Source organism: Aquamicrobium soli (assembly GCF_042646345.1).
GTDB classification, from domain to species: domain Bacteria; phylum Pseudomonadota; class Alphaproteobacteria; order Rhizobiales; family Rhizobiaceae; genus Mesorhizobium; species Mesorhizobium soli_A.
Genome location: NZ_JBHRTK010000016.1, coordinates 235589 through 286146, shown reverse-complemented (window position 1 = coordinate 286146; position 50558 = coordinate 235589). Strand labels below are relative to the sequence as shown.

At 62.6% G+C, this 50558-nt stretch carries 69 protein-coding genes and 1 tRNA gene (1 of these 70 cut by a window edge); 32 read left to right on the top strand and 38 right to left on the bottom strand.

All coding sequences use genetic code 11. The features are described 5' to 3' along the window. The 7 genes in view from ACFOHJ_RS18030 to ACFOHJ_RS18000 are tightly spaced (at most 1 nt apart) and all read right to left on the bottom strand, a layout consistent with a single transcriptional unit that may run on beyond the window. Nucleotides 1-195, bottom strand: the 5' portion of a protein-coding gene (locus ACFOHJ_RS18030) for a hypothetical protein (protein ID WP_378222981.1). It extends 243 nt beyond the left edge of the window; the window shows 195 of its 438 coding nt (coding positions 1-195); it begins with the start codon at nt 193-195; its stop codon lies off the left edge, out of view. Then, the gene (locus tag ACFOHJ_RS18025) at nt 192-521 is read right to left on the bottom strand and encodes a helix-turn-helix domain-containing protein (RefSeq protein WP_378222980.1); all 330 of its coding nucleotides are present in this window, start codon (nt 519-521) and stop codon (nt 192-194) included. Before ACFOHJ_RS18025 ends, ACFOHJ_RS18030 begins: the two co-directional genes overlap by 4 nt. Before the next feature lies 1 nt (nt 522). Then, on the bottom strand, nt 523-771 hold the full coding sequence (locus ACFOHJ_RS18020) for a hypothetical protein (protein WP_378222978.1): 249 nt from the start codon (nt 769-771) through the stop codon (nt 523-525). After that, nucleotides 768-926, bottom strand: a complete 159-nt coding sequence (locus tag ACFOHJ_RS18015) for a hypothetical protein (protein ID WP_378222975.1) — start codon at nt 924-926, stop codon at nt 768-770. The genes ACFOHJ_RS18020 and ACFOHJ_RS18015 overlap by 4 nt, the downstream gene beginning before the upstream one ends. After that, nucleotides 923-1321 carry a hypothetical protein gene (locus ACFOHJ_RS18010; RefSeq protein ID WP_378222973.1) on the bottom strand — a complete coding sequence of 133 codons (399 nt, stop codon included), beginning with the start codon at nt 1319-1321 and terminating at the stop codon, nt 923-925. The genes ACFOHJ_RS18015 and ACFOHJ_RS18010 overlap by 4 nt, the downstream gene beginning before the upstream one ends. Further along, nucleotides 1318-1656, bottom strand: a complete 339-nt coding sequence (locus tag ACFOHJ_RS18005; RefSeq protein ID WP_378222970.1) for a hypothetical protein — start codon at nt 1654-1656, stop codon at nt 1318-1320. Before ACFOHJ_RS18005 ends, ACFOHJ_RS18010 begins: the two co-directional genes overlap by 4 nt. Next, the gene (locus tag ACFOHJ_RS18000) at nt 1656-3125 is read right to left on the bottom strand and encodes a DnaB-like helicase C-terminal domain-containing protein (RefSeq protein WP_378222967.1); all 1470 of its coding nucleotides are present in this window, start codon (nt 3123-3125) and stop codon (nt 1656-1658) included. Before ACFOHJ_RS18000 ends, ACFOHJ_RS18005 begins: the two co-directional genes overlap by 1 nt. An 80-nt stretch (nt 3126-3205) precedes the next feature. On the opposite strand from ACFOHJ_RS18000, the gene ACFOHJ_RS17995 reads away from it, so the two are divergent. Further along, entirely contained in the window at nt 3206-4030 is an 825-nt protein-coding gene (locus tag ACFOHJ_RS17995) for an HNH endonuclease (protein ID WP_378222964.1), read from the top strand. A gap of 5 nt (nt 4031-4035) precedes the next feature. Here the strand turns inward: ACFOHJ_RS17995 and ACFOHJ_RS17990 are convergent, their stop codons facing one another. From ACFOHJ_RS17990 to ACFOHJ_RS17930, 13 genes are all read right to left on the bottom strand, one after another. Continuing rightward, nucleotides 4036-4590 carry a hypothetical protein gene (locus tag ACFOHJ_RS17990; RefSeq protein ID WP_378222961.1) on the bottom strand — a complete coding sequence of 185 codons (555 nt, stop codon included), beginning with the start codon at nt 4588-4590 and terminating at the stop codon, nt 4036-4038. 40 nt (nt 4591-4630) lie between these two features. Continuing rightward, on the bottom strand, nt 4631-5449 hold the full coding sequence (locus ACFOHJ_RS17985) for a methyltransferase (protein WP_378222958.1): 819 nt from the start codon (nt 5447-5449) through the stop codon (nt 4631-4633). Further along, nucleotides 5450-6820: a DNA methyltransferase gene (locus ACFOHJ_RS17980; RefSeq protein WP_378222956.1), complete on the bottom strand. Its 1371-nt coding sequence runs from the start codon at nt 6818-6820 to the stop codon at nt 5450-5452. A gap of 3 nt (nt 6821-6823) precedes the next feature. Continuing rightward, nucleotides 6824-7174: a DUF4406 domain-containing protein gene (locus ACFOHJ_RS17975; protein ID WP_378222953.1), complete on the bottom strand. Its 351-nt coding sequence runs from the start codon at nt 7172-7174 to the stop codon at nt 6824-6826. 10 nt (nt 7175-7184) lie between these two features. After that, nucleotides 7185-7541, bottom strand: coding sequence for a hypothetical protein (locus ACFOHJ_RS17970; RefSeq protein WP_378222951.1), 357 nt, complete (start codon nt 7539-7541; stop codon nt 7185-7187). A 124-nt stretch (nt 7542-7665) separates the two neighbouring features. Continuing rightward, nucleotides 7666-7914 (bottom strand): hypothetical protein, encoded by a 249-nt coding sequence (locus ACFOHJ_RS17965; RefSeq protein WP_378222950.1) that lies wholly within the window; start codon nt 7912-7914, stop codon nt 7666-7668. Then, a complete protein-coding gene (locus ACFOHJ_RS17960) occupies nt 7914-8543 on the bottom strand; it encodes a hypothetical protein (protein WP_378222947.1) in 630 nt (209 codons plus the stop codon). The genes ACFOHJ_RS17965 and ACFOHJ_RS17960 overlap by 1 nt, the downstream gene beginning before the upstream one ends. 16 nt (nt 8544-8559) lie before the next feature. Beyond that, entirely contained in the window at nt 8560-8724 is a 165-nt protein-coding gene (locus ACFOHJ_RS17955) for a hypothetical protein (RefSeq protein WP_378222946.1), read from the bottom strand. Beyond that, nucleotides 8711-9109, bottom strand: a complete 399-nt coding sequence (locus tag ACFOHJ_RS17950) for a hypothetical protein (RefSeq protein ID WP_378222943.1) — start codon at nt 9107-9109, stop codon at nt 8711-8713. Before ACFOHJ_RS17950 ends, ACFOHJ_RS17955 begins: the two co-directional genes overlap by 14 nt. 217 nt (nt 9110-9326) lie before the next feature. After that, nucleotides 9327-9497 (bottom strand): hypothetical protein, encoded by a 171-nt coding sequence (locus ACFOHJ_RS17945; protein ID WP_378222942.1) that lies wholly within the window; start codon nt 9495-9497, stop codon nt 9327-9329. Further along, nucleotides 9494-9763 carry a hypothetical protein gene (locus ACFOHJ_RS17940; RefSeq protein WP_378222939.1) on the bottom strand — a complete coding sequence of 90 codons (270 nt, stop codon included), beginning with the start codon at nt 9761-9763 and terminating at the stop codon, nt 9494-9496. Before ACFOHJ_RS17940 ends, ACFOHJ_RS17945 begins: the two co-directional genes overlap by 4 nt. Then, on the bottom strand, nt 9760-10083 hold the full coding sequence (locus ACFOHJ_RS17935) for a hypothetical protein (RefSeq protein WP_378222936.1): 324 nt from the start codon (nt 10081-10083) through the stop codon (nt 9760-9762). Before ACFOHJ_RS17935 ends, ACFOHJ_RS17940 begins: the two co-directional genes overlap by 4 nt. Next, on the bottom strand, nt 10080-11675 hold the full coding sequence (locus tag ACFOHJ_RS17930) for a ParB/RepB/Spo0J family partition protein (RefSeq protein ID WP_378222935.1): 1596 nt from the start codon (nt 11673-11675) through the stop codon (nt 10080-10082). Before ACFOHJ_RS17930 ends, ACFOHJ_RS17935 begins: the two co-directional genes overlap by 4 nt. A 65-nt stretch (nt 11676-11740) precedes the next feature. On the opposite strand from ACFOHJ_RS17930, the gene ACFOHJ_RS17925 reads away from it, so the two are divergent. Next, a complete protein-coding gene (locus tag ACFOHJ_RS17925; protein ID WP_378222933.1) occupies nt 11741-12304 on the top strand; it encodes a hypothetical protein in 564 nt (187 codons plus the stop codon). Between the two features lie 10 nt (nt 12305-12314). Here the strand turns inward: ACFOHJ_RS17925 and ACFOHJ_RS17920 are convergent, their stop codons facing one another. Continuing rightward, complete coding sequence (locus tag ACFOHJ_RS17920) at nt 12315-12548, bottom strand: hypothetical protein (RefSeq protein WP_378222930.1); 234 nt, start codon at nt 12546-12548, stop codon at nt 12315-12317. A gap of 63 nt (nt 12549-12611) precedes the next feature. Between ACFOHJ_RS17920 and ACFOHJ_RS17915 the strand changes: the two genes are divergently transcribed. From ACFOHJ_RS17915 to ACFOHJ_RS17900, 4 genes are all read left to right on the top strand, one after another. Then, nucleotides 12612-13064 carry a hypothetical protein gene (locus ACFOHJ_RS17915; RefSeq protein WP_378222927.1) on the top strand — a complete coding sequence of 151 codons (453 nt, stop codon included), beginning with the start codon at nt 12612-12614 and terminating at the stop codon, nt 13062-13064. 394 nt (nt 13065-13458) lie between these two features. Beyond that, on the top strand, nt 13459-13746 hold the full coding sequence (locus tag ACFOHJ_RS17910; protein WP_378222925.1) for an Arc family DNA-binding protein: 288 nt from the start codon (nt 13459-13461) through the stop codon (nt 13744-13746). A 66-nt stretch (nt 13747-13812) separates the two neighbouring features. Continuing rightward, nucleotides 13813-14010, top strand: a complete 198-nt coding sequence (locus ACFOHJ_RS17905) for a hypothetical protein (protein ID WP_378222922.1) — start codon at nt 13813-13815, stop codon at nt 14008-14010. Between the two features lie 305 nt (nt 14011-14315). Then, a complete protein-coding gene (locus ACFOHJ_RS17900) occupies nt 14316-14951 on the top strand; it encodes a hypothetical protein (protein ID WP_378222920.1) in 636 nt (211 codons plus the stop codon). 35 nt (nt 14952-14986) lie between these two features. On the opposite strand, the gene ACFOHJ_RS17895 is transcribed toward ACFOHJ_RS17900, so the two are convergent. Together ACFOHJ_RS17895 and ACFOHJ_RS17890 are read right to left on the bottom strand one after the other, a co-directional pair. Beyond that, nucleotides 14987-15220: a helix-turn-helix domain-containing protein gene (locus tag ACFOHJ_RS17895; RefSeq protein WP_378222918.1), complete on the bottom strand. Its 234-nt coding sequence runs from the start codon at nt 15218-15220 to the stop codon at nt 14987-14989. Further along, nucleotides 15220-15744, bottom strand: coding sequence for a hypothetical protein (locus ACFOHJ_RS17890; protein ID WP_378222915.1), 525 nt, complete (start codon nt 15742-15744; stop codon nt 15220-15222). Before ACFOHJ_RS17890 ends, ACFOHJ_RS17895 begins: the two co-directional genes overlap by 1 nt. A gap of 566 nt (nt 15745-16310) precedes the next feature. Between ACFOHJ_RS17890 and ACFOHJ_RS17885 the strand changes: the two genes are divergently transcribed. The 17 genes from ACFOHJ_RS17885 to ACFOHJ_RS17805 all read left to right on the top strand — a co-directional run bounded on the left by ACFOHJ_RS17885 (nt 16311) and on the right by ACFOHJ_RS17805 (nt 24483). Next, nucleotides 16311-16625, top strand: coding sequence for a hypothetical protein (locus ACFOHJ_RS17885; RefSeq protein ID WP_378222912.1), 315 nt, complete (start codon nt 16311-16313; stop codon nt 16623-16625). Continuing rightward, complete coding sequence (locus ACFOHJ_RS17880; RefSeq protein ID WP_378222911.1) at nt 16625-16864, top strand: hypothetical protein; 240 nt, start codon at nt 16625-16627, stop codon at nt 16862-16864. The genes ACFOHJ_RS17885 and ACFOHJ_RS17880 overlap by 1 nt, the downstream gene beginning before the upstream one ends. Next, nucleotides 16864-17304: a hypothetical protein gene (locus ACFOHJ_RS17875; protein WP_378222909.1), complete on the top strand. Its 441-nt coding sequence runs from the start codon at nt 16864-16866 to the stop codon at nt 17302-17304. The genes ACFOHJ_RS17880 and ACFOHJ_RS17875 overlap by 1 nt, the downstream gene beginning before the upstream one ends. Beyond that, entirely contained in the window at nt 17304-17492 is a 189-nt protein-coding gene (locus ACFOHJ_RS17870) for a hypothetical protein (protein WP_378222906.1), read from the top strand. The genes ACFOHJ_RS17875 and ACFOHJ_RS17870 overlap by 1 nt, the downstream gene beginning before the upstream one ends. Beyond that, a complete protein-coding gene (locus ACFOHJ_RS17865) occupies nt 17492-18496 on the top strand; it encodes a PD-(D/E)XK nuclease-like domain-containing protein (RefSeq protein ID WP_378222903.1) in 1005 nt (334 codons plus the stop codon). Before ACFOHJ_RS17870 ends, ACFOHJ_RS17865 begins: the two co-directional genes overlap by 1 nt. Next, nucleotides 18496-18678, top strand: coding sequence for a hypothetical protein (locus tag ACFOHJ_RS17860; protein WP_378222901.1), 183 nt, complete (start codon nt 18496-18498; stop codon nt 18676-18678). Before ACFOHJ_RS17865 ends, ACFOHJ_RS17860 begins: the two co-directional genes overlap by 1 nt. Then, a complete protein-coding gene (locus ACFOHJ_RS17855; RefSeq protein WP_378222898.1) occupies nt 18675-19823 on the top strand; it encodes a recombinase RecT in 1149 nt (382 codons plus the stop codon). Before ACFOHJ_RS17860 ends, ACFOHJ_RS17855 begins: the two co-directional genes overlap by 4 nt. Next, nucleotides 19823-20212 carry a hypothetical protein gene (locus ACFOHJ_RS17850; RefSeq protein WP_378222896.1) on the top strand — a complete coding sequence of 130 codons (390 nt, stop codon included), beginning with the start codon at nt 19823-19825 and terminating at the stop codon, nt 20210-20212. Before ACFOHJ_RS17855 ends, ACFOHJ_RS17850 begins: the two co-directional genes overlap by 1 nt. Nucleotides 20213-20562: 350 nt before the next feature. Beyond that, on the top strand, nt 20563-20814 hold the full coding sequence (locus ACFOHJ_RS17845; RefSeq protein WP_378222893.1) for a hypothetical protein: 252 nt from the start codon (nt 20563-20565) through the stop codon (nt 20812-20814). Next, a complete protein-coding gene (locus ACFOHJ_RS17840) occupies nt 20811-21833 on the top strand; it encodes a hypothetical protein (RefSeq protein WP_378222890.1) in 1023 nt (340 codons plus the stop codon). Before ACFOHJ_RS17845 ends, ACFOHJ_RS17840 begins: the two co-directional genes overlap by 4 nt. Nucleotide 21834: 1 nt before the next feature. Continuing rightward, entirely contained in the window at nt 21835-22092 is a 258-nt protein-coding gene (locus tag ACFOHJ_RS17835) for a hypothetical protein (RefSeq protein ID WP_378222887.1), read from the top strand. After that, nucleotides 22082-22522, top strand: coding sequence for a hypothetical protein (locus ACFOHJ_RS17830; RefSeq protein WP_378222885.1), 441 nt, complete (start codon nt 22082-22084; stop codon nt 22520-22522). Before ACFOHJ_RS17835 ends, ACFOHJ_RS17830 begins: the two co-directional genes overlap by 11 nt. Next, nucleotides 22519-22800, top strand: coding sequence for a DUF4031 domain-containing protein (locus ACFOHJ_RS17825; protein WP_378222882.1), 282 nt, complete (start codon nt 22519-22521; stop codon nt 22798-22800). Before ACFOHJ_RS17830 ends, ACFOHJ_RS17825 begins: the two co-directional genes overlap by 4 nt. After that, nucleotides 22787-22981 (top strand): hypothetical protein, encoded by a 195-nt coding sequence (locus ACFOHJ_RS17820; RefSeq protein ID WP_378222880.1) that lies wholly within the window; start codon nt 22787-22789, stop codon nt 22979-22981. Before ACFOHJ_RS17825 ends, ACFOHJ_RS17820 begins: the two co-directional genes overlap by 14 nt. Continuing rightward, entirely contained in the window at nt 22978-23196 is a 219-nt protein-coding gene (locus tag ACFOHJ_RS17815) for a hypothetical protein (protein ID WP_378222877.1), read from the top strand. The genes ACFOHJ_RS17820 and ACFOHJ_RS17815 overlap by 4 nt, the downstream gene beginning before the upstream one ends. Continuing rightward, on the top strand, nt 23189-23407 hold the full coding sequence (locus ACFOHJ_RS17810; RefSeq protein ID WP_378222874.1) for a hypothetical protein: 219 nt from the start codon (nt 23189-23191) through the stop codon (nt 23405-23407). The genes ACFOHJ_RS17815 and ACFOHJ_RS17810 overlap by 8 nt, the downstream gene beginning before the upstream one ends. Before the next feature lie 8 nt (nt 23408-23415). Then, nucleotides 23416-24483: a tyrosine-type recombinase/integrase gene (locus ACFOHJ_RS17805; protein WP_378222872.1), complete on the top strand. Its 1068-nt coding sequence runs from the start codon at nt 23416-23418 to the stop codon at nt 24481-24483. A 55-nt stretch (nt 24484-24538) separates the two neighbouring features. Here ACFOHJ_RS17805 and ACFOHJ_RS17800 read toward each other — a convergent pair. Next, nucleotides 24539-24623 (bottom strand) — tRNA-Leu (locus tag ACFOHJ_RS17800). 174 nt (nt 24624-24797) lie between these two features. Between ACFOHJ_RS17800 and lipB the strand changes: the two genes are divergently transcribed. Beyond that, the gene (lipB, locus tag ACFOHJ_RS17795) at nt 24798-25535 is read left to right on the top strand and encodes a lipoyl(octanoyl) transferase LipB (RefSeq protein ID WP_378222870.1); all 738 of its coding nucleotides are present in this window, start codon (nt 24798-24800) and stop codon (nt 25533-25535) included. 253 nt (nt 25536-25788) lie between these two features. Here the strand turns inward: lipB and ACFOHJ_RS17790 are convergent, their stop codons facing one another. From ACFOHJ_RS17790 to ACFOHJ_RS17775, 4 genes are all read right to left on the bottom strand, one after another. Then, on the bottom strand, nt 25789-26385 hold the full coding sequence (locus ACFOHJ_RS17790; protein WP_378222868.1) for a LysE family translocator: 597 nt from the start codon (nt 26383-26385) through the stop codon (nt 25789-25791). A gap of 121 nt (nt 26386-26506) precedes the next feature. Next, nucleotides 26507-27079, bottom strand: a complete 573-nt coding sequence (gene ilvN, locus ACFOHJ_RS17785; protein WP_378222865.1) for an acetolactate synthase small subunit — start codon at nt 27077-27079, stop codon at nt 26507-26509. A 62-nt stretch (nt 27080-27141) separates the two neighbouring features. Then, the gene (locus ACFOHJ_RS17780) at nt 27142-28923 is read right to left on the bottom strand and encodes an acetolactate synthase 3 large subunit (protein ID WP_378222862.1); all 1782 of its coding nucleotides are present in this window, start codon (nt 28921-28923) and stop codon (nt 27142-27144) included. Nucleotides 28924-29245: 322 nt separating this feature from the next. Further along, nucleotides 29246-30448, bottom strand: coding sequence for a DUF6600 domain-containing protein (locus ACFOHJ_RS17775; RefSeq protein ID WP_378222859.1), 1203 nt, complete (start codon nt 30446-30448; stop codon nt 29246-29248). 307 nt (nt 30449-30755) lie between these two features. Between ACFOHJ_RS17775 and ACFOHJ_RS17770 the strand changes: the two genes are divergently transcribed. After that, nucleotides 30756-32564: an NAD(P)/FAD-dependent oxidoreductase gene (locus ACFOHJ_RS17770; RefSeq protein ID WP_378222856.1), complete on the top strand. Its 1809-nt coding sequence runs from the start codon at nt 30756-30758 to the stop codon at nt 32562-32564. 146 nt (nt 32565-32710) lie between these two features. Next, a complete protein-coding gene (locus tag ACFOHJ_RS17765; protein WP_378222855.1) occupies nt 32711-34540 on the top strand; it encodes an ATP-binding protein in 1830 nt (609 codons plus the stop codon). A gap of 38 nt (nt 34541-34578) precedes the next feature. Here the strand turns inward: ACFOHJ_RS17765 and ACFOHJ_RS17760 are convergent, their stop codons facing one another. Beyond that, nucleotides 34579-35370: a GGDEF domain-containing protein gene (locus ACFOHJ_RS17760; RefSeq protein WP_378222852.1), complete on the bottom strand. Its 792-nt coding sequence runs from the start codon at nt 35368-35370 to the stop codon at nt 34579-34581. Between the two features lie 97 nt (nt 35371-35467). Then, nucleotides 35468-36427, bottom strand: a complete 960-nt coding sequence (miaA, locus tag ACFOHJ_RS17755; protein ID WP_378223054.1) for a tRNA (adenosine(37)-N6)-dimethylallyltransferase MiaA — start codon at nt 36425-36427, stop codon at nt 35468-35470. Here miaA and serB point away from each other — a divergent pair. Further along, nucleotides 36417-37304, top strand: coding sequence for a phosphoserine phosphatase SerB (serB, locus tag ACFOHJ_RS17750; protein ID WP_378222849.1), 888 nt, complete (start codon nt 36417-36419; stop codon nt 37302-37304). The two genes, miaA and serB, sit on opposite strands and share 11 nt — an antisense overlap. Continuing rightward, a complete protein-coding gene (locus ACFOHJ_RS17745) occupies nt 37301-37855 on the top strand; it encodes a GNAT family N-acetyltransferase (RefSeq protein ID WP_378222847.1) in 555 nt (184 codons plus the stop codon). Before serB ends, ACFOHJ_RS17745 begins: the two co-directional genes overlap by 4 nt. 41 nt (nt 37856-37896) lie before the next feature. On the opposite strand, the gene ACFOHJ_RS17740 is transcribed toward ACFOHJ_RS17745, so the two are convergent. Beyond that, the gene (locus ACFOHJ_RS17740) at nt 37897-39417 is read right to left on the bottom strand and encodes a DegQ family serine endoprotease (RefSeq protein WP_378222845.1); all 1521 of its coding nucleotides are present in this window, start codon (nt 39415-39417) and stop codon (nt 37897-37899) included. Between the two features lie 93 nt (nt 39418-39510). After that, nucleotides 39511-40422 (bottom strand): PhzF family phenazine biosynthesis protein, encoded by a 912-nt coding sequence (locus ACFOHJ_RS17735; RefSeq protein WP_378222842.1) that lies wholly within the window; start codon nt 40420-40422, stop codon nt 39511-39513. Nucleotides 40423-40535: 113 nt separating this feature from the next. On the opposite strand from ACFOHJ_RS17735, the gene ACFOHJ_RS17730 reads away from it, so the two are divergent. Genes ACFOHJ_RS17730 through ACFOHJ_RS17720 form a run of 3 tightly spaced genes read left to right on the top strand, consistent with a single transcriptional unit; the run spans nt 40536 to nt 43748 of the window. After that, a complete protein-coding gene (locus ACFOHJ_RS17730; protein ID WP_378222840.1) occupies nt 40536-41831 on the top strand; it encodes an efflux RND transporter periplasmic adaptor subunit in 1296 nt (431 codons plus the stop codon). A gap of 4 nt (nt 41832-41835) precedes the next feature. Next, a complete protein-coding gene (locus tag ACFOHJ_RS17725) occupies nt 41836-42543 on the top strand; it encodes an ABC transporter ATP-binding protein (RefSeq protein ID WP_378222838.1) in 708 nt (235 codons plus the stop codon). Continuing rightward, on the top strand, nt 42540-43748 hold the full coding sequence (locus ACFOHJ_RS17720; RefSeq protein WP_378222835.1) for an ABC transporter permease: 1209 nt from the start codon (nt 42540-42542) through the stop codon (nt 43746-43748). Before ACFOHJ_RS17725 ends, ACFOHJ_RS17720 begins: the two co-directional genes overlap by 4 nt. Nucleotides 43749-43757: 9 nt before the next feature. Here ACFOHJ_RS17720 and ACFOHJ_RS17715 read toward each other — a convergent pair whose 3' ends face one another. Beyond that, complete coding sequence (locus ACFOHJ_RS17715) at nt 43758-44471, bottom strand: hypothetical protein (RefSeq protein WP_378222834.1); 714 nt, start codon at nt 44469-44471, stop codon at nt 43758-43760. A gap of 21 nt (nt 44472-44492) precedes the next feature. Then, complete coding sequence (locus ACFOHJ_RS17710) at nt 44493-45605, bottom strand: endonuclease/exonuclease/phosphatase family protein (RefSeq protein ID WP_378223052.1); 1113 nt, start codon at nt 45603-45605, stop codon at nt 44493-44495. Nucleotides 45606-45769: 164 nt separating this feature from the next. Between ACFOHJ_RS17710 and ACFOHJ_RS17705 the strand changes: the two genes are divergently transcribed. Continuing rightward, a complete protein-coding gene (locus ACFOHJ_RS17705; RefSeq protein ID WP_378222831.1) occupies nt 45770-46276 on the top strand; it encodes a BA14K family protein in 507 nt (168 codons plus the stop codon). A 52-nt stretch (nt 46277-46328) separates the two neighbouring features. Here ACFOHJ_RS17705 and ACFOHJ_RS17700 read toward each other — a convergent pair whose 3' ends face one another. The 4 genes from ACFOHJ_RS17700 to ACFOHJ_RS17685 form a co-directional block, all read right to left on the bottom strand. Next, nucleotides 46329-46595 carry a PilZ domain-containing protein gene (locus ACFOHJ_RS17700; protein WP_378222828.1) on the bottom strand — a complete coding sequence of 89 codons (267 nt, stop codon included), beginning with the start codon at nt 46593-46595 and terminating at the stop codon, nt 46329-46331. Between the two features lie 152 nt (nt 46596-46747). Beyond that, nucleotides 46748-47767 (bottom strand): ketol-acid reductoisomerase, encoded by a 1020-nt coding sequence (gene ilvC / locus ACFOHJ_RS17695; RefSeq protein ID WP_378222826.1) that lies wholly within the window; start codon nt 47765-47767, stop codon nt 46748-46750. A 34-nt stretch (nt 47768-47801) separates the two neighbouring features. Continuing rightward, on the bottom strand, nt 47802-48443 hold the full coding sequence (locus tag ACFOHJ_RS17690) for a TetR/AcrR family transcriptional regulator (RefSeq protein ID WP_378222824.1): 642 nt from the start codon (nt 48441-48443) through the stop codon (nt 47802-47804). 166 nt (nt 48444-48609) lie between these two features. Then, on the bottom strand, nt 48610-50523 hold the full coding sequence (locus ACFOHJ_RS17685) for a potassium transporter Kup (RefSeq protein ID WP_378222821.1): 1914 nt from the start codon (nt 50521-50523) through the stop codon (nt 48610-48612). Between the last annotated feature and the right edge of the window lie 35 nt (nt 50524-50558).

The window sequence follows — 50558 nt, the reverse complement described above, 5'->3', positions numbered from 1 at the left end:
ATCAGCCAGCGTCTTGTTGTTCGCCGTCTCCATGATGGTGCGGATCACCCAGCGGGCATGGTCCTCACCGCGCTTTCGGATGATTTTCAGGATGGTCTTCGGTGCCCGTGTTTCGCCGATATCGGGATAGCGGGTCGACGGAATAATCCGCAGACCAAACTCGCCGCATACCTCCTGCACTCGGCTATCGATCATTGGTTACCCGCCAGCCGCACCAATCGGTAGCGCCCATGATTGCCTCGCCCGGGACTCGCCTTCGGAACAGTCCATCCATACGGAGCAAGTTGCTTCCGAAGCCTGTAAATCCTCACATTGATGACAGCGTCAGGGTTGTCTGGCCCACCGTTCGGATCGTCACCGTAGAGCGCATCCCATATCGCGGTGCGCGAGACCGATTTCGGATATGCCTTCGCCAGCAGGTCCGCGATCGCACGTGCCTGACCTTCCAGCGGGATTTCTGACACCCCAGCAAGAGGCATCACCGCCAGTTCATGGCCGCATGTGGGGCAGTGAATGTTCATTTCATGCCATCCCCGCCAACGCACTTCGCTCATAGATCGGGTCGCCCATGATCCTGCCGGTGAGCGATCTATTGTCGGGATATCCATCCCATATCCGACGGCTCTCGATATGCTGCCAAGGGATTGTCGCACCCGAACCCATGCCGACGAGCGCCATTCCTTCGGCCGCTTCACGGATCATCTCGCGCATCTCTGCCGACTTGCGACGGCTGCGGTCTAGTTCGGCCTGTCGGGCGGCGGGAGACTTCATGACGCCCTCCTAATCGAATTGCCGCTGGTGATCATGACGAATCCATCCTCGAACTCGACGCGGATCGAGTTCATAACCTTGGCGCGGGCGGTGACGGCGCAGCGTTGGCCTTTCCTGTCCATGCGGTTCCAGAAGTAGACGTAGGGATAGCTCATGCCCGCTCCAATGCGATTTTGGACGCGATCTCCTCATCGCCGCCGCCGTGCCCAGCGTTCCGATCTACATTCTTCGGAAAGCGAGCCGCGATGGCGTCGATCTTTGCTGGCAAGTCAGGATCTGTATTCTTCCATCCGCCAAGAGCCGTGAAGGCTTCCCAATCCGAACACCTTGCTATCTCATAGGCGATTGAGAACGCTGTCCGCACATCGCCATTTATGATCGCGACTCGATGTCCGGTGTTTAGATGCGTCAAGCTCCATCGAGCAAGACGACGTCCCTTTGGCGATGCGGATGCCGTCATATGAAGACCAAGGCCACGGAAGACGTAACCTTCAATCTCGTGCGGGCCAGTTATCCATGCCAGTTTGAATTTCGCTGGTTGCCAGGTCATGACGCCCTCCCCGTCATCACGATCAGCTTCTTCCGGCCGGGACGGTGGATCGTCTCGGTGCGCTTCACGTCCTCACGTTTCGATTTCAGGAATTGCTCCCTAGCCATTTCCAGATTGCGCGCGATCTTGTCCTCGGAGACGGGCAAGGAACTCCGCACGCTGGCGTCGAGCGAAGCCAAATAGGCGTCTTCAGCGGCGCATCTGGCTTCCCGACGGTCCACGAACAATTTGGGTTGCTTGCCGTCCAGAACGAACCGCCAGTGCCCCATGCCGCAGCGAAGATACTCCGCGCTGAACCCGGTTTTGAAATGGCGAACGCGCCAAGGCTTGTCCATCACATGAACCCTTCGAATGCGGGAGGCATGTCCTCGACGCCTGATGAAAAGCGCGTGAACTCGGCCTCGAACCTGATTTCCTGAGACGTGCCGGGCTCGCCGCGCCGGCGCTTGTGGTTGATGAGCCATGCCTTGCCGCGCGAACTCTCGTATTTCGCGATCAACTCGTCGCGCTTTTCCTGGCGCTGGGTCTGCGGGATCAGTTCCTTGTAGAGCGGTTCCGGCCGGTACAGGCTGAACCACACGTCCAGGTTCTGTTTGACGCTGGAACCGCCATAAGCGTCCCCCATCATGGGGCGGAGCGATCCGCCGGTTTTCCACCGGGCTTTCCAGTCGTCATTACGCTGGATGAGGATGACGATCGCCACGTTCAGTGACTTCGCGATGGCCTTGAGACCGCGGTACAAGGCATTGATCCTCTCGGCGAAGATGTCGCCCGATTTCCCCGGCAGCGCTATCATCTTGGCGTGATCAATGACGACAAGATCCAGCCCGACGGACTTCTTCATCGCCTCGATGCGGATGCGGATATCGGAAAGCGTGCAATCCGAGAACGGGACGATGTCGAATGGCAGGTTCATCGCCCGCATCATTTCGTCCTCGATGTCGCGAGCCTCTTTGCTGTTGAGGGTGAAGGCGTCGAGCCGGCCGAGAGCGATACCGGATGCCTGCGCTGCCGCCTGGAGCGCGGCTTCTTCCTCGGTGATTTCGATGGAGAAGAACGCCGCCTTGTACCCAGCGATCGAAGCGTGACGGACCTGCTGGAGCGAGAAGGACGTTTTCCCGCCGCCGCTGTCCGACATGAAGCCGATCAGGTTGCCGCGACGGATATCGCCGGCAATGGTCGTGATCTCGGGCAGGAACCACGGAATGAGCGCCAAAGCATCGTCAGCAGCCTTCTGGGCGCGCTCGATCGCTTTAGGCAGCAGGACACCGTATTTGAGCGAGGCAGCCCGCTCGTTGCCCTCCTGCGCGATCTGTGTCAGCCGGTCGGCCGTCGCCGTAATGATCTTGTCCGGCGTCATGTCCACGGGCATATGCAGCGCAAGTTCGATGCCGTCGTAGAATTCGGCGATCAACTGGCGCCGGGACCAAACTTCGATGATCGCCCGTCCATAGCTGTAGGCGTCACCGCCGGGCACCTCCCTCAGCATGCGCACCACGTAGAGCCCGACGGTCAACTCGACGTGCCGTTCCTCATCCCGGTCGTAGGTCTTGATGACCTCATCCCACGGGACATAGGACTTGATCGTGATGATGTTGGCCGCCCGACCCTCGGTGATCATTGTGCCGAGGGTCTCGTACAGCGTCCGATGCAAGGGCTCTGCGAAGTGGCTGGGCTTTAGAAAGCCTGCCACACGCCAATAGGCGTCGTTCCTGGCGAGGATTTCGCCTAAGAGCGCCTGTTCCGCCTCGATCGCATCCGGCAGCGCTGGCCGGAAGTCGCGGGAGTTGTAGGGCGCGTTCATGCGGCCATCTCCCGATTAACCAGATATTCTTTCCCAGATTGTTGGAATGTCAGTCGGGCAAGCTTGGGAGTGTAATTGCTATGACCTGGGGTTTCATAAAAGGACAAACCTACCGGCTCGACTCGATGGTCGAACGGTTCGGTGGAAACAAGCAGAGCGGAATTATCCCATCTGTGCGCGAGCCAGTGGTCCTCCTCATCGATCAGCCGAAAAGCAAGAAAGTCTACAAGAATAGATGGAGGGACGACGGCATTTTCGAGATGTACGCGCAAGGAAGGATCGGTCCTCAAACGTGGACATCTAACAACAAGGCCGTTCGGGATCACTTTGCGGACGGCCGCGCGCTTCTGGTGTTTCAAACCGACGGCAAGAAAAAATCGTTTCTCGGCGAGTTCATGCTGATCGGCATTCAGGATCGCATGGATTACGATGAGAGTGCCCCCCCGCAACTGCGGTCGGTGTTCGTATTTGAACTCCAGCCAGTCGAGAGTTCCACACCAGAATATCCGATTGAGGAAGGTGAAAGCGGCGCCGGTCTCGATGACCTTCGGAAACGCGCCTACGAGGCGGCCGAGACCATGAAGGACCCACGCAACGGAACCCGCACCATTTACTATCGCTCCGTAGACGTGCATCGCTACGTCCTTGCGCGCGCAGATGGACGTTGCGAGAGCTCGGTTTGCAGGAAGGCTGGGCCTTTCATAAGCAAATCGAGCAACCTGCCCTATTTGGAGGCGCACCATACAATTCGCCGCTGCGACGCAGGCCCAGATTCGCCACGCTACGTGATCGCAATTTGTCCTAACTGCCATCGACGAGTTCACTTCGGAGCCGACGGCATCCAATACAATAAGGGTCTCATTGCTGATGCTGAGGCGATCGAGGAGAAGCTTGGTGACAGATAGAACCATCACGCAGCCCTCGCCTGCATCGCCTTGAACCGCTGACAAGTCTCGCCGGCCATCGCTATCCCGACGGCTTCAGCCGCATCCGAGTTCTTCACCGCGATCTTGAATGCCCGGCACCGATCAACTGCGGCGCGCTTCCATGCAGCCCGGTCGAAGGCCGGCGAGCGCCCCATGCCGAGGAAGTGCTTCCGCCAGGTCGCCGACGGGATGGTCTCCCACGGAATGCGATAGGCCGCGATGATCGCGACTGCCGCGCCGGCCAAGCTGGAAAGCTGGAGCGCGTTCGGGTTGATCGTCTGTTCCTCGACCTCGCCTCCGAAGTCCTGCCGCTTCTTCTTGAACGAGACGACGTTGCGCATGGGCTGTTCGATCGCGACGAAGTCGGGCCGACCAGCTTTGAACATGGCCACGATCTGCTGAGCGAGCGATGCGGCCTTTTCCTCGGCGTTCTCGCCCTCAGCCTTCATCAGGCCGGTCTTGATCGAGGACAGCGACGATCCGGGCTCGTACCAAGCAAAGCCGGTGGTCGTGGCTATATCCAATCCGAGTATCAGCACGTCAGCGCCTCCGACGGATCGAGAGAGAGAACGGGGAGCATCAAGCGGCCTCCTCAAAAAGATTGGATTGAGCAGGACGGCGGGCAGCGCGAGCCTCGATGAAGTCGACGGTCACAATCTCGGTCGACACGGAAACGCCGTGCCAGTCATTGCGATAGGTCGACGTGTCGATGCCGCAGCCTGGCTCAAGTCGAATGCCCGTCTGTGCGAGCAACTTGGCATGGAGATCGGTCGGACAGTCGCGGTAGCCGCTACCGATGCCGTCCTTGATCGTTTCTGGCCATCCACCTGCCGGGCAACCCGAATAGCGGAATGGTGCGGTCATCCGCGGGACGATGAAGGTCCCGAAATCCGCGATGTCCGATGCTACATCAATGACGTGCAGTTCGAACTCCCTGCCCGTGAATCGCGGAGCCCTGGCGTCTCGGGGTGTCGCGCCAAATGGTGGATTGCCTATGGCGAAATCGAAATGGCCGATGTCTCTGGGTAGATCGAACACGCTGCCGACGATCCATTTGGCCTCGGGCAGAAGCTTCCGGCCCACGGCGGCATAGTCTGGGTTCAACTCGACACAGACGATTTCGGGAGGCTCGTTCCATGCCCGGTTGGCGCACCAGAATGAAAGGGAGCCGATACCGGCGCACAGATCGATGACGCGCCGACCGCTGACTTCGGCGGAGAAGTCTCTGGCCAAGCCGACCGGGGTGAAGAATGCGCCGGCAATGGTGTTGATGTGCTTGGCCGATTCCTGCCAGTTCTCCAGAACGAAAAGCTTCTCGTCTTCGGACAGAACGTCCTTCGCCAGCAGATCACATGCCTGCCCGTGCGCCTTCGCTTCGGCTTTCGAGAGTTTGGCCATCTATGCGGCATCCCCACCAAAGAGCGGCGTACCTTCAGCTCCCATGAGTTTGCCCTTGGATTTTGCGACCGCAGCTCGCTTCGTCGGCTTGATGGCAAGGTCCATGCGCCGCGCAATATCGGCCTGATATTCGGTCTCACGCTCAATCAGGACAGCGTTGAAGCCCTCGCGCCATGCAGCCTCTCCAGTCGTCCCGGTGCCGGCGAAAGGATCGAGGACGGTTCCGCCTGGAGGCGTCACCAGTCGGCAGAGATATTGAATAAGGTCGAGCGGCTTGACGGTCGGATGCTTCGAACCGATGCGATCTTCGGCATCGGCCTTGGCGGTGTAGAAGAAGCGGGCAGCGGAGCCGCCATGATCGCGTGGGGCGACGGTCGGACGCGGGCCGTAGTCTCCATAGACAGCCGTGCCCTGCTTGGGAGCGAAAGTGTCGTTGACCTCCCGCTGCTGGCCCGGTGCATCGGGGAACGCCGCCAACACCTCGTCACTGCCGTCATGGATGACATTGGCGGGCCAGCGGCCGGTGGGCTGGACGAACTCGCCAGCGCCGTTTGCAAGCCGGTTGAGCGGCACGGCGACTGGATCGGAGTCCGTGCTGGTGTAAACGTCTCGCAGACGACGCGCGCCGGAGTACGTGCCGCCGTTCAGGTCGTCATCGGTCGAGACCCGGCACCCGTCGATATTCAGCGCGCCCGTGCCGTGCTTGAGGATGTTCGCTGTGCCGTTCGCCTCGCTGAAAGGCTTCTGCCCCATATAGATCGGCTCGATTGCCGGTTTGAGCGCTTGGCCGCCGTAGCGAAACGCGTCGAACCCTTCGGCTTTGATCCGTGTCGACTTGGGAAACCCCGATCCGAATATCCAGTGCAGCATGCCGCCGTCACGCTGGTCGACGAGGCGAACGAATGCCTCCAACTGCTCGAAAGATAGCGACTGCAGGAAGCGGAGGATTTCAGGGGTGTCGTCGAACAGATAATCGATCAGCGGATGGGTGACGAACCCAGCATCTTCAATCGCGACCGACATGCGCCCGAAACCGCGCGTGGAAGCGAAGGCGAGGATATAACCTCCTGGTTTGAGAACCCGCAGAACCTTGCGCCACGTCTCGGCTTGAAAGGCGACGTCGCCACCATCCCACTGCTTGCCCATGAACCCTGCAGAAGCGCGCTTGAACGCGCCGGTCACGCCCTCCTTGGCCTCTGCAGCACCTTCCGCACCAAACCGCTTCACGATGCTGGTGAGGTGATAGGGCGGATCGGTGACGACGGCATCCACGCTGTTTTCTGGCAAGCGGTCCAGCACATCGAGGCAGTCGCCGCCGAAAAGAGTCACTCGCCCGTCCAAGAACTGCCGATAGTCGGGATGGATGGACATGCCCTACTCCGCCAGTTCGATGACTTGGAGACGGAGAGCGCTCGCCAGTGCATGCTCGGCGGTGGCACCAGAAGACGCTCGCCAGCCAGGCAAAAGCGCGATGGCTTCGGCATTGTCGCAAATCCATGCCAGATCGGCTTTCAGGGCCGCGCGACGGTCGAAACCGTGCTCGGCAGCGGCCTGCTTCTCGCACCCGTCGGGATTGGAGATATCCTTGCCGTGGGTCTGTATGTCATGCTCGGCCGGGTTGAACACGATATGTCCCGCCGCCCGGAGCGCCTTCGCTGCCGAATTGAACGTCGGGTAGTTGAAGTGGGGAATGCCGGTCATCGGACCAGCGAGGTAGATGCGCATCGCCGCCCTCCTATTCCGCTGCAGCCAGCATCGGCTTTGATTGCCGGCGCTTCGGATGGGGAACCACTTCATTGCGAGCGTCTGCGGCTGGATCGTAGCCGTCATCCAGTTTGAGCAAGACCGGCTCGAATGCCTCAATAGCCAAGTCCGTCTGGCGCAGTTCCTCGGTCAATCCGGCAATCTGCGTCATGAGATCTGCACGGCGCGAACGAGCGCCGTCTAGGAACGTACTGACGACAGTGGCCGACCTATCCAGGATCGTCGGTTCCGGCTGGACCGGGAACGCATCCATGGCAGATGCGAATTCATCGTCGGGGATCAGATCGGGTTCGCCGAAGCCGGCGGCGCGCTTGAGAATATTTAGCATGTTCACACCTCAAGTCGGATGCCCGCGCAGTGCAGGCAGATGGAAATGCGGGGGAGGTCAGCGCGCCGGATGCGCATGATGATCGCGGCGGCGCGCATGACACGGGCGATGGTGGGCGCAGCCATTAGCGGCCGGTGCTCCATCTCTTGAGCGCAACATCGTAAGGATCGCCGCGATACGGAGCCTTGCCCAAGTACCGGATAAGTCTCGCGCAGTGCTCAGCTTCAGCGATTGCGGCACGGTCGGCCGACGAATTGTAATACTCCGCCCTGCCGCTGGCTTCGTCGCGGGCTAACTCCGCTTTCAAAGCGGCAACCCGTCCATCAATCACACGAGCGGCGTCCTCGATGAACTTGCGCTTGCCCTCCGGCATCACGCTGCCTCCGCTTCGGGATCAGCAAAGGGATCGTCGGACTGGCCGGAGATCAGTTCAGAGCCTTCTGCCGGCTCTAGATCGAGGATCAGCTTTCGCTCGTCCTCACCGCCCCGATAGGCCGTGAGCCAGATTTGCCCGTGCTCACTGTCAACCGAGTACGGGTTGCTGCTTTCGGGATACCCCATGATGCCGGCGTACCGGCCTTCCTCGCGGGCGCGATCATCGACCGGCGTCCGATCATCTTCCGTCACCAGCAATTCAAGCTGACTGGTCTGCACCGGACGGCCGCGGATTTTCAGGTACTTGAGGGTGTCGCTGAAAAGCTCGATGTACTCTGCCACCTTGCCCGACGAGACAATCTTGCTGGCCAGCGAATGGGCCTTGAGATTCACGCCCTTCGCCTCGACGTGCTGCTTGACCGCCTTGTGGTCTGCCTTCGCTCCGTCGAGCAAAGTGTCGGCGGCGATCATCTTGGCCAGGTTGAGCGCAAGAACCGCGTCCTCGGCCGGCAGTGTATTTGGTTGGGTCGGGATTTCACCCTTCGGCGCATCGTCCATAAGGCTAGCGCGCGAGGTATACGGATCGTATCGGTCGCTTTCGTTGATCCGCGTCGTCTTCTTCGCCATGCTGATCTCCTTTAGATTACCAGGCGGCCGTGGCGCGCTGGATCGTGTGCTGTCCGTCCAGCGCCATGCCGTTGGCATTGATGACGAGGACTGTGATGGTCACCGCCGCAGCGGCTCCGACCAAGGCGATGGCGACGGTCCGAGACGAGCCGCCATGCCGCGCCCAGCTAATGCCGAGCATCGTTGTCTCCCGTGCCAGTCGACACAGGCCCTTTCCTAACCGCATAGGATTCCTCGATTTCCAGCCGCTTGGCCTCGACGGCGTCGCCGGCTTTTTCAATCAACGAGCAAAGATGCCCGTACTTGTTCCTGAGCAGGCGATAGACGTCGCCGTTCGGGAATTTCATGGTTCTCCAGTTCTTCTGGAGCCGTTCCGCCTGAGCCGGCGTGACGCCAGCCTCTTCGGCCGCCCTGTCGCGAGCAGCTGTCCAGGTGTCGCCCTGACCACGCCAGACTGATTTCGCCCCGGCGTTGAGCAGTTGGAATGACTCCGCTGCGCAAGCACTCGTACGCATTGCACTCACCCTGCATTCGGTACGGATTCGTACCGTCTTGGTGTCGGACATGATGGTTTCCCTTCGCCTATGGTGTGTCCGTCACCACGAGCGACTGAGCCGGTCGAACCGGCGAAGTTCGGATAAACCCTCGGCTCGATGGCAAAGGGCAGGAAAGGAATGAAGGATGGATCGAACACACCGCCTGGCAGCAAAGCGTCCGATCCAGTTGGAGTTGTTTGAGAAAGACCGCCGGCACAGGCCGGCAAACGACGATTCACCGTTTGCATCACACACCGGCGCGCCGAATGGCGTCCTCTATGGAATTGGAAATGGTCGGCGCCATGCGAAACGAAAGATCGTCGCGCTTGATCTCAGCGATCTTGATGCGCGCATAGGCCCAGGTGCAGACGACGCCGATTGCTACGGCGAGTAGATGGGTGGCGACCAGGAGCATCATAGGCCGCTCCTCCCGATCCCGGGATGTTCGCCAGCCAGCCAGTCCTTCACGCGCGATTTCCTATACGGCGACGGGGCAGTCTCGAGTGGCAGCCCCTTGGCCTTGCAGCGCTCGGCATTGAGCCGGCGCGAGGCGACATGCTCCTCGACGCCCAGCCGCTTGGCTATCTCGACGGTGTCGCACCCAAGATCGAACAGGGACAGCGCCGATGGCTTCTGCCGGGCCCGCTTATCGTCGCCGGCGAACTGGACGAGGGTCGCGCTCATGCGTCTGCCCTCGCTTTGATTTTCGAGGGAGAAAGCAGTTGCTGGAAGATGGAGATATCGGTCTTGCGTGGTTCAACGGGACGGAACGCGCCAGCGTGATACCAAATCTTCTGGCCGAAGCTGATGTACAGCGCATCCTCGCTGAGGATGTATCTCTCCCCACCGCCACCGCGGACCTCGTCTCCGATGCTGCTCATGTGCAGGTCGGCGATCGTGTAGACGTGACCGATTTCGAGGCGCGCAGAACGGCCTGCGACCAGGAACCCTTCACTGCCGACGAAGACGACCTTCATCCCAACGTGCCAGTCGCGATAGTTCATGCCGCCTCGCTTTCCGCCATCGCCTTCTTGCAGGCGTGGCAATGGTTGCGGCCGGAGCCGCCGCACTTCTCGAGATCGTTGGGATGCTGGCAGTGCGGACGAAGGAGGCGGATTTGATCGGCCTTCGACATCGCCGCGAAATTGGTGACGGTAGCCCCGCTCACACTTCCCGGCTCATTCCGGGCCTGCGTCGCGCTGGCGTCCTCTTGTCCCGAATATCCGAACGACTCCACCTGCTCAGTGCAGCCCTGACCGACGACGTGAGGAACATCGCTTTTTGCACCGGAAAGCTTCGGGACTTGGTGTGCCGGGTCGGCCGTCGCGACCCCGGAGTACTGCGGGTCAGGGAATTCTTTGGCCGAGGCAGATGGGCGGGGGACCTGGGGGTTATCTGCCACGGCCTCGACGGGGTGAGCCGCCGATGGGTTGTCGGACGACGTCGGTTCAACGCCAGCGGCGTTCTCAGGTCTCGCCGTGCCCTTCACCTCGGAGAATGCGTCGTCGTCCGATTGGGAATTCTGTGCCGTCTCTCCGGCTGTCACCAAAGCTTCATCGACAGGGTTACGGTCACTGTCGCTTTTGGCGTCGTCTGCATGGGCGGCAGAAAGCCCCGACGCCGGCTTCTCGTGTGCCCCTTCGGGCGAAATTGGTGCGCCGACTTCCACGGCGCTGCTGGCGCGCTCCGCGCTGCGATCTACATCGTCAGGCTCCATGTTGGCGCGGCCGTCTGTGACAGTAGACGCAGGGTCGACGGCGTTGCTGTGGGTGTTGCATGCCTCCGCGTCGTGCGCCTCGACCTTCGGCTGTTCTTGAAGATTGTTCCGGGCAAGGAACAGCGCCCTGCCCTCGTCGCTGGCGCGGTCGAACGGCGACTGGATTGCGTCGGTATCGCCGACAGCATCGGAATTGGTGGGGAGGTCGACCGAAGCCGCCCCCCCTGCATCCGTTCGCCCGGATGCGAGCCTACTCGCCTCTCCCGTCACAGCGCCGGCCCCGCCGGTGATGCTGCCGTTGTCCTCGGAGACTTTCGCTTGGGATTGAGTGCGGCTGGCGTTGATGCCTGCCGTCTTCATCGTGGCGGTCGTGCCATGCTTGGTGGTGTAGGAGCGATCCTCACTGTCCGATCGGACAGTGACCGGCCCGACTTCCTTGCGGACGCGACCGACGGTATCGGGGCTGACCGCACACTGCCGTGCGATCTCCCGATCCGACCACTTCGACCATTCAGCGTCATTCAGCAGTGTCAGGACAGCCCGGCGCTTGTCGTCGCGGGTGCGGCGAAGCCCATGCGTGTCGTTGGCGCCGACGCTGTACAGGATCGCATCGCGGCGGGTGCCCTGCCGCACATCGGCAGCGACCTTCGACTTGCCTGCCATCTGGTAGGCGTGGAAGCGATGAAAGCCGTCGGCCAGCCAATGCTTCCTGCCGTCGTAGAACACGACGATCGGCGGGAACGTCGCCCCGGCTTTGATCGCCTCGGCGTAGTCGTTGACGACTTGATCGTTGACGTTGGCTCGCGATTGCGTGCCACCGTCGATCTGGATGACGTCGAGGGAAAGACCGTGATCCTCTGCAGGGGCGATGCGGATCATGCGGACCTCGCGACTTGGAGGAACGCCGATGCCGTGGTTTGATGTGCCGGGGACGGGAGGGGCGAATGGACTGGATTGCGATAGGAACGCTGGTTGCGGCGCTGGTTGCAGCCGTCGGCGCGGTATGGGCCGCGATCATTTCGCAGCGCCAATTCGCGCTTGCCAAGGAGGCGGCGGAATTGCCCCTGCCTCTTGTCACCGCGACACCGAGCCCCGTCGACCATCAACCGGCCTGGACCTGCATCACGATCGAAATGCGCAATCGGGCGCAGGTAGCAATCGACCTGTTGAAAGTCAGCTTCGAGCAGCCCGCCGGTGGGAAGATGCTTCCCAACGAACAGGTCTACAAAGACGCCGAGCCGAGTTGGGAGCCGAGACCCATGGTCGATACGTTCCCGGCGGAACTCGCCTCGGGAACGGTTTCCGCGACTGCCTACCTCAATCGAGTCGGCACGGCTTCCAAGCACGATTCCGGCGAATTCAACTTCGTTACGGTGTTTGCTCATTTGCCGCCCTCCCGTTTCACGGAGGAGCCGCAGCCGCGATTGATCCTGGAAATGCGGTGGAGAGACCACACAACAAAGACGTTCGCGATGGCCGTCAACGTGATCAAGCCGAGCGTCACATAGGGGACCATGCTCATGCCGCTTCTCCAGCGGGAGCGGAGCGGCGAACAGCAAGCCACTCGTATGTGATGCCCGGAATGCCCTTTGCTTCGCTGGCGGCGATGACCTTGGCCCAGTGCTCAGGCGCGATGCTTTCGCGATCCCGCATTTTGCGTGCCGCCTCGTATCCGCAACCGACATCGGCGGCGAACTCGGTGAGCTTGCCCCATTTGCCAATCAGGCCAGAAATCGTGCTTGGAGTGTCCATGGCTGATTTTCGTACAATACGTACGACGCCATTGCAAGCGAAAATCGTACACCTTGAACGACGATGATCGGCGATGTTGTACGAATGACAGAGCCGAAAGACAGATTGCGCGCCGCCATCGCCGATTACGACGGCCCGGTCGACGCATGGACCAAGAACCAACGCGCGCTAAAGGAAGGCCGCGTGGGTATGGATTTGATGGTCAGCAACTGCAACGGCAACCGTCCGATTTCGAGGAATGCTGCAGCCACTTACGCGAAAGTGTTCGGACACACTGCCGGATGGTATCTGTACGGCGATACCTCCCCACCGAAAGCAGAAGCGCGTAACGTGGCGGCGGACACAGAAGCTCAACTCAGAGCCGCTCTACTAGCCTTTGGGGTTGATCGGAAATCCTTGCCCAGGGCCATTGCCATCATCCGCGCAGGATTCGTCAAAGACGAGGAGTCACCAAAACAAACCCGTCGCGATGATCAATCTGGACCTGCCAATCCCCGCCATGCAAAAGTGCCATAGCGATTGAGATTTCCGCAGCTTTCCGCTTCACAACCATTTTCTGATCGAGTGGGGCAACGGCCCCGGCCGCGTCCCGTAGATGCGCGACGATCTCGTGGTTTCGTGAAGGGTACTTCGGTCGAACTTTGATCATCCTAAACTCTCTGCAAAAACAAACCCGCTGCCAAACGTATTCCGTGAATTGCTTGGTCACTCCCGCCTCGCCATGCTTGAGAACATTATAGGAACATTTCCCTAATCGCCCTGTCAATAAGGATCGACTACGGAGTGGCCGAGCCAGTTAACAGAAACGCTCAATTTGTAGCGGTGCCCTGTGAATAGCGGGTATTGATGACGTCAGAACCGCATTTGTGAAGCTATTTCGCGGGCATCATCTTTCGGCCATAAGCCGGGCATGACTTCGCCCACATCGTCGCCATTTCCATTACGGATGCCCAAGCGCCTCAGAGAACAGTTGCAGGCAGCCGTTGATCGTGGCGGCAAGAGCCTGAACGACGAAGTGGTGAAGCGGCTGGAACGATCGTTTGGGCCTGACGACGCCTTGCTTCAATTGGCGGAGGTGCTGCGTCCCTTTTTCGAGGCGCTGGACGAGGACGACCAGGCGATCTTGATTGCAGCGGCAAGGATCCTCGCTAAGAACCGCCGCAGGCCTGCTAGCAATCCACCTTCCTCCCCAAAATAGCACTTCCTACTTGCAGGCCGGCGTTCGACGCGCGATGGTTGCCTATGCTCTGGGGAGGATTTGGTGATGGCACGAAAGCAGAAATCGCCCCGTGAGCGCGCCGCCCGCGCGCTGTGTTCCTATTTCGACATTCCAGAAAACACGATGTTCCGAGGCCGTCCACAATGGGAAGGCTACCTTGAGCAAGCGGACGTTGCGTTGAAGGCCGCGCTGTCGCCAGAAGAATGGGAACGAATGAAGGCGGAAGGGCCGGACGTGGGATGACGGAGACGGGCCGGAAGGTACGCGAAGAGGGATAAGGTCGAAAGGCTGAACGGGGCGCATTTTGCAACACTGGCTCACCAGATGGCTGATCTGGACTTATCTTGTGCACCTCATAGCGCAAGTAGCTCTAATCCAAGCCATTGATTTTGTTTTCGATCTTAATGTTCGGGACTGGCTTGGAACCCATCGCCCTTTGGTGGCCTTCTTTTTGATGGTACATTTCGTGGCATACCTGTTAACTGAACTCCTATCTATAGACCGAGCAAAGCTTGAAAGTTTGAACCGTGACAAGCTTGGTGAACGAGATGAATGAGCTTTTCCGCGAGCCCGCATTTTGGCTTCTGGCGGCCCTGCCAGTATGCGGGGTTATCCAGTTGGCAGCTTCGCTGTATCTGCGACCACGCCGACGTGAGATACTGTCGCTTGTAGAAGACATGGTCCGCGAAGACCTCGCCAAGGAAGATCGCGCGTGGCTTCGGCACGAGATCGAGAGATCGCGTGCGGTGCATCTTCTGATCGCATCGCCGTTCGTCCCATTCGCGATCCTCGGCGCTTTGGCGATCGCGGCATACGAGGGATGGAAAGTCTCGGCCACGAACTACGATGATCGGATCGAGACCATCGGGGCAAGCACGGAACGTATCCACCGCAAAGCGGTCGAGATCAGCGAGGGCATCAGCCTCAAAAATAGCCGCTTCTGGAATGATCCTAGAGCAGTGCGCATTCGCGATCTTGCCGGCCAGATAGAGGATTGGAACAACCCGCTGGCGATGACGTGGATTGCGATATGGCTTCTAGCGGCTTCGCCGTTGCTCGTCGCCGCATATTTTATTTCAGGGTCGATCCGGCCGTTCGTGGTCAACCTGTGGACGCCGCTACGTGAGCCTATCGCCTCCATTTTGAGCGATACCCCTCTAGGCAAAACCGCCGCAAAGGCTTGACACCTATAGCCCCGGCTCCAGCCGGGGTTTTCGTTTCAGCCACCATCAACCAGGCGACCGAATTCCGCCCAGGTCATCCCGACCGCATCGATCACGGCAGCTATCGTCTCCGTCGACGGCCATCGATTGCCGTAACGGCTTGTCCGCTTCGATAGGTTGAAGGCGGTTTTGTCCAAGCCAGCCATCCGCGCCAACCCGGAAGGCGTCAGACCGCGGTGCTCTGCAATCCGATCGATGGCTGCCCATACTGCTGTGTGGTGGTTGTCCATTACCCTGCCCTCGCCTCGAAATTCTCGACCAGTTTCCTACGCCATCCTTGCGGTGGCGGCCAAGCGATGCCCCAACCCGCGAGTGTGACAGCCTTCCATCCGCCTTTCAGCGTCATGGCCGCGATTATTTCGGCCTCACTCGCCGCGCCCTTGATCTTCTCGACTTCGCTCACCGGCTTGAGCTTCCGCGCCTTCGTCCGCTTCGGCCTCTCGGCCAGGATCGCTTCGAAAGCTGTCAGAAGCTGCCGGCCGGTCATCGTGTCGAAATTCACAGTGCCGATCGACGCTAGTTTCGCGTCCGGGAATGCATCCGACAGGATCACGGCCGCCCAATAGTCGTGCATCGCAGGATCTTCGAATTTGATCCGCATCGCCTTGAGATACGCGAAGCATCTAGGAAATTGATGGATCGTGCGGGTTTGCCGCTGCCACGGCTTTTCGCCCGCGCGTAGAGATTCTTCCTGAGAGGTAGGCGCTCTACGATTATCGGTCGCCCGTGTTTTCCGATTTCTCTTAGGTTTCAAGGTTCAGCACCTTCCAGCAATAGTCAGGCTTCAGGAAACGGCGCAGCAATCCCTCGGGACCGGGAGGAACCCCAGCCCAAGGGTACTGCATCGGGTTTCAGCAATGAGCCGAGTATTCGAGGTTCCCGTATGCATCCCCGCCTGGCCATATGACGGCCCGTTCCACCTGCGGATCATGGTCGGTTTCTATTGGCTGGTGAGCCTCACGCGCCGGGGCCGATCTCCCGTTGTCGTTGCGCGCCCTCATCGCTTTTCAGGTGGCGATGACACCTACAGAGCCCCCGGTCTTCGACACTGCCACGGAACGACCGACGCTCATCCTACTGCACCTGCATAGCAGCCTTAGCCGCTCTGCCGTGAGGCCATCCCTTCCGGGGTAGGCAATCCGTGGCGACGGGCAACTCAAAACCAGCCCGACGCAGACAGACATAATCGTACAAAATTTCCGGCGCAACAAAAATCGTACAAAACGTACTTGCATCTTAATCGTACATGTTGTACGACAAGCCACCAGCCACGAAGAAGCCCCTCGGGCCGATCTGGCTGGACGATGAGAGGAAACGAAGATGGCTCGCTACGATTTCTGCCACACAGCCCACGACGAAGCCCTGGGCATCGACACGATCTACGACGTCGAGTGCGAGGTTGAGCTTTCTGTCGAACTGGATGCGGGCGTTCCTGCTGTCATGGTCGATGGCGTCTACCTGAACGGCAAGAACCTGTTCGCAGGCAATGCGCTGTCGAAGGCGCTGGCAGCTGAAATCGCCAATGCGGCCGCAGCTGACGACGCACTGATTTCCCGCGCCATTGCTGGCGAAGGCTATGTCTATCGCGGCTTGGGCGGGAACGATCCTGATGGCCGATTCGTGAGGGCACTGTGATGTCGACGGCAACCGCTCCGCGCGCCCGTCACGAGCGCCAGATCAATCTCCAGAACTCCACATTCGGCCGCGAGTTCGACAAGGCCCTTGATCGCGTCATCGTCAGGCATCGCGGCCTGTCTTTCTTCACCGACGAGCAGATTGCGGAAATCCGCGCCGAGATGATCGAGCGCGAGTGGTTCCGCCACAAGCTCAACCGCGAGAACCGGATGCGGCTCGCCAGCAAGGATGCAGCGTGATGGAACCGGCAGAAGAACTAGCGGCCATCTGCGCCGTCCTCGGATGCATCGTCAAGCCGGGTGTCGCCCTGCGCTTTGCTTCCGAGCTTCGCCGCGACCTCCAACGGGCGCATGAGCGTCATGTCGAACTGCTCCGCACATGGGAAGACGCATCCCTGACCGAGCGGCAGGAGCTTGACCGGCTCCGGCGTGGATGGGGACCGTCGACGCCGACGGAGCGGATGGCGAGACGGACCGACCTTCGCGCCGCCATGACAGTCATCGAGCGCGCCATGGACGCCGTACTTCCAGACGACAAGGAAAGCGAAGACCTGACGCGGGATCACTTCCAGACGGCCTACGACAAGCTGTCTGACGGTTATCGCGAGATCATCGCGTTGTTGCAGGCGATCCCGGACCTTTCCGCGCCTGACCTCACCGAAGCGGAGGCGGCAGAGTAATGCGTACCGCCTCCCCCGACCACATCGAAGAACTGGCCTTGATCGCCATGAGCCGTTTGCAGCGGGAGACGCTGGAACGCTGGATGGTCATCTGCGCCGACGCCGGCGAACTCGAACACGCCGAGGCCATTCGGCAGATCGCCCAGGCTGAAATCGACAATCCCGAACCTATGGAAAGGGCGGCATAATGGACCGCATCGAGCCCGATCGCTTTCAATCCGTCGGCGCCGTCGTTGGCAATCTGATCGACGGCCTCAGCAACGAACAAGTCTACCGCGGCGGCAAGATCGACAAGAAGGGTGTCTATGCCCACGTCGACATCGAGCGGTATCACCATGACCCGGACCTGTTCGACGGGTTCTCGATTTCCTCCAGCGGCGTGCGCGCCATCTTGCGCCGGCCGCTCGAATACTGGTGGACCAGCCCGTACAATCCGAACCGCGAGGAACCGGAGAGCAAACCGGCACTCGACTTCGGCAAGGCGGCTCACATGCTACTCCTGGGCGAGGATGGCTTTGCCGAGCGCTACGCCCTTCGCCCCAAGCAGTACGAAGACGACAAGGGCAACTGGAAGCTCTGGAACGCCAATGCCAACGCCTGCAAGGAATGGCTGGAAAAGACGGCCAAGGCCGGCAAGACGGTCATCACAGAAACCGAGATCGGCCATATCCGCCAGATGGCGGCGGCGATCCAGTCCAAGGAGGCGGTCCGGCTCGGCATCCTGAATGGTCGCATCGAACGGTCGCTGTTCACCAAGCGCAACGGCATCTGGCTGAAAAGCCGGCCCGACGTCATCCCGAACGCCAGCGGCGATTTCGTTGATCTGAAAACCGCGGCATCGGTCGACGACGAAAGCCTGTCGCGGGCGATCTACGCCCACGGCTATCATGTGCAGGCCGGCTTCACCCGCATGGTCGTCCGTGACGTGCTCGGCCCCGACGCCTTCACCTCCTTCACCTTCGCCTTTGTCGAGAAGCAGCCGCCCTACGACGTGCGGATCATGCAGTTGAAGGACAGCGACATCGACCTTGGCGAGCGCCAGGCAATGCGCGGGCTGGCGATCCTTGCCGAATGTATCGAGCGCGGGGATTGGCCTGGGTTCGATGGGCACGACCAGCATATCTCTTTCGTGGAAATGCCCTCATGGGCAAGGACGCGGATCGATACTGAACTGAACGCGGTGGCCGCCTGATGTTCGCTCGCCTCGCCATCATCATCGTCGCTCCGGTTGTTCTGGACTGGACCTATGTCTCGACCTTCTGGCGCGAAGTGAAATCCGCACCTTGGTACGCATGGAACGCCTGCAAGCAGGAAATGCCGGCAATTCGCGCATCGTGGCGCGCCAAATCCATCAATCCGGAGAATTGGAAATGAACCAGCTCGTTCCTGCTGACCAGACCTCGACACGCGAGATCGGCATTGCAGTCGGCGCCGGCGGCGCATCGATCGCCCCGCAGAACCTTGGTGAGGTCGTTCGCTTCGCGGAGGTCATGTGCCGGGCCGATATCGCCCTGCCGAAGCATCTGCGCGGCAACGCCGGCGCCTGCATGGCCGTCGCGCTCCAAGCCCTTGAATGGCAGATGTCGCCGTTTGCCGTCGCTTCCAAGTCCTATGCGGTGAATGGTGCCATAGCTTACGAGGCGCAACTTATCGCCGCCGTGGTCAATACCCGCTCTGGCATCAAGGGTCGGCTCCGGTACGAGTTCATCGGCGAAGGCAATGACCTGTCGTGCAAGGTGACAGGTGTCTTGGACGGCCAGGAATGCGAATACGAGACGCCACCGATCGGAGCCATCACCACCAAAAACTCGCCCTTGTGGAAGTCGGACCCGCGGCAGCAGCTCGGCTATTTCGCGGCCCGCTCATGGGCTCGCCGGCACTGCCCGGAAGTGATCCTTGGCGTCTATGACCGGGATGAGGCCGAGAACTTCGGCCCGACCAACGCAAAGGACGTCACGCCATCGGTCATGTCCCGCCTACAGGCCCGTCAGGAAGCCCCACAGGCGCGCGAAGGCTTCGATCAGTCCTTTGTGACCCGCGAGACGGCCGCGCTCACTGGCGAGGCTGACAGCACCCAAACCGAAGACAATTCCCAATCGTCAGCCACCTCCACCGACGAAGGCAGCGCGGACGCTTCCACGTCCAGCGTAGGCGATCCCGCTGCCGATAATTCCGACGCCGGCAACGACGGTGTTGATGAGGGAGCCGGAGACATTGGAGCGGCTGATGGTCAGTCCGCGTCTTCGGCTCCCGACCTATCCGACGAGGATCGAGCCTGGCTCCTGTCCGTTGCTAAGCAGCTTTGGGCTGCCACTGGCGTCGGCGAGCAGGACCTGGTTTCCGGAGTTGCCGGAGATCTTCGCAACAGCGCGCCGTTGACCACTTCCCAAGCGGCCCGCGACAAGGCTGGATCGGTCCTCAAGCAGTGCAAGCTGGTCTGCTACGGCGAACAAGACGCCGCTGATACCCTGGAACTCATCGCCGGGATTGTTGGCGTCGAGACAAGGGAGATCGTGTGATGGCAGCCTTTGCTTTTCCAAAACCTCCCACGGCCTTCGCCTTCGACCCGTCGAGCAAGAAGACACGCCGGATTGAAGATCCTCGCCACCTGGCATTCATCCGCCTTCTGCCGTCCGTCGTATCCGGTGAGTACGGCTGCGAGGCCTGCCATATCCGGGCAGGAAGCGCCGTCCATCGCAAGAAGTGGACCGGCAAGGGCCAGAAGCCCGACGACTGCTGGACGCTTCCCCTGACGCCCGAGGAGCATCGCCAACAGCATTCCGGCGAAGAACTCGCCTTCTGGCGATCCCACGAAATCGACCCGTTTGAACTAGCCGTCCGTCTCTACGAAGTCTCGGGAGACGTGCAGGCGGCGGAACAGATCATCCGAAAGGTGCGCCATGTCTGACCTGCTTCCGTGCCCGTTCTGCGGTTCTCGCAATGTCGCCCAAGGCGCGTCCAGCGACCGTATATCCGTTTGGTGCTTCTGTGGCGCTCGCGGCCCTGACGTTCCTTTCCCGCAGGATTGCATTGATCCGGTAACGCCGATCAAAGAATGCCACGCTGCATGGAACCGCCGCGCCCCATCCCCAAGCCCTGCTCCGGGTGTGGTGGAGGCGTTGCGGGAAGCGCGTCGGCACGTAAGTGAAAATCTGATGCGTCTGTATGGGCACGATAAGTTTGGGGAAATTCGTCGTATTGACGCCGCCCTCGCCTCCCTCTCTCAACCCGCCAAGGGTGAACGGGAAGGGGGTGGCGATGATTGATCCTGATGACCCAGACCGCAACGGCAAAATCGTCAACGACTTCGTTCCGTACTGGAATACGAACCATGACGGCTATCGCGCCATCTTCAATGCGGCGCTGACCGGCATCTGCGCAAACCCGAATTTCTTTGGTTTCACCATGCAGGGCGACCACCGAGCGGCTGTCGCGTTTGCCAACGAGGTCACGCTCGCAGCCATTTACGGCGACAAATACGTGCCTGTTCACGAAAGGCAAAAGCCATGACCCACCCTAAAACCACCACCCCCACCAATCCGGCGCAGGTGACGGATGCGATGGTCGAGGCGGCCCGCAAAATCATTTGGGGGCGTGATCTGGGTCATCTTCACGGCGATGATCTAATTCGCGCAGCCCTCACCGCCGCCATAGGTGCAGATTCGGAAGAAGACACCGAAAGCCAGTGGCGAGACCTAGCGTTGCAGTTCGACGGCCACCGCATCCAAGCCATGTGCCTGCTTCGGGCCATCGCTGCTGACAAGGCGGGCAAGGCCGAGATCGAAGTGTTCTTGTCAGCGCCGCCGCTATCCGGCGAGCAGGTCTTGGCCGACCGTATTGCCGCCATAGGCGCAGGCGGGCAGGCGGTGCAAGATACATGGTTCACGGATCGCGCGCTGCCGGTAAAGGCGATGTCAGGCGACGTGGAAGACAACCGCGTCCTTCGGCTGCACTTCCGTCGCCCCGTCACTGACGATGACCGCAAGGCAATGTGCGATGCGCTCAATCTGCATCAGGCGTCTCTCACCCACCCAGCCCCTAGCGGGCAGGCGGTGGCGGTGAAGGCGCTGCAAGAGTTGCTGGCAAAGTTGGATAAGTGCCCGCGCACCGACCGAGGCTTTCACTGGCAGGCGAGCGACTGGCATCAGCGCGAGAACTTGACCGCATATGGCGAGTGGGCTTCGGCGCTTTACTGGATCATCGAAAATCAAGACACTTTGGTTTCCGCCATCGCCCATCCAGTCCAGCCGGGATGGCGGGACATGTCATCGGCGCCGAAGGACGGGACGTGGCTGATTGCCTATCGCCCCGGCAAGGGCGGCGGATATCTCGACCGCGTTGTTATCGTTCGGTGGGATGATGAGGTTTCGGCTTGGGTTTGGCCCGATCAGCCCTTCGACGTTTACGAAGATGATTACGCTGAGCGGCTAGCCGCGCACGGCCTCGGCGATCATATCGACCCGTTCGAGGATAACGCATTCACCCACTGGATGCCCCTCCCCGCCGCACCCCAGCCGAAGGGAGAGTGAGATGGTGAAGTTGACGGAAGCGCGGACGCTCGTTCTCGCGTATTTGGCGCGCCTGAAAGAATTTCACGCCCCGCCGACAGGACCGGAAATTTCTACCCACCTTGGGCATTCAGCCTATTGGGCCACTCCGAAATTAGTCTGGCTGGAATACAACCGTCTTGTCGAACGCCTAGGGCAATCCTCCACAGGCGGCAACTGCTATCGCATCACTCCCGCCGGCCGAGCCGCCCTTGCCGATGGAGGGCGCGATGCAGGCTGACAAGATTCCGCGCATCAACGGTCGCGACATCTACGAGTGCGCGAACCAACTTGAAGGTTACGTCGATCCCGGAACGCCGGAACGTCTAGCGCAATTTCTCCTGCGCGAGGGCAAGGCTGCCGCTGATCTTGCCGATGAAATCGTCCGCCTCCAAGGGCAGGTGGAGACGCTGACGGCCGAAAATCTGGAGCAAGCCAGACTGCTTGGTGTCGGCGGTGAGCGCGAGTTGCAACTGCTGGCCGAGCGGGACAGGCTGCGGGAGGCGCAGAACCGCGTCACCGATTTGCTCGAAAGCTACGATACACGCTTCGCGCCACGCCACACCATCCCTGAACGTGAAATCGGCATCCTCGATACGTGCCAGAATATCCGTATGGCGCTTGCCGGGACGCATGATCCTGCCGCCCTCCAGAAGGAGCCGCAGCCGTGACGGTCTACGTGGACAACATGCAGGCCGCATTCGGGCGGATGAAGATGTGCCATATGATCGCCGACAGCACCGATGAACTGTTGGCGATGGCAGACAGAATCGGCGTCCAGCGGAAATGGCTCCAGAAGGCTGGCACCGCTCATGAGCATTTCGACATCGCGCTTTCCAAACGGGCGCGCGCAGTGTCAGCGGGTGCGCTCGAAGTCTCGATGATGCAGCTTGGCCGCATTATCCGGGCGCGCCGCCTCTCCGCACAGGAGCGCGATGATGGCCGGTGAGCGCGAAATCCTGGCTACGCCGCCCAAGATCGCCATCAGCGTGCTTTTCGACACTGTGACCGTCGAACTTATCTGCGGCGATGAATACGCGGCGCAGGTCACCTATGAGGATATTGTCGACCGCCTCCAGCGCGGCGAAGGACTAACGCTCTCCGTCAAACAAGCGGAGCCATCGCCATGACTGAGCGCAAGGAGGCGGTGCGGGCGCCGGAACTCACCGCAGATATGAAACTCGAGCTGGAGCGCTTGGTCCGCGACCCGAAATACGGGAACAGCGACCGCGCCAGAGATCGGGCGCGCACGAAACTAAAACGGCTCGGCTTGATCCGTTTCGACCGCAAGGTGTGGCAATGGGTCGTCCTGCCAGTCGCCCGCCAGGAGGTGGACGGTGAGTAAGCACGTTCCGCCGAGCGAACTTGTTGCCGACGGACGCCGGTCAAGAGTGCGCACCAGCGAAAAGGCGATACGGGCCGCCTTGAAGGCTCTGCAGGATGCCGGCCTGTCTGTTGATAAGGTGTGCGTAAGCGGTGCACAGATCGAAATCCACTGTGGCCACGTTGAGCGCGTCGAACCCCAGGAAGAGGATGGCGGCCTGGAAGAATGGTGAGGCCATCCATGCGCGTCGACTATCCGGGTCTTGTTATCGAACCGCTGCCGTCTGGCAACGTGAGGTATCGTGTGCGACCCGAAGGCGAACGGAAGAAGCGTATCCGCATCCATTGCGGGCCGGGGCACGAGGATTTTCAACGCCAATATCTTGCAGCCCGGCGCGGAGAGAAACCCCAACCGCTCAAGGAAGCCTCCGATTACGCGAAGCCGAAATCGATAGCCTGGCTGGTCAACAAGTACCTCGAGCATCTGGAAACGAGGGTCGAGGCCGGTACGTCCAGCCACAAGACCTTAAAGAAGAAGCGCAACCTGCTGAAACGCCTGCTGCTTCATCCGGACCGAAAAATGATGGTCCCGCAGGAAAAGCTGATCGAGATGCAGGATGAGATGGCCGGAACACCGGCTCAGGCCGATGCATTTATCGAAGCCGTCGCGGTGATGTACGATTGGGCGATCAAGCGCAAGCACGTCGGGACGAACCCCGCCCGTGGCATCGACAAGGTCTATGAGGTGGGTGATGGCGCAACGCCCTGGAGCGGAGCAGACGTAAAGCAGTTCTTCGCGCACCACAAAAAGGGCACGAAAGCCCATGTCGCCATGTCGGTCCTGCTCTGGACCGGATGCCGCATCGAGGACACAACCATCCTCGGCCGCTCGCATGAATGCGTTATCGATGGCGTCCCTGCGGTACGGTGGCAGCCGCTGAAGAAAGGTTCTTCCGAGGTATCCGTGCCGCTGCTTGCGCCGCTGAAAGACGCAACGCGCGCGCCGAAGATCCAGGGAGCCACCTATTTGCTTGGCCGCGGCGGCAAACCCTATGCCAGCGGCGACAGCGCATCCGCCATGTTCAAACGATGGTGCGTGGATGCAGGATTGACGAATCGGTCAGCCCACGGGGTCCGCAAGGGGCTGGGGGAGCTATTAGCCGAGCTCGGATGCAGCCAATACGAGATCATGGCGATTCACGGCCATTCGGAAGCGAAGACGAGCGAGGTCTACACACGCCGGGTCCAGCGCTGGAAGCTGGCCCTGAAAGCAATGGAACGGGTCAAAGTGTCCCATGCATGGTTCTGACGTGGGACACATCGGGCCGCAAAGCGGCAGAAAACATGGGTTCTTGAAAACTCATTGGTGCGGTCGAGAAGACTCGAACTTCCACGGGTTGCCCCACAGCGACCTCAACGCTGCGCGTCTACCAATTCCGCCACGACCGCACGTGGTAGAAGCCGGTAACAACCGGCTCGCGGCGTGTAGCAAATCGTTCTGGACGAAACAAGAGTGCGTCGAGCAATAATCGTGCATGACCGACAATAGCCGGAACGGCTCCGCCGGACTGGACCTTTGGCGCAATCGCCGCCATATGAAACCCCGTCTATCCGAGAATTCCCATGACCGACCGCAGCCAGCTCGCCACGTCGTTTCTTCCCCTGCCCGGCTCTCCTCCCGTCGAATGGCGAATCGAGCCCGGCCTGACCCCTTACCCGCAGGCGCTGGCCTTCATGGAGGCGCAGGCCGAAGCGATCCGGGCCGGCACCGCATCGGAACTGGTCTGGCTGGTCGAACACCCCGCGCTTTATACGGCCGGCACCAGCGCGAGGATCGAGGACCTGATCGACCCGGAGCGGTTCCCGGTCTTTGCAGCGGGGCGCGGCGGCGAATACACCTATCACGGCCCGGGCCAGCGAGTGGCCTATGTCATGCTCGACCTGAAACGGCGGCGCGAGGACGTGCGCGCTTTCGTCGCCGCGCTGGAAGCCTGGATCATCGCCACGCTGGCGGCCTTCAACGTGCGCGGTGAACGGCGCGAGGACCGCGTCGGCGTGTGGGTGGTGCGGCCGGACCGCCCGCCGATGCCCGACGGCTCTCCCGCCGAGGACAAGATCGCCGCGATCGGCATCCGCCTGCGACGATGGGTAAGCTTCCATGGCATCGCCATCAATGTCGAGCCGGACCTCGGGCATTTCGGTGGTATCGTGCCCTGCGGCGTGCAGGAGCATGGGGTTACCAGCCTGGTCGACCTCGGCCTGCCGGTCACGATGGCCGACCTGGACGACGCTCTGCTGGCGGCTTTCAAGACCGTCTTCGGCAGCGCGGCCATCACACCGGCCGAGCGCGAGCGGGCTTGAGGCCAAACGTCGATTTCACAAGGCTCCGATCCAGATCGCCATGGAGACAAGGAAGGTACTCATGCACACCAGCGAAAGGACATCGTGAACGAGATCGGTCATAACGTTCTCCTGTTTTTCCTATGTTCGATATTTGTTCTATTTTTGTTCAAATGTCAAACACCTTCGCGGCCGCGTGTCCCAGCGCGGCCGCAAATCCGGAATTTGGTAAAGGAAACGTTGCGCGCCCGGCTTCAAGCGCTGGCGTGAATGTTCAGCGCAGCATCGGCCAAAGGGTCGCCGCGAGCAGCAGGCCCATCGCGATGTTGAACCATTTGAGGCGCACCGGATCGGCCAGGAAGCCGCGCAGCGCAGTGCCGAAGCCCGCCCACACGGAAATGCAGGGCAGGTTGACGATACCGAACGCCGCCGAGATCAGCAGCACGGAGACGAACGGGCTTCGCGGGTCGCTGTAGACGGCCATCGCGGTCACGGCCATCACCCACGCCTTGGGATTGACCCATTGGAAGGCGGCTGCGTCCAGGAAAGTCAGGGGGCGGACGTTCTGCCCTTCCCTGCCGCTCACCGAACGCGTCATCGCGATCTTCCAGGCGAGGTAGAGCAGATAGGCCGAGCCGGCGATCTTGAGCGCCGTATGCAGGGCCGGAAACGCGCTCAACACGGCACCAAGGCCGGAGCCGACCGCCAGCAGCAACACGACGAAGCCGATGCCGATCCCCAGCATGTGCGGGATGGAGCGGCTGAAGCCGAAATTCACTCCGGAAGACAACAGCATCAGGTTGTTCGGCCCCGGCGTGATCGAGGTCACGAAGGAATACGCTATCAGGGCAAGCAGGGTGTCCGTCAGCATGATGGGTTCCTGTCAGGCCAGCCATGCCGGCTCGAATAATGTTAATGGAGAACGGAATCCGGCCGTTCACGCGGGTTGCGCGCGAAAGGATCGGCAGATGTGGGTTGGTAAAAGCGGGCGGCTACATGCCCTGCGCGCCGCGATTCATCGCGGCAACGCCGGTGCGGCAGATCTCGACCAGCCCGAGCGGACGCATGATCGAAATGAACTGGTCGATCTTCGAGCTTTTCCCGGTGATCTGGAAAATGAAGTGCTCGGTGTTGGCATCCACCACATGCGCGCGGAAGGCATCGGCCAGCCGCAGCGCCTCGACCCGCGAGACGCCGGTGCCGGCGACCTTCACCAGCGCCAGTTCCCGCTCCAGCGGACGCTCCTGCCCGAGCTCATGCGAGCGAACCGTGAGGTCGACCACCCGGTGCACCGGCACGATGCGCTCGAGCTGGTGCTTGATCTGTTCCAGAACATGCGGGGTGCCGCTGGTCACGATGGTAATGCGCGAAAGATGCGTCTCGTGCTCGGTCTCCGAGACCGTCAGGCTCTCGATATTGTAGCCACGGCCGGAGAACAGGCCGATGACGCGCGCCAGCACCCCCGGCTCGTTGTCGACCAGCACCGACAGCGTGTGCTTTTCGGGCGACGCCTCGTCCTTGGCGATGAAATAGGCCGAGCCGGTGGGTTGAAGCTGTGCGTTCATATTCAATCTCGATCTTAATTTATTACGCCAATTATCTGTTTTTGCGTACTTAATTCCAAACCTTACACCAGCTCTCGGCCCTTGGCGTCGATGGCATTGGCAACGGCCTCGTCGGTCGCCTCGTCGGGCAGGAGCATCTCGTTATGCGCCTTGCCGGACGGGATCATCGGGAAGCAGTTGGCGAGCGTCGCGACGCGGCAGTCGAACAGAACCGGCTTCTTGACCGCGATCATCTCCTTGATCGCGTCGTCCAGTTCGTCCGGCTTGTCGCAGCGGATGCCGTGGCCGCCATAGGCTTCCGCCAGCTTGACGAAATCGGGCATCGCCTCCGTATAGGAATGCGACAGCCGGTTGCCGTGCAGCAATTGCTGCCACTGGCGCACCATGCCCATGTACTGGTTGTTGAGGATGAAGATCTTGATCGGGGCGTTGTGCTGCACCGCGGCCGACATTTCCTGGATCGTCATCTGCACCGAGGCGTCGCCGGCAATGTCGATGACCAGCGCGTCCGGATGCGCGATCTGCACGCCGAGCGCGGCCGGCAGGCCGTAGCCCATGGTGCCGAGGCCACCGGAGGTCATCCAGCGGTTCGGCTTGTCGAAATGGAAGTGCTGTGCGGCCCACATCTGGTGCTGGCCGACCTCGGTGGTGATGTAGGTATCCTTGTCCTTCGTCAGTTCGTAAAGCCGCTCGATCGCATATTGCGGCATGATGACTTCGGGGTTGGCCTTGTAGGCGAGCGAGTCGCGGGCGCGCCAGCGGGCGATCTGCTCCCACCACGGATAGAGCGCCTTCTTCTCGGGCTTCACGGTGGCGCGCCACAGCCGCACCATATCCTCCAGCACCCGGCCGCAATCGCCGATGATACCGATGTCGATCGGCACGTTCTTGTTGATCGAGGACGGATCGATGTCGATGTGGATCTTCTTGGAGTTCGGCGAAAAGGCGTTGAGGCGCCCAGTGATGCGGTCGTCGAAACGCGCGCCGATGCACACCATCACGTCGCAGTCGTGCATGGCCATGTTGGCTTCGTAGGTGCCGTGCATGCCGAGCATGCCCAACCAGTTCTTGCCCGAGGCAGGATAGACGCCGAGCCCCATCAGCGTCGAAGTGATGGGAAAACCGGAAAGCTCGACCAGTTCGCGCAGCAGATGGCTCGCCTCGGGGCCGGAGTTGACGACGCCGCCGCCCGTGTACAGGATCGGCCTCTTCGCGCCGGCCATCAGTTCGACGGCGGCCTTGATCTTGTCGAGGTCGCCCTGGACCTGCGGATGATAGCTGGTGCGCGGCGCGGTCTGCGGCGAGACGTAGAAGCCTTTCGCGAACTGGACGTCCTTCGGAATATCGACGACCACCGGGCCCGGTCGGCCGGTCGTGGCGACATGGAAGGCCTCGTGGATGGTCTTGGCGAGGTCGTTGACGTCCTTCACCAGCCAGTTGTGCTTGGTGCACGGCCGCGTGATGCCGACCGTGTCGCATTCCTGGAAGCCGTCGGAGCCGATCAGCGTGGTCGGGACCTGCCCGGTCAGGCAAACCAGCGGGATGGAATCCATCAGCGCGTCCTGCAGGGGCGTCACCGCGTTGGTGGCGCCGGGACCCGAGGTGACCAGCATGACGCCGGCCTTGCCGGTGGAGCGGGCATAGCCCTCGGCGGCGTGTCCCGCCCCCTGTTCGTGGCGCACCAGGACGTGTTCGAGCTCGTCCTGCTGGAAAATCTCGTCGTAGATCGGAAGAACCGCGCCGCCCGGATAGCCGAAAACATGCTTGACGCCGTTGTCGATCAGCGCCTGCACCACCATCTCGGCGCCCGTCATCTCGCGTCGTTCGTTCTGTCCGTTGCTCATCGTCGTGGTTCCGTCTTTCTTCGCAATTCCTGCGGCTGCTGCTCGTTTAGTCCGGTTTCAGGCAATAAAAAAGGCCCCCGAGGGAGCCTGTGTCTTGCGCATGGGAGGGTTTTGCCCGGCGGTCACACCGCCTTGCCCACGCGCGTTCCTACTACGAGAATGATCGTCTTGTTCATGGGCGCGGACAATAGAGGCGAAAAAGCAGCGCTGTCAACTGGCCTGCCCGGCTCTTTTTCAAGGCTCGTCCCCCAGGCGTGCTAGCGCCGCCGATGCCCTCGGCGGCGCTAGCCGTTTTATCTTTGAGGCAACGGTGTGCTTGCACCTACCCATGGCGTGAGCAGCCGCCGGCGTGCGGATTGCACTTCGGAGGCTTGCGCTGCATCCTCGCCGGGCCGGCGTGCCAGTTCGACATCCGGGCCATCTGCCTGTCCATATGCGCCATATGCGCCATATGCGCCCTTTGCATCCTTGCCATCCGCATGTCGTGGGCCTGGTTTCTCGCCGCCAGCCGGTTGACCATCATGCGATTCGCGGCCGCCTGGTGAGGAACAACATGCCTGGCCGGTGCCGCTTTTGCCGTGCGCGTGCGGGCATTGGCGGACTGCTCCCCGTTTCCGGCCAACCTCTTCATCCTTGCTGCCGAGGCGGCCTTGTGGGCGGGCAGCGGCTTCGCTGGCGTCATGGCGGCCTGCTTTCCGGCAGGCGCGGGATTGGCGCCACCTTGGGCGCCCGCCTCCTCGCCGGCCCGATTGCCCGGCAGGTTGGCCGCCTGCAACTTCATGGCCTGCCGCTTGACCAGGGCTCCGTGGGCGGTATCGAGATGCGCCGCCGCCATCCTGCCCTTTGCCGGCGGAGCCACCTTGGCCGCCTTGAGCGAAGCAAGCACGGTCTTCGGCAGGTGCGCCAGCGGCGGCCCGGCGTTCACCGGCACGACGGTGTTGCCGACATGGACGCTCTGGCGGTTGCCGTAGTTGTTGATGATCGTGGTCTTGTCGATGATCGTCGTATTGCGGACGATGGTGACGTTCTCCTCGACCGGCAGTACGTCGCGCACGATATTGACGGCACCGATTGCGGCAACGGGCGCAAACGCCCACCATGCGTCCGCCACCACCACCTCGAAATCCGGCGGAGGCGCCGGCGCCCAGCCGATATCATCGTCGCTCTCGCGCCACACCACCCAGGCCGGGGCCCAGTCCTCGCCGGCGATCCATACCCAACCCAAATCATCGTCATAGACCCAGTGGCCGTAATGGAAGACGATGGCGCCGAACGGCTCCTCGGATTGCCAGTACCAGCCATCATCGGTCCAGATCCAGCGGCCATCGGTATAAGGCCGCCAATCCCGCGCGACGGACGGCACCCAAACCTCGCCGAAACGCCGCGAGGTTCTCCAGGCTCCGTAGTTTGAAAGCCGTTTATGGACGGTCGTGGAAATCACGGCCGCGGCGGCCACATGGCCTTTCGGAACAAGCAGCGCGCCGCCGGCTATGCCGCCCATGGCCAAGGCTGCCGCCAACGCCATCAGGCATCCGCTTCTGCCAATCGAGCGGATCGAGAACCCATTCATAAGGACCTCCTGTCCATCGCTCGTCCCGGTCCGGCGCGCCGCCGGTTCGCTTCTTCGAAGGGCCCGCGCCTGCCCCACCGTTATCTCCGCATGCGATGGCGGGACGGGGGCGGAAACGATCACAAGATCGCGACGGACGGGCCCTCGGCTTCCGGAAAAGGCGTCAGACTATGGTGGGGCATGACAGGGTCCGCGTTTGCCGGAATACTGCGGATATCGCACCACGGATGCGAGGCGGTGAGGAAAGCAGCGGAGGAAATTTATGCTGGACAAGGCCCCCAACAAGAAACTCTCGGACCTGCTCGATACATTCGGCGCGGCACTGGCGGCCGGCGACATCGACAAGGCCGCGGACTGTTTTCAGGAAGACTGCTACTGGCGTGACCTTGTCACCTTCACCTGGAACATCAAGACCATGGAAGGCCGCGACCAGATACGCGCCATGCTGAAAAGCCAGCTTGCCAGGACGAAGCCCTCGCATTGGCAGATCGCGGAGGGTGAGGACGCCACCGAATCCGACGGCCTGATCGAAAGCTGGATCAGCTTCGAAACCGAGGTTGCGCGCGGCTATGGCCATATCCGCGTGAAGAACGGCAAGATCTGGACCCTCCTCACCACCATGGCCGAACTGAAGGGCCACGAGGAAAAGGCCGGGTTCACCCGGCCGCTCGGCGCCAAGCACGGCCACGGCAAGGGCCGCAAAAGCTGGAGGGAGGAACGCGAGGAAGAGATCGCCGAACTGGGACACTCCCGCCAGCCCTACGCGCTCATCATCGGCGGCGGCCAGGGCGGCATCGCGCTCGGCGCAAGGCTACGGCAACTCGACGTGCCGACCATCATCATCGAAAGGAACGAGCGGCCCGGCGACAGTTGGCGCAAGCGCTACAAGTCCTTGTGCCTGCACGACCCGGTCTGGTACGACCACCTGCCCTATATCGACTTCCCGAAGAACTGGCCCGTCTTCGCGCCGAAGGACAAGATCGGCGACTGGCTGGAAATGTACACCAAGGTCATGGAGCTCAACTATTGGAATTCCACCACCGCCAAGTCCGCCAAATACGACGAAAAGGTCGGCGAGTGGACCGTGGTGGTCGAGCGCGACGGCAAGGAAATCACGCTCAAGCCGAAGCAACTGATCCTGGCCACCGGCATGTCGGGCAAGATGAACATGCCGAAATTCAAGGGCCAGGACATTTTCAGGGGCGAGCAGCAGCATTCCTCGCAGCATCCCGGCCCGGAAAAATACCGTGGCAAGAAGGTCGTGGTGATCGGCTCCAACAACTCCGCCCACGACATCTGCGCGGCGCTGTGGGAAGGCGGCGCGGACGTCACCATGGTGCAGCGTTCCTCCACCCACATCGTCAAGTCCGACACGCTGATGGATATCGGGCTCGGTTCGCTCTATTCCGAGCAGGCGGTGCAGAACGGCGTGACGACGCGCAAGGCCGACCTGATCTTCGCTTCCCTGCCCTACAAGATCATGCACGAGTTCCAGATCCCGCTCTACGAACAGATGCACGAGCGCGACAGGGATTTTTACGACGCGCTCGAAAAGGTCGGCTTCATGCACGACTGGGGTGACGACGGCTCGGGCCTGTTCATGAAGTATCTCCGGCGCGGCTCGGGCTACTATATCGATGTCGGCGCCTGCGACCTCGTCATCGACGGGTCGATCAAGCTCAAGAGCGGCAAGGGTGCGGCCGTGCAGGAACTGACGGAAACCGGCGTGAAATTCGTCGACGGCACGGAACTTCCGGCCGACCTGATCGTCTACGCCACCGGCTACGGCTCGATGAACGGGTGGGCCGCCGACCTGATCTCGCAGGAGGTCGCCGACAAGGTGGGCAAGGTGTGGGGGCTCGGCTCCGACACCACCAAGGACCCAGGCCCCTGGGAAGGCGAGCAGCGCAACATGTGGAAGCCGACGCAGCAGGCGGCGCTGTGGTTCCACGGCGGCAACCTGCACCAGTCGCGGCATTACTCGCAATATCTGTCGCTGCAACTGAAGGCCCGGCAGGAAGGCATCCCGACGCCGGTCTACGGCCTGCAGGAAGTCCATCACAAGGCCTAGCGCCAGAACCGGATGGGCCAGGCACCGCCTGGTCCATCCGATTCGAATTTTCAGCTTTTCATTAACAGCGATGAAACCATCCCCCCATACCCGGCCTTAACCGCCGCCCCGTAGGATCAGGCCGCAAGGGGTATCGGGAAGCATCCATGTTCGTCGAACGCGAGGTCTCGGGCGGGGAAGTCACGTCTCAGGAGCGCCGCGACGCGGCGCAAGCCGACAGCCGTATTCTCGGCCATGTCGTTCAGTGCGACGGCGCGCGGGCCATCATCAGCGCTTTCGCCGCGGGCGAGGCACAACCGGCCGCCAACCGCTGGACCGTCGGCAGGATGATCTCCATCAATCTCGGCTCGACCCGCACCGTCGGCCTGGTCTATGCCGTCGACAAGACCGATCGTGCCTGGCAGACCGACGGCAAGAACGCCATCGAGGTCAGCGTCGAACTCGTCGGCGAGGTGCGCGACAGCAGCGATCCCGGCGGCAAGCCGATCTTCGATCGCGGCATCACCACCTATCCTTATATCGGCGCCCTCGCCCACCGTATCCGCAGCCGCGACCTGCAAGCGGTCTACGATCTTGCGGGCCGCCGCTCGATCACCATCGGCTCGCTGTCGCAAGACGAGGAAATCGATGCCAACATCGCCATCGACGACACGCTTGCGCGGCATTTCGCCGTGGTCGGCACCACCGGCGTCGGCAAGTCGACCGCGGTCTCGCTGTTGCTGCGCAAGGCGGTCGCGGCACGGCCGGACCTGCGCGTGCTGATCCTCGACCCGCACAACGAGTTCGCGGCCTCCATGCCGGAGCTTTGCGTCAAGGTCGATTCGACGACGCTCGACCTGCCTTTCTGGATGTTCAGGCTCGAGGAGTTTTCCGAGGTCCTGTTTCGCGGCCGCGAGGCCGTGCCGGAAGAAATCGACCTTTTGCGCGACCTCATTCCCGTCGCCAAGAACCTCTACCGCAACCCGAACGCAGGCGCCTATCTGCGCCGCGGCGGCGAGACGCTGACCGCCGATACGCCGGTTCCGTACCGCATCGCCGACCTTTTGAAGCAGATCGACGACCGCATCGGGCTGTTGGAAAGCAAGAGCGACCGGCCGATCCTGAAGTCGCTGAGAACGCGCATCGAGCAGGCCGCCGCCGACCCGCGCTACCGCTTCATGTTCCATTCGCGCCTGATCGAGGACACGATCCACGAGACGATCGGCCGGATTTTCCGCGTCCCGCACCAGGGCCGGCCGGTAACCTGCTTCGAGATGGCGGGCATGCCCTCCGAGGTGGTCAATTCGGTCTGTTCGGTCCTGGCACGGCTCGCCTTCGACCTCGCGCTGTGGAGCGAAGGAAAACTTCGCCTGCTGCTGCTTTGCGAGGAAGCGCACCGCTACATGCCGGCCGACTCGCGCCTTGGCTTTGCGCCGACCAGGCATGCGCTGTCGCGCATCGCCAAGGAAGGCCGGAAATACGGCTGCTATCTCGGCATCGTCACGCAGCGCCCCGGCGAACTCGACCCGACCATCCTGTCGCAGTGCTCGACGTTCTTCGCCATGCGGCTTGCCAACGAGCAGGACCAGGCGATCATCCGTTCGGCCATTGCCGATTCCTCCGCCTCGACGCTGGCGTTCCTTTCCTCCATGGGGCAGCGCGAGGCCATCGCCTTCGGCGAAGGCGTGGCGACGACCATGCGCCTCAAGTTCGAGAAGATCGATCCGGCGCTCCTGCCCGGCACGGCCAAGGACAGCGCCGCCGACCCCTCCCGCGATGGCGAGGACGTCGATCTTTTTGCGCTGGTCGAGCGTTTGCGGGACGTTGCCAAGCCACAGGCGCAGATGGGCTTCGTGCAGGCTGTCGATCCGATCCGCCAGGCGGGCGATCCCGGCTACGCCAAGGCTCCTGCACCGCGCATCCAGCCCAACGACGATTTCGACCTGCGCTATGGGTTGAAGCCGACCACGTTCGGCATGCGCCCGCAGAACGACTGAGCGGTCCGACAAACGTTGCGATGCGGAATTAGCGCGCTTTACGCGCAGACGCGGTTGCGGCCGAGTTTCTTGGCTTCGTAAAGCTGCCGGTCGGCCCGCCGATAGAATTCCTCGGCGGTTTCCTTGCGGTCCCACATGGCAAGGCCGACGCTGGCGGTGACCTTGAGCCGGACATTGCCCGACTGGATCGCCATGGCCGCGATCGCCTTGCGGATGCGCTCGGCAAAACGAGCCAGAAGCTCGTCGTCCATGTTCGGCGTGACCACGGCAAATTCCTCGCCGCCAAGGCGGGCAACCACGTCATGATGCCGCGTCATGTCCTTCAGGCAGCTGGCGACGGCCCGAAGCACTTCGTCACCGACGTCGTGGCCATGGGTATCGTTCACCTGCTTGAAATGGTCGAGGTCGAGGATCATCAGGCCGATCGGCCTGCGCACCCGCCGGAACTCGACGAGATATTCCCGGAGCGCGTCGTCGAAATAGCGCCGGTTCTGCATTCCCGTCAGGGCATCCGTCAGCGCCGCATGCTCGAACGTCTCGGAACGGGCACTCAGCGAGACCGTCATGGCGCGCAGCTTTCCCTCTTCCTTCACCTGCTCGCGGATGAGCGGGTAGATGAAAAAGACGCCGAAAAACAGCGCGGTCGCCAGCAGCACGCCGGTGAGGAACAGGAGCCTGGTAAGGTAGGCGACTCGCTCGAGAACCTCGGGATTGCGGACCTGGTCGACCGCTGCATGCAAAAAATCATAGGCGTGCAGCGTCACCAGACCCGCAGTGAGGATCACGAAGATAAAGACGAAAAATGCCGATTCCGCCTTGTGGAAACGCATGTTCTCTCCCAGCCCGAACGCTTATGGGCTTATGCCATGCGGCGGCTTATGGAGGGTTAATTTTTACAACGAGAACGTGTGCATATGCATCTGCACGTCACTGGTCAATAGCAGCCTGCTCAATCCGGAACGGCCCGGTTCCGTGCAAGCGCTTCCAGCGCGCGTCAAGCTGATGCCGGAACCAGGTCGCCTGCCGCTTGGCATATTGCCTCGTGGCGATCTTGGCACGGTCGATCGCTTCCTCGATCGTTGTTTCACCGCGCAGGAACGCCGCCAGTTCGCGCACCCCGATCGCCTTCATGGCCGGCAGCGTCGGGTCGAGTTCGAGCGCGCAAAGCGCCTTGACCTCCTCCAGCGCCCTCTCCTCGACCATGGTGTCGAAACGCCGGTCGATATGGCGGACGAGCGTTGCGCGATCTGGATCGACCACAAAGAACCGCGCGTTCTCACTGTCGACCAGCGGCTGTCCGCGCTCGGCCTGCCATTCGAGGATGGAGCGCCCAGAGGCGTCCAGCACTTCCAGCGCCCGCACGATGCGCTGGCCGTCCGTCGCCCTCAGCCCCGCCGCCGCCCCCGCGTCCCTTTCCCCAAGGATGCGGTGCAGGCCGGCGGCTCCTTGTGCGTGCAACGCTCCGCGCCAATGCTCGCGAACCGTATCCGGGATAGCGGGCATGTCGGATATGCCGTCGACCAGCGCGCGGAAATAGAGGCCGGTGCCGCCGACGAAAATGGCCGGCCGGCCGGCAAGCGCGCCGTCTTCGACCAGCCCGGCGACATCGCGCAGCCACGCCCCGGTCGAATACGCCGCCGACGGCTGCACGTGCCCGTAAAGGGCATGCGGGGCGCGCGCGAGGTCGGCAGGGCGCGGCCGTGCCGTCAACCTGTCGAGGACGGAATAGACCTGCATGGAATCGGCGTTGACGATGACGCCACCCGTGCGCTCTGCCAGATCCAGGGCCAGAGCCGACTTGCCGCTGGCGGTCGGCCCGGCTATCAGGAACGCGTTCTTCACGCGACGATCGCCTGCCTTTTCTCCGGAACCTGCCATGCCGCTTATTGCCACGCTCGTTTCCAATCCCGCCGGCCGCGCCCTGTCGCCGGCGCTTGCGAATATGGCGGCAAAGGCGGCAAGCGCAAGCGAAGTTCGCTGGCTGGCTGACGGTATCGCCTGCGACATCGCCTTGCCGGACGGCCTGACGCAGACGGAAGCCCTTTCGGTCCTGCGCACCGCGCTGGACGGACAGCCGATCGACGTGGCCGTCCAGGAGCAGGCCGGTCGGCGCAAGAAAATCCTGATCGCCGACATGGATTCGACCATGATCGACCAGGAATGCATCGATGAACTGGCCGACGAGGTCGGCCTGAAAGCCCATGTCGCGGCGATCACCGCCCGCTCGATGAACGGCGAGATCGCGTTCGAACCCGCCCTGCGCGAGCGCGTCGCCCTGCTGAGGGGCCTGGACACGGCCGTGATCGGGCGCATCGTGGAGACCCGCCTGACGCTCGCCTCCGGCGGGCGCGAACTGGTCGCGACCATGCGCGCCAACGGCGCCTGGACGGCGCTGGTTTCCGGCGGCTTCGACGTTTTCACCAGCCTTGTCGCGGCGAAGCTCGGCTTCGACGAAAACCGCGCCAACCGCCTGATCGAGCGGGATGGCCGGCTGACCGGCGAAGTGGCGGAGCCCATTCTCGGCCGCGAGGCGAAGGCCGAGGCGCTCATGGAAATTTCCGCCCGCCTCGGTCTCACGCCCGCCGACGCGATCGCGGTCGGGGACGGCGCCAACGACCTCGACATGATCCGGTTGGCCGGCAGCGGCGTCGCGCTGCATGCCAAGCCGGCCGTGGCCGCGGCCGCCGGGATCCGCATCGACCATGGCGACCTCACCGCCCTGCTCTACCTGCAAGGCTATATGCGAAAGGAGTTTGCCGCATGACACCGATCCGCACCGCACGGCTGATCCTGCGCGACTGGCGGGAGGGCGACCGCGCCCTGTTTCATCGCATCAATTCCGACGAGCAGGTGATGGAGTTCTTCCCGTTTCGCCGCGACCGCGCCCAATCCGACGCCAAGATGGACGAATTGCAGGCCCTCATCGACCGCGACGGCTACGGCTTCGCCGCCGTCGAAATCGCGGAGACCGGCGAATGCGCGGGCTTCGCCGGCATTACCGGGACCGGTCACATTCCTTCGCTGCCGGAGGGGATGGTCGAGATCGGATGGCGCCTGGCACCGGAATTCTGGGGTCGCGGTATCGCCACCGAGGCCGCCCGGGCCTGGCTCGGTTTCGGCTTCGACACACTTGGGCTCGAGGAAATCGTCTCGTTCGCCGTCAAGGCGAACCATCGTTCGACGGCGGTCATGGAGCGGCTCGGCATGCGCGCGGAGCCGGCGCTCGATTTCGACCACCCGAGCGTGCCCGACAGCCACCCTCACCTGAAGCGGCATGCGTTCTACCGGCTGAAGCGCGCCGACTGGAAGGCGTAGGGCAGTCCTGCCCTCGCCCTCTTGTCTCAATCCATCCGGCCTCAATCCATCCGGATCGTCACGAAGCGCAGTTCGCCGGTTTTCGACGCCAGCATCAGGAGCGCGTTCTTGCGGCCCTGCTCCTTCAGCGCGCCGATCCGGTCCATGACGTCCTTGGGCGTCGACACCGATTCCTGGGCGATCTCGGTGATGACGTCGCCGGGCTGGATGCCGCGCTCGGCAGCGGCCGAATCCTTGGCCACGTCCGTCACCACGACACCGCTGATGTCGGGCGCGATCCCGAACTTGGTGCGCGCCTCGTCGTTCAGTTCCCCGACCGTCATGCCCAGCACCGAGGCGGTGGCGATCGGCGCATTCTCGCCGCCGTTCTGGCCGCCTTCGTCGCCACTGCCCTCTTCGGTGGCGGCGGCCTTGTCGTTGTCCTCGAGCCGGCCCAGCGTGACCTTGACCGTCTGCTCCTTGCCCTTGCGCACGATCAGGACATCGACTGCCTTGCCCACCGGGCTCTCGGCCACGATGCGCGGCAAGTCGCGCATCTCGCGGATGTCCTTGCCGTCGAACTTGATGATGACGTCGCCCGGCTGGATCGAGCCGTTGTCGACCGGCCCGCCCTTCATGATGCCGGCCACCAGCGCGCCCTTGGCGGTGGCCATGTCGAGGCTTTCGGCGATGTCGTCCGTCACCGGCTGGATGCGCACGCCGAGCCAGCCGCGGCGCGTCTCGCCATATTGGGTGAGCTGGTCGACCACGCCCGCCGCCAGTTGCGAGGGAATGGAAAAGCCGATGCCGATCGATCCACCCGAGGGCGAGATGATGGCGGTGTTGATGCCGATGACCTCGCCTTCCATGTTGAACAGCGGACCGCCCGAATTGCCGCGGTTGATGGCCGCGTCCGTCTGGATGAAGTCGTCATAGGGACCGGAATTGATGTCGCGGTTGCGGGCCGAGACGATGCCCAGCGTCACCGAACCGCCGAGGCCGAACGGGTTGCCCACGGCCATGACCCAGTCGCCGATGCGCATCTTGTTGGAATCGCCGAACTTCACCGCCGTCAGCTTGTGCCCCTTGGGATCGACCTTGAGCACGGCGATGTCGGTCTTGGTATCGGTGCCGACCAGCGTCGCCTTCAGCGTGATGCCATCGGAAAAATTGACCTCGATGTCGTCGGCGTCGGCGATGACGTGGTTGTTGGTGACAATGATGCCTTTCTCGGCGTCGATGACGAAGCCGGAGCCGAGCGACTGCACCTTCTGCGAGCCGCCACCCTTGTCGCCGTCGCGGTTCTTGAAGAAGTCGTCGAAGAAATCCTGGAAGGGCGAGCCTTCCGGCAGTTGCGGCATCGGCACGGCGCCTGGGCCTTCCGTGCCCTTCACCGTCTGCGACGTCGAGATGTTGACCACGGCGCCGAGCAGGCCCTGTGCCAGGTCGGCCACCGATTCAGGGCCATGGCCGGGCACCGGCGCGGCATAGGAAGGGATGACGGCGGTTGCGCCGGCCAGCAGCAAGGCCAGGCCCGCTGCGCGCGAGGCCGCCACCGCTTGCGAAAGGATCTTGGACGTCATGGTGGCCTCCGGCGTTCGAGCAAATGCGAGCGTTCAGGCGACGACACGCGTCACCCCATGTTGGCAACAAATACGGCACGTTTGCGGCCTTGGCTACGCCAGAAGCACGCCTTCCGCGATCTTCACGGCATGGCCGCCGATGCGGGCCGATGCCAATGCGCCCCGCTCTACGTCGAGTTCCAGGCGAATGCGTGACGGCCGTCCCATTTCCAATCCCTGCTCCAGCCAGAAGCGCGCGACGCCGTCGCCCGGCCTGTCGAAATGCATGATCGCGCCCGCGAATGCCGCGGCCGCCGAGCCGGTGGCCGGGTCCTCGTAGGATGGCGAGCCCGGCACCACCATGCGGACATGGAAGGCGCTGTCGTGATGGATCGTCTCGCGGCAATAGACATAAGGCGCCGCATGCCACGCGCCGTCCCTTGCCGGCATGGCTTCGGCCCAGGCCCTGCTGTCGAGGCTGATCTTTGCGGCGGCCTTCAGGTTGGCGACCGGTATGGTCACATAGGGTACGCCCGCCGACCAGAACGAGACCCGGTGATTCTCAAAGCCGATTTCGTGCGGATCGAGGCCAAGGGCCGCCCCGAGCGATTCGGCGTTGGCCGGCAGCGGCAGCGGCTCGGGAAGCTTCGGCAGGTCGAACTCGCCGAAAGAGGCAGCACCGTTGCTTTTCACCGCGCAGCGGACCGCCCCGATGTTTTCCTCCAGCACGAAGATACCCGCGGCGCCATTGCCTTCGGCCATCTGCGACAGCGCCACCGCCGACCCGACGGTCGGGTGGCCGGCGAACGGCAACTCATGCTGCGGCGTGAAGATGCGGATACGGGCGCGGTGGCGGACATTCTGCGGTGGCAGCACGAACACGGTTTCCGACAGGTTGAACTCGCGCGCGATCGCCTGCATGGCAGCGTCGTCGAGCCCCTCGCCGTCCACCACGATGGCGAGTTGGTTGCCCGCCAGCGGCCTGTCGGTGAACACGTCATAGAGGAGATATTTCCTACCAGCCATCGACAAACTCCTCCTCCGTTGCCCAAGATGAGCGAAATTTAATTTGAGTTCCGGGTCGCAAGGCCCGATGTGTGCAACCTTAGGGACATCACAGCCAGCAATAGGGGTCCGCCGTGGACCAGCTTGTCAATCCATCAGAAGCGGAATCCGCTTCCGCTATCGAGAAGGCTCTCGACCTCGACAAAAAGGGTGCGAGAACCCGGCGCAGGCGCGGCTGGCTCTATGCCCTGGCGGTCCTCCTCGTCGCTGTCGCCGCGATCGCCGCCTACCAAGCGTATGGCAGCCGCGCGGTCACGATCGATTATACCACCGTTCCGGCGGCAAAGGCCGATCTTACCGTCCAGGTATCGGCGACCGGCACATTGCAGCCGCTGACCCAGGTCGACATCTCCAGCGAACTTTCCGGCATCATCCGCACGGTCGCGGTCAATGAGAACCAGCAGGTGAAGAAGGGCGACGTGCTGGCCGCGCTCGACACCTCGCGGCTGGAAGCGCAGATCGAACGCGCGCGGGCTTCGTCCAAGGCGGCCGAGGCCAATGTGGAAACCGCACGGGTGACCCTGAAGGAGAACGAGCAGGCACTGGCGCGCACTGCCGAACTGACGCGGCGCGGCCAGTCGACCAGCCAGGCGCTGGAAGCGGCGACGGCCACGCGCGACCGCGCCAAGGCAGCGCTGGACAGCGCCGAGGCCAATCTCGCCATCGCCAACGCCGATCTCAAGTTGCAGCAATCGGACCTCGACAAGAGCACCATCTACGCGCCCATCGACGGCATCGTGCTGACGCGCTCGGTCGACCCCGGCCAGACCGTCGCTTCCTCGCTGCAGGCGCCGGTGCTGTTCGTCATCGCCGCCGACCTCAAGCGCATGGAACTCAAGGCGGCCATCGACGAGGCCGACATCGGCACGGTCAGGATCGGCCAGAAGGCGCGCTTTACCGTCGATGCCTTTCCCGATCGGCCGTTCGACGCCGAAATCCGCGACATCTCCTTCGCCTCGGTGACCACCGACGGCGTGGTCACCTACGACGCCCGGCTGGAAGTGGCCAATGACGAGCTCCTGCTGCGGCCCGGCATGACGGCCACGGTCTCGGTCGTCACCCGGCAGGCGAAGGATGTGCTCACCGTGCCCTCGACGGCGTTCCGCTACCGGCCGACGCCCGCCGCTCGCGACAGCGGCTGGAGCCTCACCAGCCTGTTTACCGGGCGCATGGGCGGCCGCCGGGGCGGCAACCGGCCGCAGCAGGCCGCCGTACCGGCCGACGGATCGCGCACCCTCTACGTACTGACGAACGGGCGCCCCGAGGCCGTGAACGTCAAGGTCGGCTCGACCAACGGCGAACTGACCGAGGTTCTTTCCGGCATCGCCGAAGGCGACCCCGTCATCACGGCATCGCAGCAGCGGGGCTGAGGCGATGGCTCGCCCCCTGCTCATCTCCTTCGACAAGGTGTGGAAGACCTATGGCGAGGGCGAGGCGCGCGTGAACGCGCTGGCCGGCGTCGATGTCGCCATCCGGCAGGGAGAGTTCGTCGCCATCATGGGACCGTCCGGCTCGGGGAAGTCGACGTCGATGAACATCATCGGTTGCCTCGACACGCCGAGCGCCGGCACCTATTCGTTCATGGGCGTGGATGCCGGCCGGCTCGACCGGGCGCGCCGCGCCACCTTGCGCAATCTCTACATCGGCTTCGTCTTCCAGGGCTACAACCTCCTGCCGCGCACCACGGCGGCCGAGAACGTGGAACTGCCGCTCATCTATCGCGGCGTGGCGAAGGCGGAGCGGCGCGCGCTCTCCATGCAGGCGCTGGAAGCGGTCGGCCTCGCCGGGCGCGAGCACCACACGCCGGCCGAACTTTCGGGCGGCCAGCAGCAGCGGGTAGCCATCGCCCGCGCCATCGTCACGCGCCCCACCCTTCTCGTTGCCGACGAGCCGACCGGAAACCTCGATACGGCGCGCAGCCACGAGATCATGGAACTTTTGACGCAGCTCAATTCCCGATCCGGCCTCACCATCGTCATGGTCACGCACGAGGCCGACATCGCCGCCTACGCCCAGCGCACCATCCATTTCCTCGACGGCAAGGTCGCCTTGGACACCGTTTCGCTGGAGGCCGCGCAATGATCTGGGAAACCGTCCGCCTCGCGCTTTTTTCGGTCAAGCGCAATGCGTTGCGCTCGTTCCTGACGCTGCTCGGCATCGTCATCGGCGTCGCAGCGGTGATCGCCATGCTGACCATCGGCAACGGCACGACCGAGAAGGTCAAGGCCGACATTTCCAAACTCGGCTCGAACCTGCTCGTCGTCTATTCCGGCCGGCCGGGCGGCCCCGGAGCGAACGACACCACCGTTCGTCCGCTCAACGACAAGGATGTCGCGGCGCTGACGGCGCATCTTACCGGCGCGCGCGCCATCGCGCCCGCCTCGCAAAAGCAGGTCCGCGTCATCTTCGGCACGCAGAACCTGACCAGCGGCGTGACCGGCACCGACAGCGCCTACCTGATCGCGCGCGACTGGACACTGGCTTCCGGGCGCGCCTTCTCGGATTCCGAAACGCGCGGCGGCGCGGGCGTGTGCCTGATCGGCGAGACGGTGCGCCAGCAGTTCTTCGGCGCCGGCGATCCGGAAGGCCAGGTCATCCGCGTCAACCGCACCTCCTGCAAGATCATCGGCCTTCTGGAGCCGAAAGGCTTTACCGGCTTCGGGCAGGATCAGGACAATGTCGTGCTGATGCCGCTTGCCGCGTTCCAGCGGCGGGTCGCCGGCAGCCGCGACATCAATTCGATCTACATTGCGGCCGACGACGCCACCCCGACCAGCGTTTTGTTGACGCGCGCGGAAGACATCCTGCGCGATACCCGGCGCATTCCGCCGGACCAGGAAAACAATTTTTCCATCCGCGACATGACGCAGATCGCCGACACCATGGCCGCCGCCACCACGACCATGACCGGCATGCTGGGTGCGGTGGCCGGCGTCAGCCTGCTGGTCGGCGGCATCGGCATCATGAACATCATGCTGGTATCGGTGACGGAGCGCACGCGAGAGATCGGGATCAGGCTCGCCATCGGCGCGCATGAGCGGCACATCCTGATCCAGTTCCTGGTCGAGGCGACGGTGCTTTCGCTGATGGGCGGCATCATCGGCGTCCTGCTCGGCCTGTCACTGGCCGGCATCGCCTCGCTTACGCTGGCGATCCCGTTCAGTCCGAGCGTGCCGACGGTGCTGCTCGCGGTCGGCTTCTCGGCGCTGATCGGCATGGTGTTCGGCTTTTTCCCGGCACTGCGGGGCGCCAGGCTCGATCCGATCGACGCCTTGCGTCACGAATGAGGGCCGTTCTCAGGCGTTGGCGAAATGCCATTCGATCAGCGGCGGCATGTGTGAGGCGAGGTCGTCCGGCAGGTCACCCGCGCTGTGGATGACGACCGGCGCGGCGATCTCGGGACTGGTTTGCGCCGCCACATGGGCATTGATGGCCGCGACCATGGCGTTTGCCGTCATCGGCATGCGGTAGCGGCGGAAGATCACTGTCCCGCTGTCGGTCGACAACAGGTAGTAGCGCCGGGCGGGCGAGGCCTGGTGGATGTCGATGCCGGTTTCCTCCTTGACCTCGCGATGCATGTTGAAGTCGACGTCAACCTGGCCGTTGCGGAAATCCTCCAGTTCGAACGACCCGGCGGCAAAATAGACCCGGCCGGCATTGACCGTATGCATGCCCATGCGGATCGCCACCAGCGCATTGTCGCTCGACACCAGCATGGCGTGGGCAAAGGCATGGCCGGCGCCCGGCGTCTGGCGGTGCCGGCGCCAGTACATGAAGGTGGCGTAGCGCACGATGTGGCAGCGACCGGCAAGGCGGCTGTCGGCATAGGAAAGCTCGGAGAGCAGGGCCACGCGCCCATCGAAGATGTGCGGGTTTATGGTGGTCTCGTAGCGCCAGTTCTCGTCGATCGCCTGGAGATTGTCCCGTTCGAGCGGATGCGGGGAGGAATCCAGCCGGACGTCGACGACGTCGACGGGGAGGACTCTATTGCGCGGCAGGTCAAAACTCATGGCAGCATCCGGAAAAGAGATTCAGACAAGATCGAGCGTGACGGCCACCGGGCAATGGTCGGAAGCCTTTGGCCGGTCCCAGCCGGCGCGCGGGAAACGTTCCACCTCCTGGCCAGGAGGAAAAACGGTGCGCCAGGGTTGGCCGTTGCGGATGATATCGGGAACTGCGGTCGCATTGTGGGAAGCCATGCGCCTGGATAGCAGAATATAGTCCAACTGGCACAGGTGCCGTTCCTGCGGTCCGCGCGTGTGGTAGAGCGTCCAGCGTTCCATTTCCGGCCGCCGCTCCACCACGTTCTGGCAGAAGTCTCCCTCGAGCAGGACATCGAGGCACGACACCGGCTCGTTCGCGACATCGAAGCGATAGCCGGAATGGGCATCGCCATCGATTCTTATGCGCTGGCGATAGTCGTTCATGTCGCCGCAGATCGCCCAGTTCTTGTTGGCGGCATGTTCGCGCCCGAAACGCTCCTCGATGATGCGGCGCACGGCCTTCGCTTCCGCCATCCGGATCGGCATGGTGGCCGCACGCCCGTCCAGCCCGTTTCGTGGCGGCCCCATCGACTTGAAATGCACCAGATAGAGCGTCATCGGCTGGCCGGCGATGCGCAGGTCGATCTCCAGGCAGTCACGCCGGAAAATCCGCTCGTGCGACGCTTCGCCGAGCGCGGCCAGTTCCGGCGTATGCAGGCCGAGTTCCTCGTAGGTCAGGTGCGCATGGCTGGTCATGCGCACGAACTCGATCGGCTGGCCGTCGAGCGTCTCGTCGCGCATCATCAGCGCCACGTCGATGCCGCGCGAATCGTTGCCGGAGGTCGTGTATTTCTGGCGGTAGCCCTGCCCCACCATCTTGAACAGGTAGCCGTATTCGAACGCCTTCAGCGCCTCGATGTTGTCCACCTCCTGCAGGCACAGGATGTCGGCGCGGGTCGCGGCGATGGCGAGCGCCGTCAACTGCCGGGTGTCGTCGGAATAGGCGATCGCGCGCGCCTGCTCCAAGGCGCGGTATTCGGCCTCGCTCCTGATCTCGAACAGCGCCAGGGTACGGTCCTGGTTGAGCTGGTTGCGATAGCCGGAAAAATCGAACCTGTTCATCAGGTTCTCGACATTGAACGTGGCAAGGCGCAGCGACATGGCCATGAGATTTGCCCGGAAGCGGCGACGAAAACAAGGGTCGAAAGGCCCGTGCCGAGCCGCGCGGCCCGGAACTTTCCCGTTCATTCCGCGTTCAGGCTGGGAATGCGACCATGCAGTTTATTCCCGGTTCCGGGCGGGCGGGAAATGACTGGAGAACGAAGATGAAACTCCTTTCCCCTTCCATCAAAGCGAGCCTTGTCGCGCTTGGCATGGTGTCAGGCCTGTCGACGGCGGCTCTTGCAGCCCCCCTGCTGCTGCCCACCCCCTCGTCCCCTTCGATCATCGCTGCGCCCGAGATCATTCCCGCACGCGCGGAATGGGCGGGCAACCAGCAACGGGAAGGCGCCAACTACTGGAAGCGCCGGCATCATTGGCGGGGCGAGCGCTGGCGTCGCAACAGCTGGCGCCACCACTACCGCGACGACTGGCGCAGGCATCGTCACTACCGGCGCTACTACGGTGGCTCGGGCATTTATTTCGGGCTGGGCGCCTTGGGCTTCGGACCGGCCTATGACTACTACGCACCGCGCCGTACCTATCGCGTCTATCGCGGCAGCAACGCGCATATACGCTGGTGCTACAACCGCTACCGCTCGTATCGCGCGTCGGACAACACCTACCAGCCCTATAACGGGCCGCGCCGGCAGTGCATCTCGCCCTACCGGTGATCCGTTACGAAGCATGAACAGGCCGGCGCCCAACTGTGGCGCCGGTCTTTTTTCAGCCCAGTTCCACCCCCAGCGAGGTCGTCGTTCGCCAGCGGACGCGCGCATGGCGCGGGGCAGCTTGTCCCGCGACATGCAGTTCGAACATCGTCGGAACGGCGGTCGCTTCGCCAAAGACCAGAAGCGCCCCCGTCGGCGACTCGTTGCGCAATACGCATTCCAGCGCGCCATATCCGTTGTTGAAGCGTACCGTCGCCCCCTTCAACGCCCGTCGCCTTGGTTCGGCACGGCGTTCTTCCCATCGATCGATCCTGGCGAGCATGTCCTTGTCTCCGCTTCGACAAGGCTGACCAAGCGAGATTCATGCCAACACAGGCGTGCCGTTACGGAACAAAGGCGCAAAAAGCCGGCGGGAGATTCCCGCCGGCTTTCCGTTGAGCCAATCCTGCAAAACCGAAAGGCTTTGCCGAAAAATCAGTTCTTGGCCTTGTCGACCAGCTTGTTCTTGGCGATCCAGGGCATCATGGCGCGCAGCTTGGCGCCGACTTCCTCGATCTGGTGGCTGTCGTTGTTGCGGCGGATACCCTTGAAGCGAGCGGCGCCCGAGCGGTACTCCTGCATCCATTCCGAGGTGAACTTGCCGGTCTGGATGTCCTTCAGCACGCGCTTCATCTCGGCCTTGGTATCCTCGGTGATGATGCGCGGACCGGAGACGTACTCGCCCCACTCGGCCGTGTTGGAGATCGAGTAGTTCATGTTGGCGATGCCGCCCTCGTAGATGAGGTCGACGATCAGCTTCACTTCGTGCAGGCACTCGAAATAGGCCATTTCCGGCGCGTAGCCGGCTTCCACCAGCGTCTCGAAGCCGGCGCGGATCAGTTCGACCAGGCCGCCGCACAGCACCACCTGCTCGCCGAACAGGTCAGTCTCGCATTCTTCCTTGAAGTTGGTCTCGATGACGCCCGAGCGGCCGCCGCCGACGCCGCAGGCATAGGACAGCGCCAGGTCGTGCGCGTTGCCCGACGCGTCGTGATGGACGGCAACCAGGCACGGCACGCCGCCGCCCTTCTGGTACTCGCCGCGCACCGTGTGGCCGGGGCCCTTCGGCGCGATCATGACGACGTCGATCGTGTCCTTCGGCTCGATCAGGCCGAAATGGACGTTGAGGCCGTGCGCGAAGGCGATGGCCGCACCGTCGCGGATATTGGGGGCGATCTCGTTCTTGTAGATGTCAGCCTGCAGTTCGTCGGGAGTCGCCATCATCATCAGGTCGGCCCACCTCGCGGCTTCCGCGACGGTCATGACCTTGAGGCCGTCGGCCTCGACCTTCTTGGCGGTCGCCGAGCCGGCTTTGAGGCCGACGGCGATTTCCTTGGCGCCCGAATCCTTCAGGTTGAGCGCATGCGCCCGGCCCTGGCTGCCATAGCCGATGATGGCGACCTTCTTGCCCTTGATGAGATTGAGATCGGCGTCGCGATCGTAATAGACACGCATGTTGGGTTCCTTCCCGTGCTTGAAAATCGTGGTTCTATGGTTCTTTCCTTACCCCGTAGAGGGTGAGAAACTGTCGTGTGGCGCGCGCGGCGTCTTCGGCGATGGCCGCTTCCGTCAGGCCCGGCCAATCGCCGAGCAGCAGCCTGATCTGGACGTCGCGTCCGACCAGACCGAAAAACGTACGGAACGCTGTTTCGGCATCCTCGAAGGCGAGATACCCCGCCCGCTTGCCGGCGTCGAGCACCGGCTTCAGGCGTGTGGCCAGCGCGAAACGGCCATTCTCCAGCACCATCGCTCCAAGGCCGTCCTTGCCCGACCCCGCATGGCTGACGGCAACGCGGTTCAGGGCAATCGAGGTGTCGCTGGCGATGACCTTCAGCCAGTCGCGGGCATAGCCCTCCAGGCTCTCGGTCAGCGAGACGAGATCGACATTGCCGGGATCGACCGGCACCACCCGCACCTTCGACGCCTGCCAGCGAACGGTCGCCGTCAGCAGGCCGTCACGGTCGCCGAACCATTTGTACAGCGTTTCCTTGGAACAACTGGCCCGGCGCGCGACCGCGTTCATGGTCAGGTGATCGCCCTCCTCGACCAGCAGGCGCAGCGCCGCGTCGAGCACCGCCCGCTGGCGCGGGGTCAGGGCCTGGTTGCCTTCGCTGTTTTCGGCCTGCTGCACCTTGCTGCTTCCATCCGGTCCATGGGTGGGTCGAATTTTTCCGTACCGTACGTTACGGTTCTGTCTTTTGCAAGATCGCTCCACACCGTTCAAGCCGGTATTCGCGAAGTAATTTAAGCGAAAGCCGATTCAACAGGCCGGCGGGCGACGGCAGATGCCGCCGCCGTCAGATAGCCACCTGCGTGCCGATCTCGACCACGCGGCCGGTCGGGATCTGGAAATACTCGGTAGCGTCGGCAGCCGAGCGCGCCAGGCCGATGAACAGGCGGTCCTGCCACATCGGCATGCCGGAATTGGGCGATGCCTTGAGCGAGCGGCGCGACAGGAAGAACGAGGTCGTCATGATGTCGAACTTCCACCCCTTCTTGCGGCAGATCGCCAGCGCGCGCGGGATGTTGGGGTGTTCCATATAACCGAAGGTCAGCGTGACCCGCATGAACAGGTCGTTGATGGTTTCCATCTTGACCCGTTCGCTGTCCGGCACCTTCGGCTGCTGGGCGGTGACGACGGAAAGGATGACGTTCTGCTCGTGCAGCACCTTGTAGTGCTTGAGGCTGTGCATCAGCGCAGTCGGCGCGCTGAGCGGGTCGCTGGTCAGGAAGATCGCGGTGCCGGGCACCAGGTTCGGCTGTTTCTTGGCAAGGTTGCCGGCCAGGAAATCGAGCGGCACCTCGTTCTTGCGGGTCTTGTCGAACAAAAGCCGACTGCCCCTGATCCAGGTGACCATGATCAGGCCCATGATGCAGGCGACGCTGATCGAGACCCAGCCGCCCTCCATGACCTTGACCACGTTGGCGAGGAAGAAGCCGGAATCGATGACGCCGAACAACAGCGCCAGCCCCAGAGCGACGCCGATCGGCCATGTCCACCGTGCCCGCATGACGACGAACAGGAGGATCGTCGTCATCAGCATCTCGCCGGTGACCGAAATGCCGTAGGCGGAGGCCAGTGCGCTGGAACTGCCGAAACCGACGACCAGCAGCATGACGCCGAGCGCGACGATCAGGTTCACGCGCGGCATGTAGATCTGGCCGAGCTGCGATTCGGAGGTGTGCTGGACCTCGATGCGCGGCAACAGGTTGAGCTGCACCGCCTGGCGGGTCAGCGAAAAAGCGCCCGAAATCACCGACTGGCTGGCGATGACCGTGGCTGCCGTGGCGAGGATCACCATCGGCACCAGCGCCCATTCCGGCATCATCTGGAAAAAGGGATTTTCCGGCTTGCCGCCATGGCTGAGCACGAACGCCCCCTGCCCGAAATAGCACAGGAGCAGGCAGGGAAAGACGACCCAGAACCAGGTGAGCACGATTGGCTTGCGCCCGAAATGGCCAAGATCGACGTAAAGCGCCTCCGCGCCGGTGACCGCCAAAAACACGGCACCGACCGTGATGAAGGCCCCCGTCGGCGTGGTAGCCAGATAGTAGACTGCGTAATAGGGATTGATCGCGAGGAGGACCGAGGGATCGTCCACCAGATGCGACAGGCCGACCATGCCGAGCGAGACAAACCACACCAGCATGACCGGGCCGAACACCACCGCCACCTTGCCCGAGCCGAAACGCTGGACGGAGAACAGGCCGGCCAGAATAAGCAGGGTTATCGGCACCACATAGGGATCGAAAGCCGGGGTCACGACCTCCAGGCCTTCGACTGCCGACAGCACGGAAACGGCAGGCGTGATGATGGCGTCGCCGAAGAAAAGTGCCGCGCCGCACAGGCCGATGCCCAATATGACGGTGGCGCCTTTCGGGTAAGCCATGCGCGCCAGCGCCATCAGGGAGAGCGTGCCGCCCTCGCCCTTGTTGTCGGCGCGCAGCACGAAGGCGACATATTTGACGGTGACGATAAGCGTCAGCGCCCAGACGATGAGCGACAGCACGCCGAGCACGTCCGACCGGGACACGGCCTCGCCGGAGGCATGCAGGGCTTCGCGAAATGCATAGATAGGGCTCGTGCCGATGTCGCCGTAGACGACGCCGAGGGCGCCGACCATAAGGATGGGCATGCCCTGCTTGTCGCCTTCGGCGGGCTGCTGTGGATCGACAGGCTCAACCTCACCAGTGTTATTGGCAAGGGCCATAGGCGATACTCCCGTTAAGCGCCGGGTGCTCTACC

What these genes read in the sequence shown, in the direction of transcription:
- ACFOHJ_RS18025 (WP_378222980.1), bottom strand. Translation starts at nt 521, where the DNA reads ATGAACATTCACTGCCCCACATGCGGCCATGAACTGGCGGTGATGCCT.
- ACFOHJ_RS18020 (WP_378222978.1), bottom strand. Translation starts at nt 771, where the DNA reads ATGAAGTCTCCCGCCGCCCGACAGGCCGAACTAGACCGCAGCCGTCGC.
- ACFOHJ_RS18015 (WP_378222975.1), bottom strand. Translation starts at nt 926, where the DNA reads ATGAGCTATCCCTACGTCTACTTCTGGAACCGCATGGACAGGAAAGGC.
- ACFOHJ_RS18010 (WP_378222973.1), bottom strand. Translation starts at nt 1,321, where the DNA reads ATGACCTGGCAACCAGCGAAATTCAAACTGGCATGGATAACTGGCCCG.
- ACFOHJ_RS18005 (WP_378222970.1), bottom strand. Translation starts at nt 1,656, where the DNA reads ATGGACAAGCCTTGGCGCGTTCGCCATTTCAAAACCGGGTTCAGCGCG.
- ACFOHJ_RS18000 (WP_378222967.1), bottom strand. Translation starts at nt 3,125, where the DNA reads ATGAACGCGCCCTACAACTCCCGCGACTTCCGGCCAGCGCTGCCGGAT.
- ACFOHJ_RS17995 (WP_378222964.1), top strand. Translation starts at nt 3,206, where the DNA reads ATGACCTGGGGTTTCATAAAAGGACAAACCTACCGGCTCGACTCGATG.
- ACFOHJ_RS17985 (WP_378222958.1), bottom strand. Translation starts at nt 5,449, where the DNA reads ATGGCCAAACTCTCGAAAGCCGAAGCGAAGGCGCACGGGCAGGCATGT.
- ACFOHJ_RS17980 (WP_378222956.1), bottom strand. Translation starts at nt 6,820, where the DNA reads ATGTCCATCCATCCCGACTATCGGCAGTTCTTGGACGGGCGAGTGACT.
- ACFOHJ_RS17975 (WP_378222953.1), bottom strand. Translation starts at nt 7,174, where the DNA reads ATGCGCATCTACCTCGCTGGTCCGATGACCGGCATTCCCCACTTCAAC.
- ACFOHJ_RS17970 (WP_378222951.1), bottom strand. Translation starts at nt 7,541, where the DNA reads ATGCTAAATATTCTCAAGCGCGCCGCCGGCTTCGGCGAACCCGATCTG.
- ACFOHJ_RS17965 (WP_378222950.1), bottom strand. Translation starts at nt 7,914, where the DNA reads ATGCCGGAGGGCAAGCGCAAGTTCATCGAGGACGCCGCTCGTGTGATT.
- ACFOHJ_RS17960 (WP_378222947.1), bottom strand. Translation starts at nt 8,543, where the DNA reads ATGGCGAAGAAGACGACGCGGATCAACGAAAGCGACCGATACGATCCG.
- ACFOHJ_RS17955 (WP_378222946.1), bottom strand. Translation starts at nt 8,724, where the DNA reads ATGCTCGGCATTAGCTGGGCGCGGCATGGCGGCTCGTCTCGGACCGTC.
- ACFOHJ_RS17950 (WP_378222943.1), bottom strand. Translation starts at nt 9,109, where the DNA reads ATGTCCGACACCAAGACGGTACGAATCCGTACCGAATGCAGGGTGAGT.
- ACFOHJ_RS17945 (WP_378222942.1), bottom strand. Translation starts at nt 9,497, where the DNA reads ATGATGCTCCTGGTCGCCACCCATCTACTCGCCGTAGCAATCGGCGTC.
- ACFOHJ_RS17940 (WP_378222939.1), bottom strand. Translation starts at nt 9,763, where the DNA reads ATGAGCGCGACCCTCGTCCAGTTCGCCGGCGACGATAAGCGGGCCCGG.
- ACFOHJ_RS17935 (WP_378222936.1), bottom strand. Translation starts at nt 10,083, where the DNA reads ATGAACTATCGCGACTGGCACGTTGGGATGAAGGTCGTCTTCGTCGGC.
- ACFOHJ_RS17930 (WP_378222935.1), bottom strand. Translation starts at nt 11,675, where the DNA reads ATGATCCGCATCGCCCCTGCAGAGGATCACGGTCTTTCCCTCGACGTC.
- ACFOHJ_RS17925 (WP_378222933.1), top strand. Translation starts at nt 11,741, where the DNA reads ATGGACTGGATTGCGATAGGAACGCTGGTTGCGGCGCTGGTTGCAGCC.
- ACFOHJ_RS17920 (WP_378222930.1), bottom strand. Translation starts at nt 12,548, where the DNA reads ATGGACACTCCAAGCACGATTTCTGGCCTGATTGGCAAATGGGGCAAG.
- ACFOHJ_RS17915 (WP_378222927.1), top strand. Translation starts at nt 12,612, where the DNA reads ATGATCGGCGATGTTGTACGAATGACAGAGCCGAAAGACAGATTGCGC.
- ACFOHJ_RS17910 (WP_378222925.1), top strand. Translation starts at nt 13,459, where the DNA reads ATGACTTCGCCCACATCGTCGCCATTTCCATTACGGATGCCCAAGCGC.
- ACFOHJ_RS17905 (WP_378222922.1), top strand. Translation starts at nt 13,813, where the DNA reads ATGGCACGAAAGCAGAAATCGCCCCGTGAGCGCGCCGCCCGCGCGCTG.
- ACFOHJ_RS17900 (WP_378222920.1), top strand. Translation starts at nt 14,316, where the DNA reads ATGAATGAGCTTTTCCGCGAGCCCGCATTTTGGCTTCTGGCGGCCCTG.
- ACFOHJ_RS17895 (WP_378222918.1), bottom strand. Translation starts at nt 15,220, where the DNA reads ATGGACAACCACCACACAGCAGTATGGGCAGCCATCGATCGGATTGCA.
- ACFOHJ_RS17885 (WP_378222912.1), top strand. Translation starts at nt 16,311, where the DNA reads ATGGCTCGCTACGATTTCTGCCACACAGCCCACGACGAAGCCCTGGGC.
- ACFOHJ_RS17880 (WP_378222911.1), top strand. Translation starts at nt 16,625, where the DNA reads ATGTCGACGGCAACCGCTCCGCGCGCCCGTCACGAGCGCCAGATCAAT.
- ACFOHJ_RS17875 (WP_378222909.1), top strand. Translation starts at nt 16,864, where the DNA reads ATGGAACCGGCAGAAGAACTAGCGGCCATCTGCGCCGTCCTCGGATGC.
- ACFOHJ_RS17870 (WP_378222906.1), top strand. Translation starts at nt 17,304, where the DNA reads ATGCGTACCGCCTCCCCCGACCACATCGAAGAACTGGCCTTGATCGCC.
- ACFOHJ_RS17865 (WP_378222903.1), top strand. Translation starts at nt 17,492, where the DNA reads ATGGACCGCATCGAGCCCGATCGCTTTCAATCCGTCGGCGCCGTCGTT.
- ACFOHJ_RS17860 (WP_378222901.1), top strand. Translation starts at nt 18,496, where the DNA reads ATGTTCGCTCGCCTCGCCATCATCATCGTCGCTCCGGTTGTTCTGGAC.
- ACFOHJ_RS17855 (WP_378222898.1), top strand. Translation starts at nt 18,675, where the DNA reads ATGAACCAGCTCGTTCCTGCTGACCAGACCTCGACACGCGAGATCGGC.
- ACFOHJ_RS17850 (WP_378222896.1), top strand. Translation starts at nt 19,823, where the DNA reads ATGGCAGCCTTTGCTTTTCCAAAACCTCCCACGGCCTTCGCCTTCGAC.
- ACFOHJ_RS17845 (WP_378222893.1), top strand. Translation starts at nt 20,563, where the DNA reads ATGATTGATCCTGATGACCCAGACCGCAACGGCAAAATCGTCAACGAC.
- ACFOHJ_RS17840 (WP_378222890.1), top strand. Translation starts at nt 20,811, where the DNA reads ATGACCCACCCTAAAACCACCACCCCCACCAATCCGGCGCAGGTGACG.
- ACFOHJ_RS17835 (WP_378222887.1), top strand. Translation starts at nt 21,835, where the DNA reads ATGGTGAAGTTGACGGAAGCGCGGACGCTCGTTCTCGCGTATTTGGCG.
- ACFOHJ_RS17830 (WP_378222885.1), top strand. Translation starts at nt 22,082, where the DNA reads ATGCAGGCTGACAAGATTCCGCGCATCAACGGTCGCGACATCTACGAG.
- ACFOHJ_RS17820 (WP_378222880.1), top strand. Translation starts at nt 22,787, where the DNA reads ATGATGGCCGGTGAGCGCGAAATCCTGGCTACGCCGCCCAAGATCGCC.
- ACFOHJ_RS17815 (WP_378222877.1), top strand. Translation starts at nt 22,978, where the DNA reads ATGACTGAGCGCAAGGAGGCGGTGCGGGCGCCGGAACTCACCGCAGAT.
- ACFOHJ_RS17805 (WP_378222872.1), top strand. Translation starts at nt 23,416, where the DNA reads ATGCGCGTCGACTATCCGGGTCTTGTTATCGAACCGCTGCCGTCTGGC.
- lipB (WP_378222870.1), top strand. Translation starts at nt 24,798, where the DNA reads ATGACCGACCGCAGCCAGCTCGCCACGTCGTTTCTTCCCCTGCCCGGC.
- ACFOHJ_RS17790 (WP_378222868.1), bottom strand. Translation starts at nt 26,385, where the DNA reads ATGCTGACGGACACCCTGCTTGCCCTGATAGCGTATTCCTTCGTGACC.
- ilvN (WP_378222865.1), bottom strand. Translation starts at nt 27,079, where the DNA reads ATGAACGCACAGCTTCAACCCACCGGCTCGGCCTATTTCATCGCCAAG.
- ACFOHJ_RS17780 (WP_378222862.1), bottom strand. Translation starts at nt 28,923, where the DNA reads ATGAGCAACGGACAGAACGAACGACGCGAGATGACGGGCGCCGAGATG.
- ACFOHJ_RS17775 (WP_378222859.1), bottom strand. Translation starts at nt 30,448, where the DNA reads ATGGCGTTGGCGGCAGCCTTGGCCATGGGCGGCATAGCCGGCGGCGCG.
- ACFOHJ_RS17770 (WP_378222856.1), top strand. Translation starts at nt 30,756, where the DNA reads ATGCTGGACAAGGCCCCCAACAAGAAACTCTCGGACCTGCTCGATACA.
- ACFOHJ_RS17765 (WP_378222855.1), top strand. Translation starts at nt 32,711, where the DNA reads ATGTTCGTCGAACGCGAGGTCTCGGGCGGGGAAGTCACGTCTCAGGAG.
- ACFOHJ_RS17760 (WP_378222852.1), bottom strand. Translation starts at nt 35,370, where the DNA reads ATGCGTTTCCACAAGGCGGAATCGGCATTTTTCGTCTTTATCTTCGTG.
- serB (WP_378222849.1), top strand. Translation starts at nt 36,417, where the DNA reads ATGCCGCTTATTGCCACGCTCGTTTCCAATCCCGCCGGCCGCGCCCTG.
- ACFOHJ_RS17745 (WP_378222847.1), top strand. Translation starts at nt 37,301, where the DNA reads ATGACACCGATCCGCACCGCACGGCTGATCCTGCGCGACTGGCGGGAG.
- ACFOHJ_RS17740 (WP_378222845.1), bottom strand. Translation starts at nt 39,417, where the DNA reads ATGACGTCCAAGATCCTTTCGCAAGCGGTGGCGGCCTCGCGCGCAGCG.
- ACFOHJ_RS17735 (WP_378222842.1), bottom strand. Translation starts at nt 40,422, where the DNA reads ATGGCTGGTAGGAAATATCTCCTCTATGACGTGTTCACCGACAGGCCG.
- ACFOHJ_RS17725 (WP_378222838.1), top strand. Translation starts at nt 41,836, where the DNA reads ATGGCTCGCCCCCTGCTCATCTCCTTCGACAAGGTGTGGAAGACCTAT.
- ACFOHJ_RS17720 (WP_378222835.1), top strand. Translation starts at nt 42,540, where the DNA reads ATGATCTGGGAAACCGTCCGCCTCGCGCTTTTTTCGGTCAAGCGCAAT.
- ACFOHJ_RS17715 (WP_378222834.1), bottom strand. Translation starts at nt 44,471, where the DNA reads ATGAGTTTTGACCTGCCGCGCAATAGAGTCCTCCCCGTCGACGTCGTC.
- ACFOHJ_RS17710 (WP_378223052.1), bottom strand. Translation starts at nt 45,605, where the DNA reads ATGTCGCTGCGCCTTGCCACGTTCAATGTCGAGAACCTGATGAACAGG.
- ACFOHJ_RS17705 (WP_378222831.1), top strand. Translation starts at nt 45,770, where the DNA reads ATGAAACTCCTTTCCCCTTCCATCAAAGCGAGCCTTGTCGCGCTTGGC.
- ACFOHJ_RS17700 (WP_378222828.1), bottom strand. Translation starts at nt 46,595, where the DNA reads ATGCTCGCCAGGATCGATCGATGGGAAGAACGCCGTGCCGAACCAAGG.
- ilvC (WP_378222826.1), bottom strand. Translation starts at nt 47,767, where the DNA reads ATGCGTGTCTATTACGATCGCGACGCCGATCTCAATCTCATCAAGGGC.
- ACFOHJ_RS17685 (WP_378222821.1), bottom strand. Translation starts at nt 50,523, where the DNA reads ATGGCCCTTGCCAATAACACTGGTGAGGTTGAGCCTGTCGATCCACAG.